42 protein-coding genes (1 of these 42 running past the window's edge) are annotated in these 50,489 nt (G+C 65.2%); 12 read left to right on the top strand and 30 right to left on the bottom strand.

The window, feature by feature from the left end:
• Window positions 1-202: 202 nt before the first annotated feature.
• A complete protein-coding gene (locus C1876_RS09045) occupies window positions 203-2,116 on the top strand; it encodes a flavocytochrome c (RefSeq protein ID WP_211309532.1) in 1,914 nt (637 codons plus the stop codon).
• A gap of 38 nt (window positions 2,117-2,154) precedes the next feature.
• Here C1876_RS09045 and C1876_RS09040 read toward each other — a convergent pair whose 3' ends face one another.
• The 3 genes from C1876_RS09040 to C1876_RS09030 form a co-directional block, all read right to left on the bottom strand.
• Window positions 2,155-3,666, bottom strand: coding sequence for a helix-turn-helix transcriptional regulator (locus tag C1876_RS09040; protein ID WP_244910096.1), 1,512 nt, complete (start codon window positions 3,664-3,666; stop codon window positions 2,155-2,157).
• 102 nt (window positions 3,667-3,768) lie between these two features.
• Window positions 3,769-5,589 carry an ABC-F family ATP-binding cassette domain-containing protein gene (locus C1876_RS09035; protein WP_114546398.1) on the bottom strand — a complete coding sequence of 607 codons (1,821 nt, stop codon included), beginning with the start codon at window positions 5,587-5,589 and terminating at the stop codon, window positions 3,769-3,771.
• A 94-nt stretch (window positions 5,590-5,683) separates the two neighbouring features.
• Window positions 5,684-6,499 (bottom strand): hypothetical protein, encoded by an 816-nt coding sequence (locus C1876_RS09030; RefSeq protein WP_114546397.1) that lies wholly within the window; start codon window positions 6,497-6,499, stop codon window positions 5,684-5,686.
• Between the two features lie 225 nt (window positions 6,500-6,724).
• Here C1876_RS09030 and C1876_RS09025 point away from each other — a divergent pair, with 225 nt between their 5' ends.
• Complete coding sequence (locus tag C1876_RS09025; RefSeq protein WP_114546396.1) at window positions 6,725-8,530, top strand: FAD-binding protein; 1,806 nt, start codon at window positions 6,725-6,727, stop codon at window positions 8,528-8,530.
• Here the strand turns inward: C1876_RS09025 and C1876_RS09020 are convergent.
• Window positions 8,527-9,465, bottom strand: coding sequence for a LysR family transcriptional regulator (locus C1876_RS09020; RefSeq protein WP_158544657.1), 939 nt, complete (start codon window positions 9,463-9,465; stop codon window positions 8,527-8,529). The genes C1876_RS09025 and C1876_RS09020 overlap by 4 nt on opposite strands.
• Before the next feature lie 144 nt (window positions 9,466-9,609).
• On the opposite strand from C1876_RS09020, the gene C1876_RS09015 reads away from it, so the two are divergent.
• Window positions 9,610-11,613, top strand: a complete 2,004-nt coding sequence (locus tag C1876_RS09015; protein ID WP_114546394.1) for a cation:proton antiporter — start codon at window positions 9,610-9,612, stop codon at window positions 11,611-11,613.
• A gap of 32 nt (window positions 11,614-11,645) precedes the next feature.
• Here the strand turns inward: C1876_RS09015 and C1876_RS09010 are convergent, their stop codons facing one another.
• Genes C1876_RS09010 through C1876_RS08990 form a run of 5 tightly spaced genes read right to left on the bottom strand, consistent with a single transcriptional unit; the run spans window position 11,646 to window position 16,003 of the window.
• Window positions 11,646-12,761: a DUF1648 domain-containing protein gene (locus C1876_RS09010; protein ID WP_114546393.1), complete on the bottom strand. Its 1,116-nt coding sequence runs from the start codon at window positions 12,759-12,761 to the stop codon at window positions 11,646-11,648.
• Window positions 12,761-13,258 (bottom strand): GntR family transcriptional regulator, encoded by a 498-nt coding sequence (locus C1876_RS09005; RefSeq protein ID WP_114546392.1) that lies wholly within the window; start codon window positions 13,256-13,258, stop codon window positions 12,761-12,763. The genes C1876_RS09010 and C1876_RS09005 overlap by 1 nt, the downstream gene beginning before the upstream one ends.
• A gap of 24 nt (window positions 13,259-13,282) precedes the next feature.
• Window positions 13,283-13,615: a hypothetical protein gene (locus tag C1876_RS09000; protein WP_114546391.1), complete on the bottom strand. Its 333-nt coding sequence runs from the start codon at window positions 13,613-13,615 to the stop codon at window positions 13,283-13,285.
• Window positions 13,616-13,648: 33 nt separating this feature from the next.
• Window positions 13,649-15,241, bottom strand: a complete 1,593-nt coding sequence (locus C1876_RS08995; protein WP_114546390.1) for a hypothetical protein — start codon at window positions 15,239-15,241, stop codon at window positions 13,649-13,651.
• A gap of 15 nt (window positions 15,242-15,256) precedes the next feature.
• The gene (locus tag C1876_RS08990; protein ID WP_114546389.1) at window positions 15,257-16,003 is read right to left on the bottom strand and encodes an ABC transporter ATP-binding protein; all 747 of its coding nucleotides are present in this window, start codon (window positions 16,001-16,003) and stop codon (window positions 15,257-15,259) included.
• A 165-nt stretch (window positions 16,004-16,168) separates the two neighbouring features.
• Here C1876_RS08990 and C1876_RS08985 point away from each other — a divergent pair, with 165 nt between their 5' ends.
• On the top strand, window positions 16,169-17,161 hold the full coding sequence (locus tag C1876_RS08985; RefSeq protein WP_114546388.1) for a CPBP family intramembrane glutamic endopeptidase: 993 nt from the start codon (window positions 16,169-16,171) through the stop codon (window positions 17,159-17,161).
• A gap of 21 nt (window positions 17,162-17,182) precedes the next feature.
• Here C1876_RS08985 and C1876_RS08980 read toward each other — a convergent pair whose 3' ends face one another.
• The 3 genes from C1876_RS08980 to C1876_RS08970 all read right to left on the bottom strand — a co-directional run bounded on the left by C1876_RS08980 (window position 17,183) and on the right by C1876_RS08970 (window position 21,472).
• Window positions 17,183-18,460, bottom strand: a complete 1,278-nt coding sequence (locus tag C1876_RS08980; RefSeq protein ID WP_114546387.1) for an MFS transporter — start codon at window positions 18,458-18,460, stop codon at window positions 17,183-17,185.
• A gap of 113 nt (window positions 18,461-18,573) precedes the next feature.
• The gene (locus tag C1876_RS08975) at window positions 18,574-20,823 is read right to left on the bottom strand and encodes a molybdopterin-containing oxidoreductase family protein (RefSeq protein ID WP_114546386.1); all 2,250 of its coding nucleotides are present in this window, start codon (window positions 20,821-20,823) and stop codon (window positions 18,574-18,576) included.
• 1 nt (window position 20,824) lies between these two features.
• On the bottom strand, window positions 20,825-21,472 hold the full coding sequence (locus tag C1876_RS08970; RefSeq protein ID WP_244910095.1) for a 4Fe-4S dicluster domain-containing protein: 648 nt from the start codon (window positions 21,470-21,472) through the stop codon (window positions 20,825-20,827).
• A 283-nt stretch (window positions 21,473-21,755) separates the two neighbouring features.
• Between C1876_RS08970 and C1876_RS08965 the strand changes: the two genes are divergently transcribed.
• Window positions 21,756-22,472, top strand: a complete 717-nt coding sequence (locus C1876_RS08965; protein ID WP_114546384.1) for a Crp/Fnr family transcriptional regulator — start codon at window positions 21,756-21,758, stop codon at window positions 22,470-22,472.
• 46 nt (window positions 22,473-22,518) lie between these two features.
• On the opposite strand, the gene C1876_RS08960 is transcribed toward C1876_RS08965, so the two are convergent.
• Window positions 22,519-23,925, bottom strand: coding sequence for a DHA2 family efflux MFS transporter permease subunit (locus C1876_RS08960; RefSeq protein WP_114546383.1), 1,407 nt, complete (start codon window positions 23,923-23,925; stop codon window positions 22,519-22,521).
• 86 nt (window positions 23,926-24,011) lie between these two features.
• Here C1876_RS08960 and C1876_RS08955 point away from each other — a divergent pair, with 86 nt between their 5' ends.
• Entirely contained in the window at window positions 24,012-24,650 is a 639-nt protein-coding gene (locus C1876_RS08955; RefSeq protein ID WP_114546382.1) for a DUF1648 domain-containing protein, read from the top strand.
• 188 nt (window positions 24,651-24,838) lie between these two features.
• On the opposite strand, the gene pth is transcribed toward C1876_RS08955, so the two are convergent.
• The 11 genes from pth to C1876_RS08900 form a co-directional block, all read right to left on the bottom strand.
• A complete protein-coding gene (gene pth, locus C1876_RS08950) occupies window positions 24,839-25,396 on the bottom strand; it encodes an aminoacyl-tRNA hydrolase (RefSeq protein ID WP_114546381.1) in 558 nt (185 codons plus the stop codon).
• 13 nt (window positions 25,397-25,409) lie between these two features.
• Window positions 25,410-26,375 (bottom strand): ribose-phosphate diphosphokinase, encoded by a 966-nt coding sequence (locus C1876_RS08945; protein ID WP_114546380.1) that lies wholly within the window; start codon window positions 26,373-26,375, stop codon window positions 25,410-25,412.
• 152 nt (window positions 26,376-26,527) lie between these two features.
• The gene (locus C1876_RS08940; RefSeq protein WP_244910094.1) at window positions 26,528-28,093 is read right to left on the bottom strand and encodes a helix-turn-helix domain-containing protein; all 1,566 of its coding nucleotides are present in this window, start codon (window positions 28,091-28,093) and stop codon (window positions 26,528-26,530) included.
• A 63-nt stretch (window positions 28,094-28,156) separates the two neighbouring features.
• Window positions 28,157-29,038, bottom strand: coding sequence for a 4Fe-4S binding protein (locus C1876_RS08935; RefSeq protein WP_114546379.1), 882 nt, complete (start codon window positions 29,036-29,038; stop codon window positions 28,157-28,159).
• The gene (locus tag C1876_RS08930) at window positions 29,035-29,673 is read right to left on the bottom strand and encodes a 4Fe-4S dicluster domain-containing protein (protein ID WP_114546378.1); all 639 of its coding nucleotides are present in this window, start codon (window positions 29,671-29,673) and stop codon (window positions 29,035-29,037) included. Before C1876_RS08930 ends, C1876_RS08935 begins: the two co-directional genes overlap by 4 nt.
• 20 nt (window positions 29,674-29,693) lie before the next feature.
• Window positions 29,694-30,362: a TorD/DmsD family molecular chaperone gene (locus C1876_RS08925; RefSeq protein ID WP_114546377.1), complete on the bottom strand. Its 669-nt coding sequence runs from the start codon at window positions 30,360-30,362 to the stop codon at window positions 29,694-29,696.
• A gap of 66 nt (window positions 30,363-30,428) precedes the next feature.
• Entirely contained in the window at window positions 30,429-31,238 is an 810-nt protein-coding gene (locus tag C1876_RS08920) for a dimethyl sulfoxide reductase anchor subunit family protein (RefSeq protein WP_114546376.1), read from the bottom strand.
• A 1-nt stretch (window position 31,239) separates the two neighbouring features.
• Window positions 31,240-31,824 (bottom strand): 4Fe-4S dicluster domain-containing protein, encoded by a 585-nt coding sequence (locus C1876_RS08915; RefSeq protein WP_114546375.1) that lies wholly within the window; start codon window positions 31,822-31,824, stop codon window positions 31,240-31,242.
• Window positions 31,814-34,510: a molybdopterin-containing oxidoreductase family protein gene (locus C1876_RS08910; protein ID WP_114546374.1), complete on the bottom strand. Its 2,697-nt coding sequence runs from the start codon at window positions 34,508-34,510 to the stop codon at window positions 31,814-31,816. The genes C1876_RS08915 and C1876_RS08910 overlap by 11 nt, the downstream gene beginning before the upstream one ends.
• An 83-nt stretch (window positions 34,511-34,593) precedes the next feature.
• Window positions 34,594-35,214, bottom strand: a complete 621-nt coding sequence (locus C1876_RS08905; protein WP_114546373.1) for a hypothetical protein — start codon at window positions 35,212-35,214, stop codon at window positions 34,594-34,596.
• A 205-nt stretch (window positions 35,215-35,419) separates the two neighbouring features.
• Window positions 35,420-36,520 (bottom strand): alpha/beta hydrolase family protein, encoded by a 1,101-nt coding sequence (locus C1876_RS08900; protein ID WP_158544656.1) that lies wholly within the window; start codon window positions 36,518-36,520, stop codon window positions 35,420-35,422.
• A 135-nt stretch (window positions 36,521-36,655) separates the two neighbouring features.
• On the opposite strand from C1876_RS08900, the gene C1876_RS08895 reads away from it, so the two are divergent.
• Window positions 36,656-37,030, top strand: coding sequence for a translation repressor RelB (locus C1876_RS08895; RefSeq protein WP_114546401.1), 375 nt, complete (start codon window positions 36,656-36,658; stop codon window positions 37,028-37,030).
• Window positions 36,969-37,517: a type II toxin-antitoxin system VapC family toxin gene (locus C1876_RS08890; protein WP_244910093.1), complete on the top strand. Its 549-nt coding sequence runs from the start codon at window positions 36,969-36,971 to the stop codon at window positions 37,515-37,517. The genes C1876_RS08895 and C1876_RS08890 overlap by 62 nt, the downstream gene beginning before the upstream one ends.
• Before the next feature lie 2 nt (window positions 37,518-37,519).
• Here the strand turns inward: C1876_RS08890 and glmU are convergent, their stop codons facing one another.
• Together glmU and nhaA are read right to left on the bottom strand one after the other, a co-directional pair.
• Window positions 37,520-38,890: a bifunctional UDP-N-acetylglucosamine diphosphorylase/glucosamine-1-phosphate N-acetyltransferase GlmU gene (gene glmU / locus C1876_RS08885; RefSeq protein ID WP_114546370.1), complete on the bottom strand. Its 1,371-nt coding sequence runs from the start codon at window positions 38,888-38,890 to the stop codon at window positions 37,520-37,522.
• A gap of 114 nt (window positions 38,891-39,004) precedes the next feature.
• A complete protein-coding gene (nhaA, locus tag C1876_RS08880; RefSeq protein ID WP_114546369.1) occupies window positions 39,005-40,813 on the bottom strand; it encodes a Na+/H+ antiporter NhaA in 1,809 nt (602 codons plus the stop codon).
• A 298-nt stretch (window positions 40,814-41,111) separates the two neighbouring features.
• On the opposite strand from nhaA, the gene hpf reads away from it, so the two are divergent.
• A complete protein-coding gene (gene hpf, locus C1876_RS08875; RefSeq protein ID WP_114546368.1) occupies window positions 41,112-41,687 on the top strand; it encodes a ribosome hibernation-promoting factor, HPF/YfiA family in 576 nt (191 codons plus the stop codon).
• Window positions 41,688-41,769: 82 nt separating this feature from the next.
• Here hpf and C1876_RS08870 read toward each other — a convergent pair whose 3' ends face one another.
• Window positions 41,770-43,215, bottom strand: coding sequence for a response regulator transcription factor (locus C1876_RS08870; RefSeq protein ID WP_114546367.1), 1,446 nt, complete (start codon window positions 43,213-43,215; stop codon window positions 41,770-41,772).
• A 233-nt stretch (window positions 43,216-43,448) separates the two neighbouring features.
• On the opposite strand from C1876_RS08870, the gene C1876_RS08865 reads away from it, so the two are divergent.
• Both C1876_RS08865 and C1876_RS08860 read left to right on the top strand, forming a co-directional pair.
• On the top strand, window positions 43,449-44,051 hold the full coding sequence (locus C1876_RS08865; protein ID WP_114546366.1) for a Tat pathway signal protein: 603 nt from the start codon (window positions 43,449-43,451) through the stop codon (window positions 44,049-44,051).
• Window positions 44,052-44,108: 57 nt separating this feature from the next.
• Complete coding sequence (locus C1876_RS08860) at window positions 44,109-44,327, top strand: acyl carrier protein (protein ID WP_114546365.1); 219 nt, start codon at window positions 44,109-44,111, stop codon at window positions 44,325-44,327.
• A 70-nt stretch (window positions 44,328-44,397) separates the two neighbouring features.
• Here C1876_RS08860 and C1876_RS08855 read toward each other — a convergent pair whose 3' ends face one another.
• Window positions 44,398-45,903: an FAD-dependent oxidoreductase gene (locus C1876_RS08855; RefSeq protein WP_114546364.1), complete on the bottom strand. Its 1,506-nt coding sequence runs from the start codon at window positions 45,901-45,903 to the stop codon at window positions 44,398-44,400.
• Between the two features lie 211 nt (window positions 45,904-46,114).
• Between C1876_RS08855 and C1876_RS08850 the strand changes: the two genes are divergently transcribed.
• Window positions 46,115-47,596 carry a helix-turn-helix transcriptional regulator gene (locus tag C1876_RS08850; protein WP_114546363.1) on the top strand — a complete coding sequence of 494 codons (1,482 nt, stop codon included), beginning with the start codon at window positions 46,115-46,117 and terminating at the stop codon, window positions 47,594-47,596.
• Between the two features lie 38 nt (window positions 47,597-47,634).
• On the opposite strand, the gene C1876_RS08845 is transcribed toward C1876_RS08850, so the two are convergent.
• Window positions 47,635-48,942 carry a bifunctional folylpolyglutamate synthase/dihydrofolate synthase gene (locus C1876_RS08845; RefSeq protein WP_114546362.1) on the bottom strand — a complete coding sequence of 436 codons (1,308 nt, stop codon included), beginning with the start codon at window positions 48,940-48,942 and terminating at the stop codon, window positions 47,635-47,637.
• Window positions 48,943-49,015: 73 nt separating this feature from the next.
• Window positions 49,016-50,489, bottom strand: the 3' portion of a protein-coding gene (gene gltA / locus C1876_RS08840) for an NADPH-dependent glutamate synthase (protein WP_114546361.1). It continues 17 nt past the right edge of the window; 1,474 of the gene's 1,491 nt are visible here — the last part of the coding sequence; its start codon lies off the right edge, out of view — the gene reads right to left on this strand; its stop codon occupies window positions 49,016-49,018.

The following is a 50,489-nucleotide window of genomic DNA, read 5'->3' as shown; positions in this document are numbered from 1 at the left end:
GCCTATCCCTCCCGCGCCCGACCGCACCTGGAAGTAACTCCTCTCCCACCAGGCACAACGATGCACGTGTTCCAGAAAAGTACCTTTTGGACACGACTGAGTACCCTTTGCGTCTAGCATCCCTCCTTCCCCGCTCTCTACCATGGCGAGCCGTAGGGAAACACGATAAGCCCCTCGGGAGGGGGCGAAGGAGGGATTGTTCATGAGCGATTCTCGCTACGACCACCTGATCGAAGCAACCGCGAAGCAGGGCGCCGCAAGCGGTGCAGCGCTGTTTCAGCGGGGCGGCATCAACCGCCGCACGTTCCTGCAAGGCGCGCTGTTCTTGGGCGCCTGCGGTGGCGCCATGGGCTTCGGCCTGACGGGGTGCGCCCCCGCAAACACGGGCGATGCGGCAGCGCAGGGGTGGAAGGCCGGCACGTACACCGCCAACGTGAAGGGTCACAACGCTCCGTTCACCATCGATGTGACGTTCTCGGAAAACGCCATCACGGCCATCGACACGAGCACGAACCAGGAATCGCTGGGCGTCGGCGCGTCGGCGCTCAAGGACCTCAGCGATGAAATCATGCAGTACCAGACGCTCAACGTAGACGCCGTTACGGGCGCCTCTCTTTCAAGCATGTGCCTGCAGCAAGGCGTGAAGGAGTGCGCCGATCAGGCGGGCGCAACGAAAGCGCTCGAGAAGGCGGCCGGCCCCGAGGACGCCATCGAGCCGTCCTACGATGCTGACGTGTGCGTCATCGGAGGCGGCGGCGCGGGCCTGACGGCTGCCATCTCCGCCGTGCAAGCGGGGGCCACGGTGGTCGTGGTGGAGAAGTGCGGCATCACGGGCGGTTCGACGAACGTGTCGGAAGGCGCGCTCAACGCCGTCGACCCGGAGCGTCAGCAGAAGCAGGGCGTGGAGGATTCCATCGAGAAATTCTACGAGACCACGTACGAGGGCGGTCATGAGCAGGGCACGCCCGAACTCATCCACTACCTTACCGACAACGCCCTCGAGTCGGTGCACTGGCTCGAGTCGCTCGGCGTGAAGTTCAAGGACGAAACGGGTTCGGCCACCGGCTCGCTGGGCGAGCGCAGCCACTACCCCGCCACGCCGTCGGGCAACACCTACATCCGCTCGTTCGAGGAGTTCATCGCAAGCCACGCCGACCAGCTTGTCGTGCTGCACGAGACGCAGGCTCAGGAGCTGGTGCTGAACAACGGCGCCGTTGCCGGCGTGAAGGCCGTGCATCGCGGCAGCCAGGACGTGACGGTGAATGCAAAGTCGGTGGTGGTTGCCACGGGCGGCTTCGGCGCCAACGTCGAATACCGCCAGCAGGTCAACGACGGCGTATGGGCCGACGTGAAGCTGGACGATTCCATCGGCTGCACGAACATCAAGCCGTGCGCGCAAGGCGAGGGCCTCAAGCTGGCCGAGGGCGCGGGTGCAGAGCTCGTGGGGCTGTCCGACATTCAGCTGCACCCGTGCGGCACGCCCGGCACCGGCCTCATGGAGGACATCCGCACCTCGGGACGTAACCGCATCTTCGTCAACAAGAACGGCGAGCGCTTCGTCAACGAGGGCGCCGAGCGCGACACGCTGTGCAAGGCCATCTTCGCCCAGCCCGAATCCACGTACTGGATCGTGGTCAACAAGCTGCGCTACCCTTCCGAAACCGAGCCGGACGCCAACGGCGCCACCATTGAGAACATGCTTGCGCTCGGGCACATCGTGAAGGGCGAAACCGTCGAAGACCTCGCGCAGCAGACGCAGATGGACGTCGCGAAGCTGCAGGCTTCCATCGACGGGTACAACCAGGTGGTTGCCGAAGAAGCGGAGGACCCCTTCGGCTTCCAAGCCAACAACACGGCCGACCAGCAGCTTGTCGAAGGACCGTGGTACGCATGCCGCAAGGTGCCCACCGTGCACCACACCATGGGCGGCATCCGCATCAACGTCGACACGCAGGCCCTCGACGCGACCGGCCAGGCCGTCCCCGGCCTCTACGCCTGCGGCGAGTGCACCGGCGGCATCCACGGCAGCAACCGCCTCGGCGGCAACGCCATTGCCGACTGCATCACCTTCGGGCGCAATGCGGGCACGCAGGCGGCTCAAAACGCACTGAGCTAGGCCACGCTACAAGCAAACGAGAAAGCGGACGGGCGCACTCACGCGTGCCCGTCCGCTTCGGCAACCCGATCGAGCAGTTCCTGCTTGGAATGCACGCCCACCTTGCGGTACACCGTGCGCGTGTAGTTCCTGATCGTGTTCTCCGAATAGTTGAGCGTGTCGGCAATGTAGGTGCGGCTGCGCCCCTGCGCAACGAGCGAGACGATGGCCTGCTCGGTGCTGCTCAAACCGTACTGACGAGCGAAGGCGTCGAGTGGATCGCTCAAGGAGGCGGTTACACCCGGCGCAGGCGCAACCGCAGGTGCGGGAACCGCCTTCGGCAGGGCACCCAGCTCGAACCCGATGGGACGGTCGCCCATGAAGCGCGGTCGCATGACCAGCGTCGCCTCCACCAACACCACGAGCGCCATGACGATGAGCAGCCACAGGCTGTGGTCGAGCGTCGGTCCCACGAGGTACACCACGATGCGCCCGACGGCCATGCACAGCAGCGACCCGCCGTACACCACCGCGTACACGAGCGTCGTGGGGTAGTGCACATGGCGCCCTATCAGGTAGATGTAGAAGACAAGCGGGATGTAGAAGCACGTCACCGCATTCGTCAGCAGAAACGTGCTGGCCTCTTCCGATCCGCCCCACCCGCTCATCAGGAAGCAGATGCTTGCCATCATGAGTGCGTTTTGGAACAGCCAGTAACCCGACAGCTTGAACGCGCGACCCCGCACGAGGACGAGCCACACCACCGCGGCGATGAGCACCACCACCAGCACCTGGTGTATCGAGCGCACCGTCTGCGACAGCTCGCGCAGCCGCCCGTCGGGATAGCCGAGCGCAATGCCCAGCAGCAGCGCGTACAGGAAAAAGGCGACGAGCACCTGCAACGTGCCGGCACGCAGAGCGCCCGTCTCGTACAGCGTGTCGGCCCCGGGCGCTTTCCCCATCGCGTCGTCCTGCGCATCGGCGCCCACCGTCTCGGCGCGCTCGTCGAGGCGCGTCATCGCCTGCCAGTACGCATACACCGAAAGCGCGGGCACGAACAGGTTGATCATGCCCGACACGACGGGGTCCAAGTACCCCATGACCAGCGACAACACGCACGACAGCGCCAGACCGCCCGCGGCGTAGAAGAACACCTCGCCAGGACGGAGCCGTTCGAGAAAGAATATCCAGATGATCTCGCCGCCCACGAGGCCGATGCCGCCCACCACCACGCGCAGCGCCTCGAAGTCGGTCGTGTTGAAGAAGAGATCAAGCAGGTAGAGCAGGCTCGATGCCGTCATCAGCACGAAGCCCGACCACACGAACACGCCCCGGGTCGCCCGCGAAACGCCGGCCTTGTACACCAGCAGCACGAGCAGCGCGATCACGGCCACGCGAGCGATGTTCGCGCCCACCGTCACCATGCCGACGTCGGCAGAAAAATGCAGGTTGTAGAAGTTGAACTGGTACCACAGACGGTAGAACCCGATGCCGAAGAACGCGAGGATCAGCCCCGACAGAAACGTCGATTTGAACGCCGCGAACGAACCGGTATGAAGATACCGATCCACCGCCGGCCCGCGCGCCCCGCTATCAGATTCCGCCCCTTGTCCCATAGCCGGAATTGTACCATAGCCCGCACGTAGCCCTCTCTGTTCGTGCGAGGCGGTTCTCTACTCCCCCAGCTTTTCGGCGGCTTCCATCCATTCGTCTTCAAGGGCGTCGATCTGCTGTTGCAGGTCGCCGATTTGGGCTTGGAAGTCGCCGAGGGCGGTGAAGTCGGTGGGGTCGGCGGCGGTCATCTGCGCGCGAACGTCCTCGATTTTGCTGTTGAGGGTTTCCACCTTGCGCTCGTTCGATTGCATGAGCTTGCGCAGGGTGCGCTGCTCGCCGCCGGAAAGACGAGAGCCCTCGGCCGAGGATTCGGTTCCTGAAACGCTTGGGTCGGCAGCGCGCGAGGGGCGTTGACCTGCGGACGGTGCTGCCGCCATGGAATCCCGGGCCAATTCCAAGTACTCTTCCACGCCGCCGGGGAGGTGGCGGAGCTTGCCGTTGATGAGGGCGAACTGGTGGTCGGTCACGCGCTCCATGAGGTAGCGATCGTGCGTGACCAGCAGCAGCGTGCCCGGCCAGGCGTCCAGCAGGTCTTCCACCACGGCCAGCATGTCGGTGTCCAGATCGTTGCCCGGCTCGTCGAGGATGAGCACGTTCGGCTCGTCGAGCAAGATCAGCATGAGGGCGAGGCGGCGCTTCTGCCCGCCCGAGAGATCCTTCACCGGCTCGTTGAGGTCGGCGCGCGCAAACCCCAGCTTCTCCAGCAGCTGCGCCGGCGTCATCTCCTTGCCGTCGAGCATGGTGCGGCGGTTGTAACGGCCGATGACCTGACGCACGCGGTCGTCGCCCAGCTCGGACAGGTCGTCGAGGTGCTGCGACAGCACGGCGAAGCGCACGGTCTGCCCGATCTTCACGCGACCCGCGTCCAACTGCTGCAGACCCTGAATCACGCGCAACAGCGTGGTTTTGCCCGTGCCGTTTTCGCCGACGATGCCGTAGCGGTCGCCGGGACCGATGATCCAGTCCACGTCGTCGAGCACGGTTTTCTCGCCGAAGCGCACGGTGACGTGTTCGAGGTCCACCACCTGCTTGCCCAGGCGCGCCATGGCCATGCGCTTGAGTTCCAGCTCGTCGCGCAGGGGCGGCACGTCGGCGATGAGCTCCTGGGCGGCCGCCACGTGGAACTTCGGCTTCGTCGCCCGCGCGCGAGCGCCGCGCGAGAGCCAGGCCAGCTCGCGGCGCAGCTCGTTCTGGCGCTTCTGCTCGGCCAGCGCCATGAGGCGGTCGCGCTCAACGCGCTGCATGATGTACGCCGAGAAGCCGCCTTCGAACGGCTCGACGCGCTTGTCGTGCACCTCCCACATGCGCAGGCACACCTCGTCGAGGAACCAACGATCGTGCGTGACCATGAGCAGCGCGCCCGAGCCCTTCTTCCAGCGAGTCTTCAGATGCTCCGCCAGCCAGGTGATGGCGCGCACGTCCAGGTGGTTCGTCGGCTCGTCGAGCGCGAGCACGTCCCAGTCGCCGATGAGCAGGCGCACGAGGTCGACGCGGCGACGCTGCCCGCCCGAAAGCGTGCCCACCACCGCATCCCAGGGGATGTCGCCGGCCAGCCCCGCGATGATGTCGCGGATGCGCGCGTCGCTCGCCCACACGTACTCGGGCAGATCGCCCACCACAGCCTGCCCCACGGTTGCCGCGGGGTCGAGCGTGTCGGCCTGCCCCAGCACGCCCACGCGCACGGTACCGTTGCGCAGCACGCGCCCCTCGTCGGGCTCAAGCGTGCCCGCCAGCAGATTCAACAGCGTCGACTTGCCGTCGCCGTTGCGGCCGACGATGCCCACGCGGTCGCCCTCGTCCACGCCGAGCGACACATCCGCGAATACCTCTTTCGTGGGGAACTCGACCCGCACCTTCTCGCACCCGAGCATAAACGCCATAGAGCCATCCTCTTCCACGTAGTCCAGAAGGCCGATTATAGCGCATGCCGCCAACCCGCACGTCCGCTCCACGAGAAGGCCGCGCAGCTACGCATCACAGAACGCGCGGCTCCTGCGGCACCTCCAACCCCTCTTCCATAAGGGCCATCCAGCAGTTAGGGAATGCGGTCTCGGGGATGTCATCGTAGTCCAAACGCTGCAAGACGAAGAGCGGCTCGCCCGTTTCCGCTCCATCAAGCCGTGCGCGCACCGCTTCTTCGAACCCATCCGCCATCGTGATGCGATACGAAGCCGAGGTCATACCGCCGCCGGCAAACGTTCCATCCACCGTAAGCGTTGCCTGCTCAAGCTGCTGCGCCGCGGCCGCCGCCTGCTGAACCGCATCGCCTTCAAGCGCCGCATCGGGAACACGTGCGAGCATATCGAGAGACACGCCTTCGGAACCCACGTCGTCGTAGTCAATGCGCCGATACACCTCCATGGTGCTCGCCGGGAAGTAAGGCTGCCCCCAAATCTCCTGCTCAGCCGACGTCGCACCGTCGAAAGGCTGCCCCACGTCGACGAACCCCACGTCGGGAACGTTCCCCAACGCGAAATACTGCTCCCAGATATCGCCGCCCTCGCACGTGAGATTCGCACGGAACCGCGCGATGCCGTCCTCCACCTCGACGAACGTGATGCCCGCGTCGTCGTTCGGTACCGCGAACGGAGCGCCGCCCTCGAACGCCGCCGCAACTTCCCTCTCCCACGTCGTATCGAGCACGAGATGGTAGTCGTAGTTCGACGGATCGGGAGACCAATTTGCCACCTGATCGGCGGGGGCGTCCGTCGAACACCCCGCAAGCGCGCAGCACGCAACGCACGCGAGCAATCCCTTGATCCAACCAGTCAACCGCCCGTTCAGTTTCATGCGCGGACCCCCTTGTTGCAGCCGCCGTTTCGTCCATGGTACCAAAGAACGCCCCGCCGCGCCCCTTTCCCGCTTTTGAAAGGAATTCCTCGGGGGCCGCTGAATTTCCTTCATGGCTTGCACGACTTCCGTTTGAGGGGCGAACTTCCTTGCCTTCGGCCTGGTGGGAGGGCTCTTAGAATGGGGGCATCCCGTGGAGGGGATCACCGATGAAGGAGGGGTTTCATGAGTACGAACGAACGGCACAACCTGAGCAGGCGCGGCTTCTTCAAGGCCGCCGCAACGGCAACGGTGGCAACCGCGGCAGGCGGCGCGCTGGCCGCCTGCGCGCCCGCGGGCGGATCGGGCTCGTCGGACGGCGGCACCGCAGCGAACAAGGCGCAGCTCGCGTTCGAGGCGGCCGCGGCGCCCATCGAGCCCGTCGAGCCGCCCGCGACCTGGGACGAGGAAGCCGACGTCATCGTGGTGGGCTCGGGTGGCGGCGGCATCACGGGATCGGTGCGCCTCGTCGACGCGGGCATGAAGGTGATCATGCTCGAGAAGAACGAGAAAACGGGCGGCACCACGTCGTACGGCGGCATGTTCGTCAACTTCGGCGGCCACCGGCTGGCGAACGAGGTGGAGTGGGCCTACCCGAGCTACCCCTACGACCCGAACGAGGTGGTGGCCTACGTGAACGACCTGCAGCAGATGACCGTCGATCCGGAGCTGCTGTACGCCATGGCCGTCGAGGGTCCGCAGTGCATCGACTGGATGGCCGACGCGCTCGAGGTGCCATGGGCACCCGCGAGCAAGGGCCCGGCCGGCATGAAGAGCCTGTACTGGGAAGGCCAGATCACCGCGAAGAACTCCATCGAGATCATGCACTTCCCCTTCGAGATGATGACCGAAACGGCGAAGCAGCACGGCGTGGACATCCGCACGGGCACCGAGGCGCTCGCGCTCGTGGTGGACAACGGCACCGTGGTGGGCATCAGAGCGAAGACGGCGGACGGCGAGAAGTTCTTCCGCGGCACGAAGGGCGTGCTGCTCACCGCCGGCGGCTTCGAGATGAACCGCGCCATGCTGAGCAAGTACGCGCCCACCTGCCTACGCGGCGTGGTGAACGTGGCCACCCCGCCCTACAACGACGGCGCCTGCATCCGCATGGGGCTCGGCGTGAACGCCGACCTGTCCGGCTACAACTCGGTGGCCTGCTTCGACGGCAGCGTGGAGTGGGAACCCTACGACGAGTTCGCCACCGCCATGAACGCGCACGTCAACAAGGACGGCAACCAGGCCGTTCGTCAGCCGTGGCTGCTCATCAACCGCATGGGGCAGCGCGTTCCGTACCTCAGCACGGCCGGCACGTCCTACCCCTTCATGAACACCGACCCCGACAGCATGGTGACGGCCCTCACCGATCAGGGCGCCGTCGAGATGAGCCAGCCCGGCGGACGCACCTACGTGTGCTTCGACTCGAAGTACGAGGACCTCGTGAACGAGAACTACTTCGGTCAGTCCGTGTGCCGCGTGGGCAAGGTGATTCCCGACGACGATCCGCTCATCGACCGCGTGCCCGAGTGGCAGCGCGATTGGCGCAACGCCTTCCAAATCATGGTGGACGCGGGCGCGGTGAAGAAGTGCGACACCCTCGAGGAACTGGAAGAAGCGCTCGGCCTGCGCACGGGCGTGCTCACGCAGGCGGTCAAAGACTGGAACGCCGCATGCGCCGCGGGCGAAGACTCCGTCCCCACGTACAAGTACGACCCCTCGTGGCTCATTCCCATCGACGAGCCGCCTTACTACGGCGCGAAGATCGGCGGCAACCTGTTCGCCACGAAATGCGGGCTGCGCGTGAACAAGCACATGCAGGTCATCGACGCGGAAGGCGCGGTCATCGACGGGCTGTACGCCGGGTGGCACACCGCCGGCGGGTCGAACGGCGAGAACAACATCGCAGGCAAGCCGTTCAACGGCATCTACGGCGATGTCGGGCTGTCGTTCGTGGGCGGCTACATGGCGGCCGGCGCCATCATCGAGGCGCGCTAGGCGTCGCTTTCCCGGGCGAGCGTCTGCAAGCGCTCGAGAAAGGCCTGGCCGCATGAATCGAGCCGCTCTTCGTTGCTCAGCACATGCAGATCGCAGGGAATAACGAAGTCTTCAACCGTGAATATCCTGATGTCGGGGCTCGTACGCAGCCCCGACCGGGAGCCTCCCAAGGCGATGCCGAACGTTTCGCCCAATCCCGACAGGTAGAGGTCCAGGTAGTTCGCGCACGGCTGATTGTCGGGCTCAACCTGCACGCCCGCCTGCGCGAACCACGACGCAACCGCCTCGCCCGCCTCCACCATGTTGTCGGAGTTTCCCAGCAACAGCGTGTAGCCGTCCAGGTCGCGCGCCGAAATGTGCGCGCGCTCGAACAGCGGGCACGAACGGTTCATCCAGAAGCGGCATTCGCCCCTCATGAAGAAAAAGCTGCTCACCTGGCGGGGCATCGTGACGGGCTGCGGAACACCGCCGTTCTCGCAGCGCTGCACGTGCACGAAGATCGAGAGATCCACCCGACCGTCCACCACCGATTCCACGTTGGCGTACGTTCCCGAGGCGAACAGGATTTCCACGTGCTGATCGGGGCAATCTTCCCTGAACGCCGCGAGCGCGCGCAGCAGCACGTCCTCGAACGGCGGGAAGTCGAGCGTGCCCACCACAAGCGACGACGAAGCGGCCGAAAACGCGCGGCATTCCGCAACGCTTTCCTCCGTCAGCTTCACGATGGCCCGCGCCTTCTTGAGGAACAGCTTGCCCGTCGGCGACAGCTCGAGGGCCCCGTTGCGCTTCACCGTGAGCGCGGCGCCCACCTCATCTTCGAGCGCATGGATGTGCGCGCGCAGCGTCGGCTGCGACACGAACAGCTCGGTTGCCGCCTGAGCGAAGTTGAGCGAACGCGAGAACGTGATGTATTCGTGCAGGTATGCGGTTTCCAATGGCTTCCCTCCCCTCCACCATCGACTCCCACTATACACGAATCGCTCCATCGGGGCACGTATCCCGCAAAGTACAACCCGTCAGCCGAATTCGTTACGGTACAATAACGAAAACCCCCTTTCCCTATCGAAAAGGAGGCCTTTTTGGAATTCCTCGAACTCACCTTGCTCATGTTGGCCGCCGTGCTGCTGTCGTCGGTGATCGACCAGCTTGTTCCCAAAGTGTCGTCGCCGCTCATACAGATTGCGCTCGGCCTGGGCATCGCGCTGCTCATGGGCACCCAGATCACCATCGACTTCGATCCGAACCTCTTTCTGGTGCTGCTCATCGCGCCCCTGCTGTACGACGAGTCGAAGAACCTCGACAAGAAGGCCCTGTGGCAGAACAGGCGCCCCGTGCTGTCGCTTGCCGTGGGGCTGGTCATCGCCTCGGCGCTCATCGTCGGATTCGCGGTGAACTGGCTCATTCCGTCCGTGTCGCTTGCGGCGGCCTTCGCCCTGGGAGCCGCGCTCGGCCCCACCGACGCCGTGTCGGTGGCCTCGCTGGCCAAGCAGGTGAAAATTCCGGCGCGCTCGCGCAACATCCTGGAGAGCGAATCCATCATCAACGACGCCTCGGGCATCGTGTCGTTTCAGTTCGCCATCGCCGCTGCGGTGACCGGCACGTTTTCGCTGGTCGGAGCAACGGCGAACTTCTTCTTCGCGTTCCTTGGCGGCATGTTCATCGGCATCGCGCTGGGGTATCTGGGCAACTTCATCGTGCGGCGCGTGCGCTCGTGGGGGTTGGAGAACACGACGTTCCACGTGCTGTTCGAGGTGTTCGTGCCGTTCATCGTGTACCTCGTGGCGAACGCCCTGGGCACGAGCGGCATCATCGCGGTGGTGACCGCCGGCATTTTGAACGTCGTGTCGCCGCGCACCCTCGATCCGGCCATCTCACGCATGAACATCGTCTCGACGAGCGTGTGGCGCGTGCTCACGTTCGCCCTCAACGGCACCGTGTTCGTGCTCCTCGGCACGCAGCTGCCGCGCGCCATGCAGCGCACCTGGGCGAACGTCACCTTCGATAACGGCGTGCTCATCGGCTACATCCTGATCATCACGCTGCTCATGCTGGCCGCGCGCTTCATCTGGGTGCTGTCCATGGACCGCCTGCACCGGCAACGCAAGGGCCGGATCACCCTGGACGAGCTGCGCTCATGCGCCGTCATGACCTTGGCCGGGCCGAAGGGCACCATCACCCTTGCCGTCGCGTTCACCATTCCGTTTTCCATTCCGCAGCGCGAACTGCTGCTGTTCCTGGCGTGCGGCGTCATCGTGGTCACCATGCTGCTGGCCACGTTCGTCGTGCCGCTCATCGCGCCGAAGAAGGACGACGTCGCCGAGAGCGAGTTCGACCTCCGCAAGGCGAACATCGACATTCTGCGCTCGGTGATCGAGGAGCTGGCCGCCCATCAAACCGTGGAGAATCGCGCGGCAACGCGCACGGTCATTCGCTCGTACAACGAGCGAATCGCGCGGCTGAAGAACAAGAACGAGTCGGCCGACGACGAATCGAGCACGGCGCTGCGCCTGCGCGCCACCGGATGGGAGAAGGACTACGTGCTCGACCTGCTCGAGCGTGAAGAAATCGACCCGCTGGTGGGATACCGCCACGTCAAGCGTCTGTCGCGCACCGAAAACCTGCTGCAGCACCACGCCGACCGCCTGTCGCTGCAAATCGCCTACCTGCGGCTGCGCACGCTCGTGCATGCGGGATGGCACCGCATCGCGAAGGTGCTGCCCGGCGACGACCTGGCAGAACGCACGCAGGCTGAACGCGAGCTGCGCTTGCGCAGCAACGAGCACGTCATTGAAAAGCTGCAGGCCGAGCTGGCCTCACCCACCTCCGACGAGCCGGCGGAAACCATCAGCGCGCTGATTTTGGAGTACCAGCGCCTCGTGCACACGACGCGCGCGGCGAGCCCCTCCATCACCGCGATGGCTAACGTCGCCGACAAGGCCGTGGACATCCAGCGACAGGGTCTCCGATTGGAGCTCGAGGCCCTGCAAGCACGGTACGAGGAGGGCCGCTTGCCGCGCGCCGCGTACAAGCGGCTGCGTGAAAACGTCGCCCTCATGCAAATCGACCTGGAAGACAACCTGTAGGGTTGCCTCCGCACGGGCGTCCGCACGCCCGCTTAGAACAGCAGCATCACGGCCACCACGAAGGCTGCCGTCACGAGAAAGCCGCCCACCACGATGGCCCACACGGCGGGACGGGCGAAGTTGAGCGTCCAGCCCACACCGAAGCGCTCGGGCAAAAACAGGCTGGCGTCGTCGGGGTTGTAGTAGAACACGCCGAACTTCCAGTACTGATCGTTGTCCACGAGCAGCTGATCGGACGTCTGCATGCGCTTGAACACGCGCGAGCCCGCCTGCCCGTACACCACGCTGATGGCCATGCCGCCCACGCACAGGACCATGGCGGCAATCGCCACGAACACCCCGGCCTGCCCGAGCGAGATAACGTCCATGAACGACAGCGGCATGGCAATCATCGCAAGGTCGATGACGACCCCGCCAGCCACGAGGAAGATGCTCTGCGCGCGGGCGAACAGGCCGTACGCAAGCGCAGACGTCGCCGGTGCGCCCGGTTCCGCCCACTTCTTCGAGTGGGCGATGGTCCAATGGGAGAACACGAAGCACACCCCCATGAACGCCTGGATGAGCACGGGCATCCACACGATGAGCGGCGTTTTCTCCGCCCAGTCGTTCACCGTGCCGTCGAAGCCCACGTGCATGGCGATCATGTCGGGCATGTGCGCGTAGCCCACGGAGCCGATGATCAGCGTGAGCGCCATGACCGGCAGGTACAGCAGGTTCCACTTGAGCGAGATGGCGTGCGGCACCGGCTGCTCGCCCACCACGGCCACGGATTCCTGCACGTCGGCCACCCAGCCGCGCTCTTTCTTGTACTCGTTCATCTTGCGGCGATAGAACAACATGAGCGCGTACCCGCCGCCCGTCAGCGCCAACACGCCCACGATCATCACGGCGAACGCCCCGCCGTACGAGCCGGCCGCCGCGCACGCGATGCCCGCCACGGTGAGCAGCACCGTCGGCACCAGAACCACCACGACGTAGCGCCGCTTGAGGCCCTTGACGTACGGATCCTTCTGCTCGGAAGTGGGCACGGTGACGGTGAACACCTCGCCACGACGCATGAGGTACGGGGTGACGGCCATGAACACGCCCACCACCGGCACCAACAGCATCGTGAGCATCACCATGATGGTGGGATCGAATCCCTCCACTACGACACACCTCCCTGATACGCCGGCTCGCTCGACAGCGCGCGATCGACGTTCGCGTTCTCAGCATGGCTCGCCGCGCCCGGCTCCTGCGCGCCCGGGCGCTCGCCCGCGCCGTACGCACGTGCAGCCTGCACCTGCGCGCACTCCAGGAACTCGCCCCACGAGCCGCCGCGCGCGCGATGCGCCAAGGCAAGCTCGAACAGCTCGTCCTCCATCTTCGCCAATTCGATCTGAGCGCGATCGGCCCGGTCGGCCTCGCACGGGTCGGCGATATAGGCGCCCGAACGGCCGCGCATGAGCACGTAGCCCTCGTCGCGCAGCACGGCATACGCTTTGTTCACCGTGTGCAGGTTGATGCCCAAGTCGCTCGCCAGGGCGCGCACCGACGGCAGCGACGCACCGGGCACCAGTTCGCCCGTGGCGATAGCCGCGATGATCTGACCGCGGATCTGCAGGTACAACGGCTCTTCCGACCTTTGATCGATGCGTATGATCATGGACGAACCTCCTTCGCAAGCTCTTTAGAACAGCACCAGGTTGATGGCGAGCGTGACCAAGGCCAGGCCCGACCCCACCGCCGACAGCAAAAGGCCCGTCTTGGCGCGCGAGACGCCGAGCCACGCCGCCCCGCCCACGCCGAGCGCCGCCGTGATAAGCACGACCACCGCCTTCGGCCCGTAGTGCTCGCCCGATATGCCGAACTGCACCACCACCTGGTCGGGCAGCAGGAACCACTCCAACGCCATGAACGCGAGCGCCGCCACTCCCAGCGCGAGGGCAACCGCCAGCCCCGCACGCCCTTCGAGCACCGTGCCCTCGCAGCGACCCCGGGCCTTCCCTTCGTAAGCTCCCATGATACATCCTTTCCTTCGTCGATCGACCAACGCTTATGCCGTCAAGCCGTGCTTCACCGTGATGCGGAACAGCATCCACGAGACCGCGGCCGCCACGAGGCCCAGCGCAAGCCCCATGATCGCGCCCAGCACGGTGGTGAGCACCATGCCCACCACGACGAACGCCATGCCGCCCATGATGACGCCGAACACGGGCAGGCCGCGCTTCACCGGCTCGTACACGGTGGTCCAGTCGTAACGCGGGCGCCATGCGTCAAGGGCGAGGCCGCCGAACGTGGCCAGCAGGCTCGACCCCAGCGGCACCACGAACAGCGCCACGATGGACAACGGGTCGAGCGGCAGCGCGATGGCCAGCAGCACGGCTGACACCGACACCGCCGGCACCGCAACCATCAGGTTGACGGCGGCTTTCGCGCCCAGCACGGTGCTCGCCGGCACCGGCGCGGTCAGCATGAGCCAGCGCGCCGACCCTTCGAGCGACATCGACGCCGCCGTCGTGGACGAGATGGCGCAGAAGAACGCGAGCGCCCAGGGAAGCAGCGTGCCGATGAAGGGCGTGAACTCGGGCGGCAGCGCGTCGAGCGACACGAGGCCCGTCATGGTTCCCACCGAGGCAGCCAAGGCCGCCACCAGCACCAACACGAACCCGATGCAGGAGTTCATGATATAGATGGGCGTAGCCACCATGAGACGCGCTTCCTTGGCCACGAGCGCGCGAAACGGCGTGCGCGTCTTGAGGCCCGCAGCGCGCCGCTTGCCGTCGAACGAGAACGTACCGCTCGGACGCGACGACATGAGCAGCGTGTTCACCGGCACGAACAGGCGCACGACCAGCGCAAGCACCACGCCGGCCGCCACGAGGTTCGCTGCGGCGAAGGCGAAGAATTGCAAGAGGTCGCCCCGCACGATGCCGGCCGTCGCCCACGCCGCCGGCGGGAACGCCGCCGCAATCTGCGCGGTGAGCTGCGTGCCGAGCGCCGTCATGGCGGCCAGGTCGTCGCCTTGCGACGAGAACGCGAGCGAGCCGAACACCGCGACGAGCGTCGCCGCCAGCGTCAACACGATCACGACGATGTTCGCATGGCGGAAGCGCGCCGACACCGCGGCGATGAGCACCGCCAGCACGATGGCCACCGCCAACGGCAGCAGCGGCGCCAACACCACGGACAACGCCATGCACAGCACGCCCGCCGCCGACACGCCCACGTATCCCGCGTACACCGCGAACGCCGGCACCATAGCCAGCAGGCCGAACACCAAGCTCATGGCGTACAGCGACACGATGCGCGACAGCACCACCGAGGTGGTGGAAACGGGCAGCGACATCACCAGGTCGTAGTCCTTGAAGCCGAACAGCACGCCGTTCGTCTTGAGAAACGCGGCCACGGCGCCCGCCACGGCACCCACGAGCACCGCGACGAGCGGGATGGCCTCGGGCAGCCCGATTTGAATGAGCGCCTGCGCCACCCCGACCGAGTACAGCGCCGCGAACAGCACGATGGCCGCCACCGCCAACGCCGCCAGCCCCAGCGTGCGCTTCGCCTTCGCCGGATCGGCGTGTAGCGTTTTGTTGATGCCGAACAGCCCCAGCATCTGGATCTTCAGCAAGAGGATAAAGGATTTCATGAAAAGCTCCGTTCCCTACGCCCGCGTACCGGGAGCCTGATGGTCGATCATGTCGAGGAACACGTCTTCCAGGCTCTCATCGCCCACCACGTCGGCGGTGGGACCGTACGCGCGCAGCGTGCCTTGCTTGATGATGGCCACCTTGTTGCACAGCTTTTCCACCACTTCCAGCACATGGCTCGAGAAGAACACGGCCGCGCCGCGCTCGGACAGCTCGCGCAGCATCTCCTTCACGTGGAACGACGCTTCGGGGTCGAGGCCCACGAAGGGCTCGTCAAGCACGAGCAGCGTGGGTTCGTGCACGAGCGCGCCGATGAGCACGAGCTTCTGACGCATGCCGTGCGAGTACGAGGACACGAGGTCGCCGAGCGCCGAGGTGAGACTCAGGCGATCGGCATACTGCTGAATGCGGGCCTCGCGAACGTCGGCCGGCACCTCGAAGATGTCCGAGATGTAGTCGAGGTACTGGATGCCCGTGAGGAATTCGTAGATGTCGGGGTTGTCGGGGACGTACGCCGTTACGCGCTTGCATGCGAGCGCATCCGTTTTCACCGACTGCCCCGCAATGCGGATGTCGCCCTCGTCGAAGCCGGTCACGCCCACGATGGAGCGGATGAGCGTCGTCTTGCCGGCGCCGTTATGACCGACGAAGCCGAAGATGTCGCCCGGCATCACGTCGAGCGACACGCCGTCGACGGCGCGCTTCGCGCCGAACGTCTTGACGACATCCTTCACTGCCAAAACCGGAACCGCTGCGTTCATACTTGATCCTTTCGCCGCTGTTTGTTATATTTATGCTATAACAGATGGAACAAAGATGCAAGCCCACGTTTCCATCCGCGCGGAGCCTGGCGCTGCCTTGCATCGAACCGCGAATGTTTCACGTGAAACATTCGTTCGCTGTTCTCACACAGAAAGGGACGCATCATGAAGAGAATCGTGTTGTTCTTGGCCATCACGTTCGGATTGACGTGGGCATACGAGTTCGGGGTGGTGTACCCGGTGTCATCGGGGGCGCTCACCGGCATTCCGCCTGTCGCCGCGCAGTTCGTCACGGGCGCGGCCATGTTCTTCCCCGCTATCGGGGTGCTTATCACGCGCCTCGTCACGGGCGAGGGCTTCAAGAACAGCGTCATCAAGCCGCGCGGATTCAAGAAAGCGCTGCCCTGGTTCGCCGTCGCCTGGTTCGGGCCGGTCGTCCTGTCCATCGTCGGCGCGGCTGTGTACTTCTTCATCTTCCCGCAGGACTTCGACCCCGCCATGACCACGTTCGTCGCCTCGACGCAGCAGCAAGCGGCGGCGACCGGCGCCGAGATGCCCGCCGACACCATCACCATGATGCTGCTCGCGCAGCTGCCGTTCGCCATTTTTCTGGCGCCCGTGCTCAACATCTTCACGACGTTCGGCGAGGAATGGGGCTGGCGCGGCTACCTCGTGCCGAAGGTGTCCACGCGCCTGCGCATCGTCCCCACGCTGCTCATCACGGGCGTCATCTGGGGTTTGTGGCACGCGCCGCTCACCATCATCGGGCACAACTACGGCGTGGGGTATCCTACCTGGCCCATCGGCGGCATCGCGGCCATGTGCCTGTTCTGCATCGTCATCGGCATCTTCCTCACGTACGTCACCGTGCGCACGGGCAGCTGCCTGGCGGCGGCCATCGGCCACGGCGCCATCAACGGGTTCGTGAGCGCGGCGCTGCTGTTCTCGGTGACGGGCGGCAACCCGTTCGTCGGCCCCATGCCCGTGGGAATCGTCGGCGGCTGCGCCTTCATCGTGGTGGCGGCGTTCATGCTGCGCGACCTGCACCGTCGCGAGAAGACGGGCACGCTCGACATGCCGAAGGCGGGCCTGCCCGACGGCGTGACGAAGGCCGACCTCGCCCGCGAGGCCGCCAGCGCGACAACTCCTACTGCTTGATCACCGGGCACGCGATGGCGCTCACGGCGGCCAGTCCCGCGCACAGGAACACGCGGGCAGCGCCGAGGCCGACGCGTCGATGAGCGCGCCCAGCGCGAAGCCCGTCAGCAGGCTGCCGATGTTGGCCACCGCCGTGATGAAGCCCGTCGATTGCGCGGCGATCGACGGGCGCACCAGCTCGCTCGGCAGCGTCCAGAACGTGCCGCAGCACAGCGACACCGACGCGTAGGCTATCACGAGCACGGCGGTGACCAGGCCATGCGGCACGAACGGCACCGTCACGAGCGCCACCACCGACACGATGTTGCCCAGCAGCAGCACGGGCCAGCGCCGTCCGCCGAACACCCGGTCGGACAGGATGCCGCCCAGCGGCGACGCGATGAGCGTGATGACGAAGGTGGCCGACGTGATGGACGCCACGGCATCGCCCGAGAATCCCAGGTTGCCCGTGAGCAGCGGAGGCAGCAGCGTGGCGAACCCGTAGGTGAGCCACCCGTTCACGAATCCCACGACGATGGCCGCCCAGAACCGCGGCTCGCGGCGCGCCTGCGCCATGGAGCTGGGACGATCAGCCGGCGCGGTGGCGGATGCCGCATCTGCAGCCCCGCCCGCGGACGCGCGCCCCGCTGCGCCCTCTCCCGCGTCGGACGGCGCGGGCAGCAAGTCGGCGATCGCGTCGGCACCGGGATACATCTTCCCCAGATCGCGCACCGTCAGCGCATACACCACGGCGATGATGGCGCCCGGTACCACCACGAGCACGGCGGCCGCGAACTGCCACGACATGCCCGTCGCCAAAAGAGGCGGCGCAAAGAACGACGCAAGCGCGAAGCCGAAGCCCAGCACGCCCATGAGCAGCCCTTCCGCCAACCCGCGTTGCCGCACGGGGAACCACAGCGTGGTGGACGACACCACCGAGCTGGCGATGCAGCCGCCCGCGACGCCTTGCAGGAAGCGCAGCGCCATCATGCCCTCGTAACTGGCGCCCACCACCGTGGGAAACAGCAGCGCCAGCAGCACGTTCACCACCACGCCCCACACCACGGTGCGGCGCGCGCCGAACATCGTCTGCAGCTTGCCGCCCGCCGCGCTCGCCAGCGCGTATCCCGCCAGCGTAACCGTGGTCAGCAGCGCAAGGTCGGCCGTGGCCAGGTGCCATTGATCCTGCACGGTGGACGAAAACGCATTCACCACCTGCACCGTGAGGAAGAACTGGCCGTACGCCAGCATGTTGGCGACAAGAATCCACCAGCGATACGCGGGCGGCTTGCTCAAGCGGGGTTGCGCGGATGCGATCATGGGAGCCCTCTCGGCTGAACGGCGAACAATTCCGTCATTCAGTGTAGAGCCGCCTTCGCCGCACCCGCTAACCCGTCACCGCCCAGAAGCCGAACCGCAATCTAGCACAGCCCCTAAACCACCATGCGCCCCTTCCCCGTGCGCTCCACCTCGCACAGCCCCGACCTGAACGGCGGGAACCCGGTGATGGGGTCGAAGTCGCGCGAGGTCAACAGGTTGATGTCCGCCTGATGCCACCCGTGGAAAACGTCGATGACGCCGGGCAGCACGAGGTTCGTGATCTCGGCCTTCATCGTCACCTCCCCGAACTGGTTGAACACGCGCACCTGATCACCGTCCGCGATGCCGCGGGCGCTCGCATCGTCGGGGTGCAAGCGCACCACCGGCTCCGGCATGAACTGGTTGAGCCAGGGCAGGTCGCGCAGCTTCGAGTGCGTGTAGTACGGCACGCGCGAACCGCTGTTCAGCACGAGAGAGTAGTCTTTCGCCAGGTCAGGTGTGCTCACAGGGCTGTATACCGGTTCCTCGTACACCGGCAGGCCCTCGAAGCCGTACTGCTTGAGCACTTCGGACACGAGTTCGATCTTGCCCGTCGGCGTGCTGAACCCGGGCTCCTTGTCCTTGCGCAGGCCGCCGGTTTCGTACTTCCGCTCGTCCTTCGAGCCGCCGGGCACCTCGTAGCCTTCGGGGTGCGCGCGCAGGTCGGCCATCGTGATGCCGAGGTCGGTCTTCGCCAGCATGTCCTCGAGCGCGGCTTCCACATCGCCGCCGTAGCACTCCTCCTCGAAGCCCAGCGCGCAGCCGATTTCCAACAGAATGCGCCAGTCTTCGCGGCACTGCCCCGCCGGCTCCACCACGGGCTCGCGCAGGAATATCTTGCGTCCGAAGATGGCGAACGGGGCCATGCGCTCGTAGCACATGGCGGCGGGCAGCAGCATATCCACCAGGTCGTGCGTCCAGGGACGCATATAGTAGTCGATGGCCACAGTGAACTCCATGTCCTGAATGGCCTTTTGGTACTCCGGCGTCTGCGGCCACATCATGGAGTTGACGCCCAGCAGCACGCCCGCCCTGATCTTGCCGTCGGCCACGAGCTCCGGCAGGTGCGCAGTCTGAATCATCTTGAAGTAGTGCGCCCACACGGGGAAATCGTCCTTATCGTAGCGAATGTCCTGCAGCCCGCGCTCGTCGTAAAGGCTCTCCAACCTGAACGGCGCCGTGGATGCCGAGTAGTCGAACGGCAGACCCGGTCCCATGGACAGGCCACCGGCAACGTCGAGACTGCCCGTCATGGAGATGATGGAGAACACGGCGCGCTGGAAGTTGCCCACATTCGTGGCGTGGCACGCTCCCGCCGAGCTCGACACGAGCGTCGCCGGCAGGTTTTCGCAGATGAGGTGCACCGCTTCCTCAAGTTTCGCCGCGGGAACCCAGGTGATTTCCTCCACGCGTTCGGGCGTGAACTCCTGCACGTAGGCCGACAGCTCGTCGAAGCCGTGCGTCCATTGCTCCACGAATTCCTTGTCGTACAGGCCGTCGCGCACCATCACGTGGATGAAGCCCAGCGCGAGCGCGCCGTCGGTGCCGGGGCGCAGTTGCAGATGGACGTCGGCCATACCGGTGACCGTCGGCGTGATGCGCGGGTCCACCACCACGAACTTGCAGCCGCGTTCCTTCTGCTTCATCATGTCGCCGAAACGGTACGGCTGCGACCATGCCGGGTTGAGCGACCACACAAGGCAGCTCGCCGTCGCATCGGAGGGGTCGGTGCCCATGGACAACTGGCCGGTCACCAGCTGCGAGCACATCCACGTTGCCGCCGCGCACGTGGAGCTTTCGCTGCCGTACGTGGGCGAGCCGAACAGGGTGGCCAAACGCTGCATGGCGCCGCGCGGCTCCTTCGGGTCGCCGCAGTAGAACAGCACCTTCTCGGGTCCGTACGCATCCTTGATGCGGTTGAACTCGCTAGCGATGCGCGCGTACGCATCGTCCCACGAGATGGGCTCCCACTCCGGAGCTCCCGTGCCCTTCGGATTCGTGCGCACCATCGGGTACGTGATGCGATGCGGATCGTACAGCTCCTGCAAGCTCGAGATGCCCTTTGCGCAGATAGGCGACGCGGGATACTTGTCGCGCGCCTCCACGCGCACCACCTTGCCGTCCTTCACCGTGGCGGCGATGCCGCACTTCGGCACGTGGTTGCACATGTCGCAGTACGTGTACTTCACCTCAAGCGGCGCGTCCTCCGCGATGGCGCCTTCGGGATGAGCGATCTCGTACGATCCCGCCACCAGCGCGGCGCCCGCCACCGCCGCCGAACCCTTGAGAAACGTGCGACGCGATACCGTGTTCGTTGCGTTCATGCTATGCCCCTGCCTTTCCCTGCTTCGAATCCGCCAGCGCGTCGGACGGCAGCACGTCGAGCGGCATGCCGTCAACCGGACGATAGTAGAACGACCCCTCGTCGACGCGCAGAACCGCTTCGTCGCCGGCGATGAACTTCGATACCACGCTCTCAGGATCGTCGAGGTCGCCGAAATAGCGCGCACGTCCGGGGCAGTTCACCACGCAGGCAGGCTGCTTGCCCTCCGCAAGACGCCCTTCGCAGAAGATGCACTTCTCCGCCACGAGGCTGCGCTGCACGCCGTACGACTCGTAAGGTGCCGGCACGTCTGCATCGAACATGTTTCGATCCTTGCGATTGAGCTTACGCGCGCCGTACGGGCACGCCGCCAGGCAGAGTCCGCACGCGATGCACGCGTCGTAATCGATGACGGTAATGCCGTCGTCGCGCCGAACGCTTGCACCCGTCGGGCATGCCTCCACGCATTTCGGCTTCTCGCACTGCACGCATGCGTTCGGCACGTACGCGCGGCCGCTCTCCCCCACCTTCGTGCCCCATTCGCAGACGTCCAGGCTGTTCCACGATACGCCGGGTCGCTGGTTGTTCTCCATTTGGCACGCGACCACACACGCGCCGCACCCCGCGCAACGGCGCAGGTCAATTGCCATTCCGTACCTTGTCATCCCCTCGTCCTTTCTCCTTGTTCCTCCCGTTTTCCCACACCACGCACTCTACTCAGGACGGGGTGCCCCTTCCAGAAGCGCCCGCAACAACCCGTTCGCGTATTTCGCTTCCCTGGGTTGCTGGCAGACGCGGCAGCCGTTTCTGGCACAGGCCAGGTTTCGCACCGCGAGGTGCCGCGTTCGTGACAGCGTAGGGCGACAAGTGCTAGTATTGTTCTGGGTTTTTCCACGCTACGCGCGCGAAACCGAGCCACAGGGAGAGGGGACCATGGCAACCGAGCAGGAGTACCGATCCATCCTGATACCGAACCAACCGTTCCGCCGACTGAAGATTGCCGACTACATTGCGCAGGGGAAGAAGAAAAAGCTTTTCAAGGGCGAGTACATCCGCACGAGCGCCAAAACTATCGACGACCTGTATTACTACTACATCGACGAGGGGCAGATCGTGGCCACGTTCGAGCAGGAATCGGGCGAGGTCGCGCCGCTGTACTGGCGCAACGCCGGCAACGCCTTCTCCGCGGAGTACAACGACTACGCGTCCATCGGCCGCTACAAGGCACGCTTCATCGCCACGCAGAACACCGTGCTGTTCGCCTTCACGCAGCGCCAGCTCTACGAGCTGTCACAGGACGATCCCGAGCTGTTCTACGAGTTCATCAACGTGTGTCACATGTCGTTTGCCCAGATGGGACACCGAATCAGCAACACGGGGCATCAGTCGTCCACCAAGCGCATGATCATGTGGCTGCAGAAGCTGTGCGCCACGCAGGAATGCGACGATCACGGCGTGTACGACATCGAGTGCAAGCTGACGCTGCAGCAGCTGTCCGAACTACTGTCGGTGCACATCACCACCTGCACAAAGCTCATCGCCGCGTTGGAAAACGAGGGGGTCATCGAACGCACCCGCACGCACATCCGCGTGTTCGACGTCGAGCGCCTGTCCCAATACGGCCTCGAAGACAACCCCATCAACTACTGAGGGTTGCGCACCGCATGGCATGGCGCGGCGCGCAACCCCGCGCCCCCTACCGCACCTTTGCCACGATGAAGCCGAGGGTGGCTACGGCCATGAGGCCGGAGAAGCCGAACGCCAGCTGGTAGGCCAGCGCCGGGTTCGCGAGGCCCATCGAGGACGCTCCCACCACGGTGATGAGAAACACCATCACCGACGTCCCCAGCGACGCGCACGCTTGACGTGCGGAAATGCAGAACGATGACCCGTCCGCCACGATGGGTCGCGGCAGCTGCGCGAGGCTCCACGACGTGAGCGGCCCCACGAGACCCGACACTCCCACCGCGCGCACCGCCTGGCACAGCATGACCACGTACAGCGGCGTGTCCGCGTTGAGAAACGACATGAGCACGGCGCCGGCCGCCAGAAACGCGCCTGCGACCAGCGCGACCGGACGCACGCCCAGCTTGTCGGTCAGCACGCCCGCCAGCGGGTTGAGGAACAGCGCACTCACCGTTCCGGGCAGCAGCACCATGCCCGCCTCGAGCGCGGTTCCGCCGCACAGCCCCTCAACGTACAGCGGCACGATCAGCGTCACGCCCATGAACGAGGCGTTCAGCAGATTCTGCGCGATGAATCCCACCCGGTACTGGTGCGATGCGAAGATGTCCATGCTGATGAGCGGGTCGTTCACGCGCTTCTGCCGACGCACGAACAGCACGAGGAACAACGCCCCCAGTGCAAGCGGCGCCCAGATGAAGGGGCTCTCGATGGAGAAGCTGCTCGCATTCGAGAACGCCAGCAAGAGGCCGCCGAACCCCAGCGTCGATTGCAGCAGCGACACCACGTCGAGCCGCGCATGCTTGTCGGGAGCGTCCGACGATTTGATGGCGAAGGCCGCTGCCACGCCCAGCACCACCATGATGGCTACGAGCAGGATGAAGAAGCTGCGCCATCCCAGCGCGAAACTCATCGCGCCGCCAATGGTGGGCCCGATGTTCGGCGCGAACCCCATGGCGATGCCCGCGATGCCCATGGCCGTGGCCTGCCGTCCGCGCGGGAAGCGTGTCATGGCGATGGTCTGCATGAGCGGCATGAGCATGCCGGTGGAAATAGCCTGGCACACGCGACCCAGCAGCAGCACGGCGAAGTTCGGTGCCACGAGGTCGGTCACCGCGCCTACGAGGAAGAATCCCAGCGCGATGAATACGTGCTGCTTCACCGAGAAGCGCCGCGAGAGGAACGTTGCCACCGGCACGGTGACGCCCAGCACCAACATATAGATAGTGGTCAGCCATTGACCCAGGTCAACCGTAAGGTTGAACTGGGCCATGATGTCGCTGAGCATGGCGTTGACCGCGGTTTGCGACAGGTTGCCCGACGCCGACGCCAGCACCACGATAGCGAACAGCGCATACACGCGCATCCGCCCATCCTTCAACGACCCCGCCCCGCGCTCGCGCGCCGTCGATTCGTCCATCCCTCGTCATCCTCCCGTCCCGTACACTACCAGTATAATCCTCGAATGCACCACCATGCTACACTCCAAGGCAGATAGGAGCCCCCATGGAAAACGAACTGCCACCAACCTGCACCATCCCGCGAGCCCGCATCGCCGTGCTGCTCGTGCTCGCCGCGCTGCCGGTGCTGCTCACCGCAGCTGCGTTTCCGTTTCTCGGCGATACGGTGCCCGTCCATTACGGATCGAGCGGCCCCGACGAATGGGGGTCGAAGGCCCGCCTGTTCGTGGCCGCGGGCATACTGACCGCATTCGGACTCCTCTTCGCCGGCCTCTATGCCGTGATCGAGCACCAGCGTCAAACGGGCCGCGAGGACTGGATCGTTCTGGAAGGTCCGCCGAAAAACGTGTTCCCCCTGAGCGTCGTCACCATCATCCTCATGACCGTCGGCCAAAGCCTCTACATAGGAGGCGCCTTCGCGTTGGCTTCGCCGCCCGAACTTCCCGTCGATCTGCTCGAGCTGCTTCTCAACGGGTTGTTCGGATTGATCGTTGCGTCTCTGGTGGGATGCGCCCTGTACATGCTCATCACCGGCAAAGGGCTCGCCGGAGTCAACTTCCAGCCCAAACCGAGCGAGCTCGAGCGCAGCCTCGGCGCCCCCAAGAGCCAAGCCCGCGCCATCGGAGCGCTCCTCCTCTTCCTCGCCGCCGTCGTGCTTGCCGAATGGGCCGTACTGTTCTGGTAGCTCGAGGGCGCACGCCCGCTGCGGTAAAGCGGCCCCTCTCCTTGCGCGGCGGTAAGATCTCCGACCAGGCGAAACGTAATCCGCCGCGCAAGGAGAGGGCGCGCAGGAAGAGGGCGCACGGGGAGAAGACGCGCAGGGAGAGGGCGCGCAGGGATGCAAAAAACGCCCCCGCGAGGAGGGCGTTTTTGCTAGTTGAACGTCTGCTGGGTCTTCTCCAACCCCGAAACGACCAGGGACAGCGCGGCTTGGGCGCCGCGGTCGGTGGCTTGGACGAAATCCTCGGCCGCGTCCTTTTTCGGCTGAGACAGCACCCAGTCCACCACGGGCATGCGTCCCGGCGGGCGGCCGATGCCCACGCGGATGCGGTACCAGTCGCGCGTGCCCAGCTTGTCGCAGATGGAGCGCAGGCCGTTGTGGCCCGCATGCCCGCCGCCGAACTTCGCGCGCACGGTGCCGGGGTCGATGTCGAGCTCGTCATGGATGACGATAAGGTGCTCGGCATCCACGCCGTACGCGTTCATCAGCTGCTTCACCGGCCCGCCCGACGTGTTCATGAAGCTCTGCGGCTTGGCCAGCACCACGTCGTGGTCGCGATACGCGCCCTTCGTCGTGAGCGCCCCGCACTCCGTCTTCCAGTAGCGCGCGCCCACCTCGTCGGCGATGAGGTCCACCGCGTCGAACCCGGCGTTGTGTCGGGTGTGCTCGTATTCCGCGCCCGGATTCCCCAGGCCAACAATCAAAAACATCGCGGCGAAACCCCTACTCGAACAGGGACGCGACGGAGCCGTTGTTGTAGACGTTGCTGATGGTCTTGGCGAACAGCGGGCCCACGGACAGCACCTTCACCTTGCCGGTCTGGCGCTCGAGCGGCACGGGCACGGCGTTCGTCACCACCACTTCCTCGATGATGGAGTTCGCGATGCGGTCGTACGCCGGGCCGCTGAACAGGCCGTGCGTCGCACATGCGTACACCTTCTCGGCACCCTTCGCCTTGAGCGTGGTGGCGGCGGCCACCAGCGAGCCGGCGGTGTCAATCATGTCGTCGTTGAGGATGCACACCTTGCCCTGCACGTCGCCGATCAGCGCGGTGATCTCGGCCTGGTTGTGCTTCGGACGATCCTTGTGCATGATGGCGATGTCGCAGTCCATCATGGTGGAGAACTTCTTGGCGGCCTTCGCACGGCCCACGTCGGGCGACACGACGCACAGCTTCTCCTTGTCCAGGCCCATGCTGGAGAAGTAGTCGACGAAGATGGGCATGGCCGTCATGTGGTTCACCGGCAGGTCGAAGAAGCCCTGGATGGCGTCCTGATGCAGGTCGATGGTGATGACGTTGTCCACGCCCGCGGCGGCCAGCAAGTCGGCCACGAGGCGCGCGGTGATGGGCTCGCGCGGAGCCGCCTTGCGGTCCTGGCGCGCGTAGCCGTAGTGGGCCACAACCGCCGACACGGAGCGGGCCGACGCGCGCTTCGCGGCGTCCACCATGATGAGCAGCTCCATGAGCGCGTCGTTCACGTCGTACTCGGCAGACCCGCACACCGACTGGATGAGGAACACGTCCGCGCCGCGCACGCTCTCCTGGTAGCGCGCGTAAATCTCGCCGTTCGCAAACTTCTCAAGCTTGACGTTGCCCAGCGAGACGTTCAGATCCTTCGCAATCTCGTCGGCAAGCTCGGGGTTGACCGACCCCGAGAACAAGGCCATACTCTTCTGCACTTCCGTCATGTGCGCGCTCCTTCGCTTCACCCTGGGGCCGCCGCACCGCGCAGCCGTCGCCCCCTGTCTCATGCGATCTATTGTATCCGCAGGTGACCCGCGCGCACAGGGGCAACTTCCCCATCTTCGCAGATTGACCGCAGAAGCGGCGGGGACGCGCCCTACGACGCGTCGCGGCGCTCGTCGATCAGGCTTTGCAGTTCCTGCTTGGAGTGGACGCCCACCTTCGTGTAGACGTTGCGGATGTGACTCTTGGCCGTGTTGAACGAAATGCCCAGATCATTGGCTATGAACTCGATGGTGCGTCCCTTCCCCAGCAGGAACAGCACATCGCGCTCGCGCGTCGACAGCCCCGCCTGCTCGGCAAGCGCGTTGCAGCTCTTCGTCCACGTGCCCTCGCGCGGCGCGCCGTTGCCGGGGGCGTCCCCGCCACCGGGCGCACCGTCCCGGGTCATGTCGTTCGGGAAGAAATCGCCGGTTGCCTGGTTCGTCCGCGCGTTGCGCGTCTTCTTGAGCGCCGAGCCGATGGTGCGCTCGTTGAGAATCACCATCGACACCATGAGCAGCACGAACACCATGCCCATGGCCAGCGCCACCATGTTGTTGGGGTTCTCCGCCAGCATGGGCGCCAGCGACGACCCCGTGAACCACCCGACGGTGGTGCCTGCGGCCGACGCGCCGCGGCCCCATCCGAACACGCGCGTGTACGACAGATCGGTGCGGTTGGCCACGTTGGCCAACAAGCACCATACCATGAGGATGAACAGGTTGTACGCGATGCTCACCAGCTCGTTCTGGATGACCCCCAAGCCGCCGAACAGCGGCACCACCAAGTTGCCCAGGCAGGTGAGGATGATGATGGGATAGTACAGCTGGCTGATGTCGAACTCGCGCACGAGCAGGCCCACGAACACGAACAACAGCACCGCGACGCATCCTGTGGCGAACACGATGATCACGCCCTGCTCCACCACCGCCGACGGGGGCTGTTGCAGCACCATGAACCCCTTGATCACGCCCGCGATCACCGAGAACACCGACACCGCCACCACGAGCCGCATGAAGTACCCGCGCGGCAGCTCGCTCATCGGTACCACGTCTTCCACCGGCTCGGCGTGCCCGCGCGCGGCCGCCATGGTGAACGCCACCGCGACCAGCGGCAAGCTGGCCGTGAGCAGCAGGCCTGCCGGCTGTGGAATGCCGATACACACGAAGTACAGCATGCCCGCGAAGATGAACGACCCGGCCGTGTACATGAACGCCTGGCGCGCATCCACCGTGCGGTACACCGACCCCAGGCGCAAAGCCACGAACGCGGTGCCCACGCCGGTGAGCGCGCAGCCCGCGATATAGGGAAGACTCTGCGGGCCGAGCGGGACCGACCATGAAACGAGCAGCGTGGAAAGCGTCGCGACGCCCGCCATCGAAACCACGAGCAGGCGCGATTCCACGATGCGCCCGGCCGTCCGATGGAACACGCCCGCCACGATGAGCACGATGCCCAACGCCGTGGTGGAAGCGAGGTACATGGCCAGCAGCGGATCGCTTCCCATGGTGGTGTTTGCGCGATCGAACAGCACATCGCTGTTGTAGCACAGGAAAATCCACGCGTAGTACGCGCCGAACCCCAGGAACTTCATGCTGGGCCACTGCTTGTCCAGATCGTCCAGCAACTGCGAGAACGAGAGCCGGGCACGCGCGTCCCCCTTCGCGCCAACCTTTCCCATATGCGTCAGTCTCCTCCCCCGCATGGCGGGTTCCCCTTGCGCCCCTGCGATCAAGACCTCATTCTAACGGTTCGCCCGCTCGTCCTCTACCACCTCAACCGGGATGACGTCCCTTTTCGGAAGGAACGGAAGCGTGATGGCGTGCATCGGGCAGGCGTCGGCGCAGGCACGGCACTTCGTGCACTCGTTGAGCGGCGCGGACGTTTCCGGATGATGCAGGTCAATGCTCTCGGGACAGGCGTCGGCGCAGCGATGGCACGGCTCGCCCTTCGTGGAGCGCAGACACGCCTCCTCGTCGCTCCTGGGTCGAAACGTCCTGTTCAGCCGCGCCACGAGCGACAGCAGCGCCCCCAGCGGACAAAAGCGGCTGCACCACTTCCGCAGCACCACCACCTCAATCACGAGCATGGCGGGAAACACGAGCAGCGACAGCGCCACCTCGTTGAACTGGAATAGACGCCACAGCGCCACGATGGTGGCGAACGTGAGCCCCACCGGGCAGATGAGGCAGAACACCGGGAAGCCGAAGACGGCGGCCGAAAGCACGGTGCCGCCCAGAATCCAGTTGCGCGAATCGGCCACGCCGCCGCGCTCGCTATCGGGAATGTCGAGCACCCCGCCTTCGCGCTTCGCCCGCTTCTCCTCCGGCGACTTGAGTCCGAACAGACGCCGCAGCAGCGGCACCGGGCACCCCCACGCGCAGAACGCGCGGCCGAACACGATGACCAGCACCACGCTCACCACGAGCGCGATGAGCATCGGCGGCACCACGGTTTTGCCTGCAAGGGCCGCCTCCACCGCGCCGAGCGGGCACAGCGCCGCAATATCGTAGATACCCCAGGCCGAAGGCGTGCCCGTGCCGGTATGGAGGGCCAGACCCAGGCACACGAGCCCGATCACCGCCACGGCGGACAGCGTGCGCAGCAGCTTCGCGTTGCGTTTCATCGTGCGCTCATCTCGCTCTCATCCTCGACGACCGTCGTGCCCATCACCGCGTAGCGGCTCGGGCTGACCACCACGATGCCACGGCGCGTGCCGCCGGAGAAGCTGCGGTACACGAGCGCCGGACACACGTCCTCGCACACGCCGCAGCCGTTGCACCGGCCCGCGTCCACCACGGGATGGCTGCTCGCGTCGAGCGTGATCGCCTCGAACGGGCAGGCTTTTTGGCACTCGACGCATCCTTGAAAGTACGCCACGCAGCGATCCTTCTGCACCACCGCCACGCCCACCTTGTCCGTCTCGGGATCGAAGGGGCCGATGGCGCCCGTCGGGCATACACGGGCGCAGTCTCCGCAGAAGTCGCAGCTACCGCGATGGAAGTTCAGCACGGGCGTGCGCGCTTGCAGGAACCCGTCGGCCACGTCGGCAATCCCGATGACGTCGGTATGACAGACGCTCCGGCAGCGGTCGCACTTCAGACACGTCGCCTGCAGGCGCAGCTCGTCCTGCGCTCCCGGCGGGCGCAGGAGATCGGTTTCGGCCGCGCCGTCGAGGGCACGCACCGTGCCGCCGAACGTCGCGAACGCCGCCGCCGATCCGCAGAACCCCACGAATGCGCGACGCGAATACTCGCTCATGGTCGTTGCGCCCCGCTCTCTTAGGCCGCCCGCGCGCACAGCGCGAGGATCTCGCCTTCCAGCTTGAGGAAACCCTCGGTCACGTCGGCGATGCCCCGGTAGAAGCCCGTGCGTGCATACGCGCGCACGTCGGCGCACAGATGCGGTACCCACGGCGCGAGGTGCTCGTCGTAGAAGGCGCGCTGCTTCGCGCACAGCTCTTCGTAGCGCGTCTCGTCGCCCGCTTCGAGCGCCGCCTGCGCCCGTTCCACGAGCTTGGCCATGAACTGGAATTCAAACGACAGGTGATCTTCGGGCGTGGTGTTGTCCGCCGGCAGATCGAGCTCCTCGCCGCGGTAGAAGGCGAGCACGGCGTCGCGCGCATCCTGCATGAGCAGGTGCTCTTCACTCGTGTACACCGATTCGTACGGCGGCGCCGTCATCTGCTCGTACATGCCCGCGCACAAGAACACGCGCGCGTAATCGACGGCCAGCTCTTGGCGCGTGCCGGAATCACGATGCCGCAGGTACTCCTTCACCTGGGCGTATCCGCCGCCCACGTACTCGTCGTCAAGCGGCAACGCCTGCGTTGCCACCGTTGCTATCTGCTCGTCGGTCAGTTCCAACTTATAGACGCTCGCGAGGAATTCGTAGAAACCCTTGCGCGCCGCGTTCACCGCAGTCACCTCTTCGCGCTCATGCTGCTCCATCACAGCCCCCTTGCTCTCACGCTCGACGCCCGGCGGCGCCGCTTTGGCAGCGCCGCCGGAGCGAACCTACAGTACGATGCCGAAGTAGTTGGCGATGGCCGTGCCCACCATCCACATAACGGCGCGGAAGGCGATCGAACCGATGATGCCGCCCGCGAAGGCGATGCCCGCCATCGTGACCGCCGATGCGGGCTTGCTGCGGCCCAACCATCCGCACACGAGCGGGGCCACGCCGCCGCACACAACGGCCACCCAGAACACAGCCGCCGCCGAACCCGTCGCCGCGCCCGAGATGAAGCCGAACGCCAGGCCGAACACGAGCGCCAGCAGGCCGCCGATCACGGTTTCCACGCCCGCCAGCCTGATGGCCTCGATGCTTTCCTTCTTGACGGCCGCAAGCAGCAGGTACAGCGCCAAACCGCTCGCCGCGCCGAAGCCCATATAGCCCAGCGGCAGCGTGATGGTATTCCACGTGGTGCGGGCGTCCATCATGTAGGAGTAGCCGCTCGCGAAGCTGAACACGATGCCGATGACGGCGGCAAGCACGGCAACCGCCTTGCGCGGGCCCGCGCCGGCCTGGCGCTTCAGCAGGATCAGATACACGGCCACGCACACGATGAACAGGCCGATGAGCAGCGCCTCGAGGAAGATGCCCGGGGTGGGATGCCCCAGCACGGCCATGATGCGGTCGGGATGCGACAGGTGCGTCACCGACGCGATGCCGCCTGCGACGGCCAGCACCAGGGCAACGACGGAGGCCAGGAAGTTCGTGTTCTTCGTACATCCTCGCACCTCGTCTACGGCCACGCCCGCCGACACCCACGTGCCGCAGCTGGCGATGGCGGTGAAAAGAACGAGGGACCATTGGATATCCATGCTACTCAGCCCCTTCCATCCACTCGCCATGCATGCTGGTCATGATGTACTTCGTGCACGGGTTGTTGCCCACGTTCGGAAGCTCGTGGATGTCCGCCGCATCGTACTTCGCAAGCTCCTGGGACACGTCCGAATTCGGGTCGTCGAGGTCGCCGTAGAAGCGGGCGCCGGCGCTGCAGCTCTTCACGCAGGCGGGAAGCTCGCCGTTCGCGGTCAGGTGGCCGCACAGCGTGCACTTCTCCACGGTTTGAGACGCCTTGTTCCAATCGCGCACGCCGTAGGGGCAGGCCATCATGCAGTACTTGCAGCCGATGCACTTCTCGCGGTCGATGAGCACCACGTTGTTACCGTCGCGGTAGCTTGCGCCCGTCGGGCACACGTGCACGCACGGCGCGTCGGCGCACTGCTGGCACATGGTGGGCAGCGGGTAGCGGACCATGTTCGGGTACTCGCCGAACGGGCCGCGCTGCAGCATCTTGTTCCAATGCTCGCCCAGGGCGATGTCGTTTTCCATCTTGCACGTGATCTCGCAGGAATAGCAGCCCGTGCAACGGTCGAGGTTCACCACAATGCAGTTATGCGCCATAATCGAACACCTCCTCGGTGGGATCGCTCGGCTGCGGCATCCAGGGCTCGAACTGCTCGGGCTCGGTCCACACGCCTTCCGGAGCAGCGGCGTCAGGCGTTACCTTCACCTGGAAGCCGCGCAGGGTATAGGTGCCGTACTCGGGGTTGTACGGCTCGTCGTTCTTGGTCAGCACGTTGATGTTCATCACCTTGTACGCGCGCTCGGGGTCCGAATCAAGCAGCTCGGGAGCCCAGAAACGCTCCTGGTACACCACGCCCTTCGCAATGGCGGTGGTCACGCGCGCCTTGCCGTGCGTCTCGCCGCGACGGCTGGCAATCGTGCACCACTGGCCGTCTTCCACGCCGTACTTCGCCGCGTCCTCGGGATGAATCCACAGCTCGGGCACGGGGTAGATTTCGCGCAGGTAGGGAATGTTGCGCAGCGTGCCGTGGTGGTACATAGGCAGACGGCCCTCGGTCAGCACGAGCGGGTACTCGGTGTCGGTCAGAGGGCTTTCCGCCGGCTCCTTGTAGTAGCACAGCGGCTCGTAGTCCTTGGATGCCGGCTCGAGCACAAGGTTCTTCTCCTCGAAGCACTGCGACCAGGGGAACCCGGTGCGGCCGAGGATGGTGTTGGATTCGCAGTACACCTCGCACTTCTTGGACGGCGTGCCGAAGCCCTTCGCCTTGCCCGTAGCCTCGTCCACGGCCTTGTACGTGTAGTAGGTGCGGTACTCGTCCTCGGTGCACCACTCGAACACGCCCTTCGCCGCAGCCTCTTCCCATGTCATCTCAAGCTTGTTCAGGTGCAGCTTCTGCTTTTCGTACTCGTTCTTGTACAGGGGGATGCCGTTCGTGCCCTCGGCCGTGAACGCCTCCTGCGCGTGCACGTTGCCCATCTCGGCCATCTTCTGCACGATCTGCGTCCAGATGAGCCCCTCTTCCACGGTCTCGAACAGGTGCGTCACGGCCTGGCGGATGACGATGGCGTTGAGCTGCGGAATGACGAGGTTCGTTTCCAGCCACTCAGCCGACGGCAACAGCATGTCGGCGCACAGCGCCGAGAACGCCGTGGGATACAGGAAGATGTGGCAGACGAAGTCCAGGTTGGGCACGATCTCGTCCAGGCAGCTCGCATTGCCCAGCACCACGTGCTTGTTGCCGGAGCGCTCGAACCACGCGTGAATCTGGTACGGGTCGCCATCCTTCATGGCCTTGAACACGGCGGGGATGAACGCCATGTCCCAGTCGAGCAGGCCCTTGTGCTCCTGCACGCCCAGACGCTTGAGCATCTTCTCCTTCTTGAGGAACCGCGGCGTGTTGGGAATCTGGTCGCGCGCCGGGCAGGCCTTGAAGCTTTGCAGCATGGCGCCGGGCTTCTGCACGTTGCCCATGAGGTATTCGAGGTTGAGCGCGCCCAGGGCGCACTGCTGAGACTGCTCGTACTGGTCGATCGGCACGCCCTGCATGAGGCCGGACTGTCCCGTGGTGTAGATCTCCAGGGCTTTCTCGATCTGATCCTCGTCGAGCCAGCAAATCTCGGCCGCCTTGGCCAGGGTGAATTCCTCGACGCTCTCCTTGAGAAGCTGACCGCCCGTGGGATACTGCACGCCGTCGATCTCGTACGTGCCGAACAGCGGCGGCTCCACGCCCTCGTTCAGGGGGTACTCGAGCACGACGGGCTTGTTTTGCGCGGGGTCCCAGATGACGTAGTCGGCATCGGTGCCCTCGAGGCCGCATTCCGTGGGCTTGAGCGTGAGGCGCGTCTCGGGGTTCACGAGGTAGGGCATGTTCGTCCACGTGGTGCAGAATTCCTTATCGTACTTCTCGTGGTCGATGATCCACTTCGTCCAGGCCATGAGCAGCGCCGCATCGGTGCCGGGGCGGATGGGCAGCCACACGTCGGCCTTCGCGGCGTCCATGGTCATGCGCGGGTCGATGACGACGGTCTTCAAGCCCTTCTCGCGCACGCGCAACTCGGCCAGTGCGCGACCGCCGGTAGCCACCGAGCTGTTCGCCGGGTCGGTTCCCCACAGCACCACCGAGTCCACCGGGGAGTCGGTGAAGTAGTAGTCCCAACCGTTGGAGTCGCTGAAGGACAGGTTGTTGGGCTTGCCCATGCCGTTGGACAGCTGCGAGGCGCCCATGCGGGGCAGGTAGCACTGCGCGCAGCCGGGCTCCCACACGTTCGGGGTGTTGATGGCTTCGCCGAAGCGCTTCACGTTGCTGAAGTGGGGGTTGCCGCCACCGCCGGTGGACACGGCCACGCATTCCGAGCCGTACTTCTCGTCGATCTCGATGAGCTTCGTGGCAATCTCGGTGAGCGCCTCGTCCCACGTGATGCGCTCCCATTGGTTCTGCCCGCGCTCGCCCACGCGCCGCATGGGGTACTTGTTGCGGTTCGGATGGTACAGGGCCTGAATGCCGGCCATACCCTTCGCGCACAGACCGCCGCGGCTCATGGGGCTTTCGGGGTTGCCCTCGATCTTGATGACGCGACCGTTCTTCACATGGGCCAGCACGGCGCAGCTCGCAATGCAGGCGCGACAGGCCGTCTTCACGATTTTCACGTCGCCGCCCGTATCGGCATGCGCCGGGTCGACGTGCACGAGGTCGTCGCTCACCGCAACGCCCAGGCCGCACGCAGCGCCCAACGCAGCCGCCGATTTCACGAAGCTGCGCCTGGTGATGGTAGTCTGTGTCATGGTCCCTCCTTCTTTCTCGTCTGTATTCCTGAACGACTATCTCAAATGGAACGTGCGCCCCGCGCACGGCGGTCGGACAGCGCTTATCCGACCATGGCCAGCATGTGGCGCCCGGCCTCCGTGGTGGTCCACGACCCGTTCCATGCAAGACCACCTACGGTCTCCAATTTGGAAATGAAGTAGCTGGGATACACCTGCTTCGGCGTGACAAGCGCCTCGTTGCCCTCGAGCGCCCGCTCGATGTCGGCCTTCGAGGCGCCCGCACGGCAGCGGTCGAGCACGAGGGCGTATGCCTGCGCATAGCATGCGGGTTCGGCGCGCAGCACCTCGTCGAAGCGCTTTGCAGGATCGAACCGAGCGAGCGCGGCGCGGCCGGCAGCGGTGGTTTCCACGAGGAAGTCGACGGGCATGTCCTCGGGCTGCGCGTCGGGCGCGCATGCGGGCTCGGGAACCTCCTCGGCCGCGACGCCGCCGCATTCGACCATGATCCACAGCAGGGTGTGCGCGGTTTGCGTGCTGAGTTTGAGCTCGGGACGCTCGGCGATGAGCGCCTCCGCGTCGCGGTAGGGCATGCGCGTTTTGCAGACGGCGAGGCAAGCGCACAGGGCGAGCGTGTTCGCGCGGTTCGCCTCAAGACGCTTGACGATGGCCTCCACCGCGTCGTCGGCGTGCGGCGCCGCGGCGTTCGACGTTTCCTGATCCATGGTTCCCCCGTTTCCGTTCGTTCGTCATCGGTATCGAGCGGCTTCACCTTACGGCGCGCCGAGCGGCGGAGAAACGTCCGTTGTTCGTGAAATATCTCATCGGACCCGGATATTTATGGGTGAGCGCAGCGCGGCACCGCCCACCAATAATGGATGAGTGAAGGGGTTGAGCTGGGAAGAGAGGAAGCGGTGCCCCGATTGCGCCCTAGCGGGCGGCGCTTTCGTCGTAGAAGGCGACGATGCTGCTCATGAGATCCTCGTCGAGGATGAAGCAGGCTTGCTTGTCCATGTGCTCGGCGCGCCAGGCGTTCATGAGGTCGGCGTTGCTGGCGCCGTCGTTGGCGTCCCAGTACGCGTAGTAGGCTTCGTTGAAGGCGTCGATGTTGGCGCGCGCCTCGTCGGAATAGTAGAGGAAGCTGTGCCCGCGGTCCTCGAATTCCACGAAGGTGAAGCGCGAGTCGTCGCCGAACGCCGCACGGTAGCGCTCGACGCCCGTCGCGGGCGGCACGGTGCCGTCGTTGGCGCTGTGCAGCACGAGCACGTGCGCCGGCGACGAGGCGAACCCTCGAACCGCGGACGAGTCTGCGTACGCGCCGAACTTGAGATGCTCGTACAGCGAAAGGTACGGCAGCAGCAGGTTGATGGCGTCGCCCGTCATCTGGCGCCCTTCGCTCTCCAGCATGGCCGCCGACGTGTCGAAGCCCGCCACCGACACCACGGCGCTCACCTCGGGATGATCGACCAGCACGCTGCCCACGGCATAGCCGCCCCAGCTGTGGCCGAACAGCATGATGGGAAGATCGCCCAGATCATCGCTCTGCTCCACGGTGTCGAGCGCATGGCCGAGGTCGATGACGGCCTGCGGCAAGCCGCCCACCGCATCACCCTCGCTGCGGTCGTTGCCGGTGCCGTCGTAGGCGAACACCGCGTAGCCGCTGCGCGCGAAGCGGTCGGCCACGTCCATGTACGAGTTGCAGCCGCCGCCCAGCCCGTGCGCGATCACCACGACGCCCTTCGCGCCCGCACCCGATTCGTCCATGCCGGCATCCGCGTGCGTGAACAGGTAGCTGGCAAGCGTCTGCCCTTGGTCAGACGTGAAGGAGGCCTCGCGCACGCTCAAGCCGGGGAACTCGTCCGCCGTGCGCTCCATGAACGCGGCCGATTGCAGCCGCGAGCCGAAGTTGCTCTCGTACACGTACGCCGAGATGCCGAACGGCACCACGCCAACTAGGAGCACCGCCGCCACCGCCACAACCACAAGCGCGATGCGCCTTATACGAAACTTCCGTGCCGACCCGTTCTCCATGCCCCCGCCTTCACCGCCCCATCTCGTCACCTTCAGTATACACGTAACACACGGCACGCGATCTTCCCCTGAATGCATTGCTTTATAGGTAAAAGATGCTATGCTGTACGTACAGCAACCATGATGGGAGAACGTATGACATCGGATACCGTGCAGATCAATGCGCGTATCAGCCGTCCGCTCAAAGAGCGCGGCGATGCAGCATTGGAGCGCGCCGGCTACTCGCCGTCGCAGGCGATACGCAAGCTCTGGGACTTCGCGGCGAACAATGCACACAACCCGCGCGCCATCCAAAGCATGTTCGGAGCGGAAGAGGAATCGGCGCTGCGCGATGCCGAAGAGGAACGGGCTCGAAGGCGGGAGGCGATACGGAAAGACATGAACATCGTCGCCGATGCATACGAGCGTTGTGGAATCACGCCTTCGGATTGGACGACGAACGCATCGTATGAAGAGATGCGCGACTACGCCTTGCTCGAACGCCTACGGGAGCGAGGTCTCGATGGCTAGCCAGCAATCTTCCCTTCTCGTCGACACGAACGTCTGGCTCGACTGCTTTCTGCCCAACCGTCCAGGGCATGATGAAGCGATCGCCCTCGTGCTGTTCGCTTACGAGCACGAATACCCGCTCTTATATCCTGCCGCTATCCTGAAAGACGTGTTCTATCTCACCGCAAACGCATTCAAGCGCGATACGCGCAACGAAACTGGGAAGCTCACCCAACGTGAAGCGGCGGCGGCAACCGAAATCGCCTGGGGATGCGTCAACAGCATGCGCGAGCGAGCTACCGGGGTGGGAGCTGACGAATCAGATCTATGGATGGCGTGCAAGCTTCGCAGCATTCACAACGACCTCGAGGACAACTTGATCGTCGCCGCCGCGCAGCGCGCGAACGCAACGTATCTCATCACCAACGACGAGACGCTCATCAAGCACGCGCCCGTGGCCACGCTCACGCCCGGCGACGCTCTCGCGTTGCTGCAAACGATGGAATAGCGTTATCCCTGCTGTTCGCGCTTTTTGGCGGCCCAGCCGGGGATTTCGCGCTGCTCGGGACGGGTGAGCGCGAGCGCGTCGGCCGCGACGTCCTTCGTGATGGTGGAGCCGGCGCCGATGATGGCGCCCGCGCCGATGTTCACCGGGGCCACCATCATGGTGTCGCTGCCCACGAACGCGCCGTCGCCGATGGTGGTGGCGTGCTTCTTCTTGCCGTCGTAGTTGCAAGTGATGGAGCCGGCGCCGATGTTCACGTCCTCGCCGATGGTGGTGTCGCCGATGTAGGACAGGTGCGGCACCTTCGACCCCTTGCCCACCGTGGACTTCTTGATTTCCACGTGCGTGCCGGCCTTCGCGCCCTCGCAGAGGTGCGCGGCGGGACGCAGATAGGCGCGCGGGCCGCAGGTGGCGCCGTCGTCAACCTGCGCTTCCACGGCCACCGTCTCGTCGATCACGCAGCCGCGACCCACCACGGTGTCGGTGAGGCGCGAATCGGGGCCGATCACGCTATCCTCGCCGATGCTCGTCGCGCCCATGAGCGTGACGTTCGGCAGCAGCTCCACGTCCTGCTCGATGGTGACGTCGGGGCCGATCCACACGAGCTCGGGGTCCACCATGGTCACGCCGGCGGCCATGTGCGCGCGGTTGATGCGGCGCTGCAGGAGCTTCGTGGCCTCGGCCAGCTGGATGCGCGAGTTCACGCCGAGGCACTCGGCAACGTCGTCGCAGGCCAGCGCCAGCACCGGACGGCCCGCGTTGCGGCAGATTTCCAGCACGTCGGTGAGGTAGAACTCGCCCTGCGCGTTGTCGTTGCTCACCTGCTCGAGCGCGTCGAACAGCGCCCGCGCATCGAAGCAGTAGAACCCGGAATTGCACTCGCAGATGGCGGCCTCCTCGGGCGCGGCGTCCTTCTGCTCCACGATGCGCGCCACGGCGCCGTCGGCGTCGCGCACGATGCGCCCGTAGCCGAACGGGTCGTCGAGCTCCATCGTGAGCACCACCACGGCCGCGTCGTTCTCCTCGCGCACGGCCACGAGTCGCGCGATGGTGTCGGACGTGATGAGCGGGCAGTCGCCCGACAGCACCACGAGCGAACCGTCGAAGTCGGCCAGCGCGTCCTTGCACACGGCCACGGCACCCGCCGTGCCGTTCTGCTCGGTCTGCACCACGGTCTGCGTGTCGGCGACGAGCGGTTCCACCTGCTCGCGCGCGTGCCCCACCACGGACACCACGCGCTGCACGTCGGCGGCGCGCGCCGCGTCCACCACCCAGCGGACGAGCGGTTTGCCCAGAATCTCGTGAGCCACCTTCGGCTTCTTGGACTTCATGCGGGTACCGGCGCCCGCGGCCAACACGATAGCGGCAGCTTCCATGGTGCTCCTTCGCAACGTAGCTCTCTTCGTCAACCTTGTTGTCAGCTCTTCAGCTCTTCGGCTCTTCACGTCCGCACGCGGCGTCTGCGCGAAAAGTATAGCGCAACGGGAGGTCTAGCGTTTGTCTTCGCCGGAACCGCCCGCCATGCCGATGGCATCCTGGCCCTCGCGGCGCAGGGCATCGCGCAGCCGCTCCTTCTCACCGGAACGACGCAGCGCCTCTTCGACGCTGATGAGCGGCGGCTCGCCCTCGTGGTCCTCGAACTCGCGCTGCACCTTCTCCAGCAGCTCGTCCTCGCCCTCGTCGCGCAGCACGCGCACCACCTCGTCGCGGATGGCCTCGCGCACGTCCCCGATTGAGCCGCCGCCCAGCAGGCCCGTCGGGCCCAGGTCAACGGCGATCTCGAACACGCCGGAGTGCTTCTTCACCAGCTTGAAGTCCTCGATCTCGGCATCGTCGATGTCGCGCAGCATCTGCTCGCTGTCGTGCACGGCGTCGCGGTCGGCCGTCTGCAGGTTCTCGTCGTCGGTCTGCATCGACAGGTAGGCCACGCCGCGCTTCTGCGCCGCCTTCGCCTGCAGCATGAGGAACACGAAGCCCAGCACGCCGGCCAGAAGCGACGCCGCCAGAATGGCCAGCTTCGCCGTGGCGATGTGCATCTCGTCGGTGAACGCGAGGTTCGCCACGAAGATGGCCATGGTGAAGCCGACGCCGCCCAGGATGCTCGCGCCCAGCATATGGAACCAGTTCACGTTCTCGGGCAGCGAGGCCAGCTTGCTCTTCACAATGGCGAAGCTCATGAGCATGATGCCCAACGGCTTGCCCAGCAGCAGGCCCAGCATGACGCCGTACAGCACGGGATCGGTGAGCATAGCGCCGATGTCCATGCCGGTGAAGCTGACATCCGCGTTCGTGAGCGCGAACAGCGGCAGGATGCCGAAGTACACCCACGGGTACAGGCGGTGCTCGAGGCGCGTCGCGGGCGGCACCACCTGACGCGCCACGCGGCTGAGGTCCTGCACGGTTTCGATGTACGCGCCCTGCGCGATGACGGGCGTTTCAGGCTCGAACGCGTCGCGCGCCTGGCGCACCTTATTGCCCGACCAAGTGATGAAGCCCTTGAGGTTCACGCGCGAGCCCGACGGAATGACGAACGCCAGCAGCACGCCGGCGATGGTGGAATGCACGCCCGACATGAACACGCAGTACCACAGCACCGCACCCACCAGCAGATACGGGATGAGCGAGTAGATGTGGTTGCGGTTCATGAGCACGAGCACCACCAGCACGACGGCCGCCGCGCCCAGCCAGAAGATCGACGGGCTGTGGCCGTAGAAGATGGCGATGACCAAAATGGCGATGATGTCGTCGGCCACGGCCAACGTGCTGAGGAACACGCGCACGCCGCTCGGCACGCGGTTGCCCAGCAGGGCCAGAATGCCCAGCGCGAACGCGATGTCGGTGGCGGTGGGAACGCCCCACCCCTGCGCCGTCTCGGGGTTCGCGGCGTTGAACACCAGGTAGATGCCGATGGGCGCGATGACGCCGCCGATGGCCGCCATGATGGGCAGCAGCGCTTGGCGGATGTTCGTCAGCTCGCCCACCGTCAGCTCGTACTTCACTTCCAAACCCACGAGCAGGAAGAACACGGCCATGAAAATGTCGTTGATCACATGCGCAAGCGACATGCCCGCAAACGAGTCGCCGAAGAAGAAGCCCGCCTCGGTGTGCCAAAAGTCGATAAACGCCTCGTACGCGCCCGTGTTCGCGACGATGAGCGCCACCACGGCCGCCAGCAGCATGGCGCCGGCCGCCTTCGTGGACGAGTGCGTGAACTGGATGAGCTTTTTGTATCGTGCCTGATGACCCTGCACTTCTTTGATGAAGATGCGCTGGGTGCCGTCTTGATTCGTATCGGTCATGATGCCCTTTCGGCCTTGTCGTTTGTTGTATTATCACCCAACTACCTGGTGCGTCCGCTCGATTGTTACCCGTTTTTAGAGCGATTTCACAAGCTCGGTTCCTCGGGCCGAGTTCACAAGTCGGAAAATGCCCGGCCAAACTGTCAGGAATTGCGCTATCCTGTACTCATCAGCTTAGGCGTAAGGAGTCGGCTTGGAGTTCGCGTGGAGGGCATATCACCCGATCACTCGCATGACCAGGCGCGACGTCTGCGACCGAGCTGTTTTTTTATTCGCCACGAGGTAAGAGGTGATCGCTATGAGCATTACCGTCACCGGACGCAAAATGCCTGTAACCGACGCACTGCGCGAGTACGCCGAGGAGAAGATCGGCAATTCCATGAAGGTCATGGATATCGACCCGCTCGTAGCCGAGATCGTGTTGTTCGTTGAGAAGAACCCTGCCAACCCTCGCCCTGCCGTCTGCGAAGTCACGCTGCGCACGAAGGGCCACATCATTCGCGTTGAAGAGCACGAAGAGGATATGTACGCCGCCATCGACGTCGCCGCCGCCAAGGTGGTCCGTCAGCTGCGCAAGTACAAGACGAAGGTGGTCGACCGCAAGCTGCGCGCCGCCGACGAGACCATCCGCATCGAGCCTTCCGCCGCCGGCGAGCTGGACGTTGACGGGCTCATGGAAGAACTTTCCGATGACGAAGTGGTGCGCGTGAAGACGATCGAGTTCGAGCCGCTCACCGAAGAGGAAGCGCTCGTGAAGATCGACCTGCTCGGTCACGACTTCTTCGCCTACACCGACCGCGACAGCGGCCTGGTGAACGTGCTGTACCGCCGCGACGACGGTGGATACGGCCTGCTCAAGCAGACGGAGGAATAAACGGTTTCGCCTCCCCCAACCTCGCACAAACGAACGCCGGCGGATTCCACATCGCCGGCGTTTCCATTGCCGGGCGCCGCCCTCAGTCGGCGAACAGGTCGATGAGCTCCTGCTTCGAATGCACGCCGAGCTTCGCGTAGATGTTCTTCATATGCGTGCGCACCGTCGCAGGTGAGCACACCAGCTCGTCGGCGATGAACGCGGCCGAGCGGCCCCGCGCAAGCTGCAGCATGATCTCCGACTCGCGCGCCGTGATGCGGTATTCGGCCACCAGCTCTTCGGCGCGTGTCGCGAAACGATCCTCCTCGGTGACCACGATCACGCGCTTCTCGTCGGTCGACGGCCGCCGTCGCGTCAGGTACAGCAGCACCATGGAAAGCCCGTACACCGCCGCGATGATGACGATCCAGTACAAACCCTCGGCCTCATTGCCCGACGCTCCTCCCAGCCAATAGCCCGCCATGCCGAACAGCAGCTGCGACAGGCGGATGCAAGCCGTGGCGAACGCGAACAGCACGTATGTCTTAAGCTTCTTCCACTGTATCTGGCACAGGATGAAGTACAGCGCACTGAACGAGATAAACTCGTACACGAGCACCAGCAAGCCCTGGAGCGCTTGCGAAGCCCAGCTTCCCAACGTGAGCGGCAGCAGCAGCACAAGCGCCAGCAATATCGGGAACAGATAGCGGTACAGCCGTTCCACGTCCACCGCGCGGGCGACGACGACCACGACGAAACAGAACACGAGCGCCGCCGAAATAGCCCCAACAGCGGAGATGATGCCCGACCCGTCGGTGGCGACGCCGAGGAAGAACCCGTTGAGGATGCTCACCATCGCCTCGAGGACGATCGAAACCACCAACGCGTCGGCGATTCCCATCACGCCCTGTCGATACGCCTTGAACGTCACGGGCGCCGCATCGTCTTCGGAGGAATCGAGCCACGCGCGGCCCCTCGCGCGCAGCAGCAACGCGACCGCGCCGATGAGCAGCACGCCCACCGCGACGACGAACGGCACGCCCATCAGGCTGCCGCACGCCAACGTGATCAAGCTTTTCACCAGCATGCCCAGCGCCAGAATGCCCGCGATCCGCGCCGGCGTCTGATGGGCCACAACCTCGAGCCACGAGAGGTTCAGGCACGTCGATGCAACGCCGTACGTCAGCGCCAAGAACACGAACACCCCCGATGAGCCGGGAGCGATCCAAGGAGCCACGGCGGGAGCGGCAACCAGGAGCAGCAGCAATGCCGGCAGCATCACGGGTAGGCGGAAACCGGGGATGAAGCCCTTCCACGCAAGCGCCATCACCACGAGCGCGCACAGCAGCGACGACAGCGCGGTTGTCATGGAGAAGGACATGTCGGCGATGAACAGCGTTGACGTGGGCACCGAGGCGAGCGCCGAGGAGTACAGCAGAGAATTGGCACCCCGAAACAGCCCGTATCCCAGCGCAAGCGCCAGCGTCCGACCGTTGACGAAGAACCGACGATAGTCTGCTGCCTGCGTTGCGTAGCGGCTGTCTTGCATGATCCCCTCTCGCGTCAAGTACCTCCGTATTCTAACCGTTGGGCGGCCCCGATGCCCCGCACACCTCGCGCCTCAAACGGCCAAAACAAAAAATACCGCAAAACAGGGCAGAGGCGAAGCGGAGCAAAATACCGCAAAAGGCGGCAAGGCGAACCGCCGTCTTCGAGGCAGAATCCTAAAAACAAGGGAACGGGGCGAGCGAATGCGCGCCCCTCTGTCAGAAGGGATGAATCATGGAAGAACAATCTCAGAGCAAGCAACTCAACCGACGTTCGTTTATTCAGGGGATCACGGCGACGGGCGTTCTCGGCATCATGGCGGGCGCCGGCCTGACGGGATGCGCGCCGCAGCAGCAAAGCGTCGCTGCCGAAGCGCCAGTGCAAGAGGTGGATGCGAGCGCAGACGAAGTGCACGAGTGGGTCGACGCGGTATCCTCCGCAAGCCTGGCCACAAACAAGTACACCACCTTCGCCGAAACGCAGCTGCAAGACGCCGTCATGGCGTACCAGACCGAATGCGTCGTCTCCACCTCGAACGAGGACGGCACGCCGAACATCGCCATCTTCGTGCCTGCGGCCATGATCGACGGAACGTACGTCGCGTTCACCTGGGCCGAAAACCAGACGAAGGCGAACTTCGAGCGAGCGAAGATCGGCATGATCGCCTTCGACGTGCCGAATCCGACGGCGGAGACGAAAGAGCTGCGCCACCAGGGTTCGGTAGTGAAAGCGACCCTCGTGGAAGACGAATCCGTCATCGGGAAGCTGAAGGACGCCGACGAACAGCTTGCCGTATGCACCTTTGTGGAGATTACCGAACTCCTGCCCGTTGGTTAACTCTTCGTGCGTTGTCCGATACAATGGGTGCTACCGAAACCAGACGATAGGAGCGGCATGGCAACCATCGACACCATTACGAAGATCCTCGAGGAAAACCTTGACATCGACCCCGCCACCGTTGAGCCCGCCTCGACGTTCGATTCGCTCGGCATCGATTCGCTCGACATGGTTGAGCTGATCTGCGACCTCGAAGAGGCCTGCGAAGTGGACTTCGGCGAGCCCGAAGGGCTCGACACCGTCGGCGATCTCGTAACCTACATCGACTCTTTGTAGGTTCGTTACAGCGAGAAGCCCCGGGGCGACATGTCCCGGGGCTTCTCGCTGTTTTGGGCCGCTGGTCTGCCTAGGCGATGGCCGCCTTCGCCGCGTTGGCACCGGAGAAGCGACCGGAGGTGTACGACCAGTTGAGGCCGCAGCCGCCCGCCGGGTAGTCATCGTAGATGAACGTGCCGCAGCATACTTCGCCCGCCGCGTAGAGGTTCTGAATGGGCTGGCCGTCGGTGTCGAGCACCTGGAAGTCGGTGTTCACGCGGTAGCCGCCGAAGCTGCCATGCGTGCACACGCCCATGGTGAGCACGTAGTACGGGGCCGCGGTGAGCGGAATGAGGTTCTCGGCCTTCTTCTTGAACTGGGTGTCCTCGCCCGCGGCAGCAAGCTCGTTGTACGCGTCGAGCGTCGCCTGCGCTGCGGCGCCGTCGATGCCGAGCGCGCTCGCCGCTTCGGCCACCGTGTCGGCTTTCGCGAACATGCCCTGCTCGAGGCCGAATTCCAGCTTGGAGCGCAGGTCGTCGTCAAGCGACTCCACCATGGCCTGGTCGTACACCGCGAAGAACTTCTGATCGTCGAAATGCGCCACGTCGTAGTAGATGTCGTGGGTCTGGCCCGCTTCGTTCGCGAAGCGCTCGCCCAAGCTGTTCACCCACAGCGCCTTGTTGCTGATGAGCTTCGACTGGCCCGGCTCCACCGGACACGCGAGGATGCCGTTCGTGCCGCCATGGCCCACGTAATCGGCGCCGATGTCGAGGCCCATGCGCAGGCCCTCGCCCGTGCAGCCGACGCCCACCTCCGTATACACGCCCGTGTAGTCGGGGCAGTACTCGTCGATCATCTCCACGTTGCGGCAGAAGCCGCCGGTGGACACGATAACGCTCCTCGCGTTGTAGCACACCACCGAGCCGTTGCCGCGCTTCGCAAGCACGCCGGTCACCGCACCGCTCGAGTCCACCACGAGCGATTCCACCGTCGTGCCGAAATGGAACTCGGCACCATGCTCCTGGGCGTACGCCGTCACGGCGCGCAGGGCGTCCATGGCGTTGTTGGCACAGTTGTGGCCGCGCGGCACCGGGTCTTTGCCCTTCTTCGACACCGTCTCCTTGAAGGGCACGCCCAGCTCGCCCGTCAGCCAGTCGATGGTTTCGCCGAAGTGCTCGGCGCAGAACTTCTGCACGTCATAATCGAGCTTGTCGCCGCCACGCGACAGGAAGTACTCGAGCAGCCCCGCCGGGTCGTCCTCGATGCCCGCGTCCTTCTGCAGCTGCGTGCCCGCGCCGTAGAAAGTGCCGATGGCGAGCGAGCTGGAGCCCGCGAGCCACGCCATCTTCTCAAGCAGCACCGTCTTCGCGCCCGCGGCTGCCGCCTGGCCGGCTGCCGTCACGCCGGCGCCGCCGCCTCCCAATACCACCACGTCGTAGTCAACCGTCTCGTGCGCTTCGGCCGCAGCTGCCTCCTGCGGCGCGCAGCCGAAAAGGCTGCCGAGAGCCATGGTGGCCAAGCCGCCGGTCAGCGCCTGGGCGAACTGGCGACGCGTGAGCGGCATGGCTGCCGCGTTCTTCTTGCTTGTTCCCGTCATGATGGTTCCTTTCCTCCCTGGATGGTGCTTCATGCCCTGCACTCTACGCGCCGTACGCGCAGACCAGAAGCCACCTTCCGGGTGAAAACCGCACGAGGGCGCCCAGATTCACCCGGAAGGTGTGAGGGGGAGCATCGCGCCCAGGCGCACGTTCGGCCGCGCTCGTATATACTTATTGCCCTACCGTATTCCCTGCATGAATCGAGGATGGATGGCACCTGCGAGCGAAGCCGCTCGAACGAACTCGCTACTCGCCCTGACCGGCGCGTTTCTGCCGTCGTTTTTAGGCCTTGCCGCCACGCGCGTGTGGTTGCAGGTCAACCTGTTCGCTTCGTACACGCAGAGCGACGACGGGCTGTTCACCATCGTCAACAACCTCGCATACGGATTGGTCATGGTCATCGGCGCGGCTATTGCGCTGCACAAGCCGTTTTCCAAGAGCGGGCGCACCGCGGTGGCGTGGCTCGGGTTTGCCGTCATGACGTTTTCCACCGTGCTCATCTTGGCGGGCAAGGAAACCGGCGCCGTCGAAATCCTGGCGGTGGCAAGCGTGTGCGCCGGCATCGGCGGGGCGCTTGGCGGCGGCATGTGGACGGCAGCCTACGTGCGGCTGGGATTGCGCCAAGCCGTGCTGTACGGGTTCCTGTCGCTGGCGCTCGGATCGCTCGGCGGGCTCGCGCTCAGCTTCGCGCCCGAGGCGCTCAGCTACACGGTGAGCATGTTCATGCCGGCCATCGCGCTTTTGTGCTATCAGCGTGCCATGAAGGTGGATGTGGGAGCGCAGGCGACGCCCGAGCCCGTGTACGACAAAGAGCCGCGTACCACCATGCTGTTCATCTTCGGCGGTCTTGCGGTGTTCGGGCTGGCGCTGGGCATCTCGCGGGGCTTCCCCGCAGGCGAGCCCGTGCCCATGGACGCGTTTCAGCGCACCGTGCATCAGATGGGCGTGGTGATTATCAGCCTGTTCATCATCTGGTGGTTCATCGTGAAGAACAAGCGGCTGAGCTTCTCGTTTTTGTGGCGTATCGAAATCATGCTCGTGGCCGTGGGCATGCTCATCCTGTCGGTGTTTCCCGGACACTTCACGGGGCTCGCCATTGCCACGGTGAACATCGCCGACACGCTCATGCTGGGCGTGCTGTGGGTGACGCTGCAGGACGTGGCGCGCCACACCACCACCGACGTGTACGCCGTGTACGGGTTCGCCTGGGCCGCGCGCGTGCTGTCGCGCGATGCGGGCCGCGTGCTCATCGTGGTGCTGGGAGCGGTGGGCGCATCGTCGTACGCGGTGACGGCCGTCATCGGCATCGTGGTGTTTGCACTGGCGGCAAGCATGGCGCTGCTGCTGTCGGACGGCATTCTGCGCGTGCGCCCGCTGTTCACCGAAGACGAGGCGCGCGTGCGACGGACGCCCGCGACAACCGCGAGTCCCGGCAACGCTCCGGCGGCACTGCCCGAGACGCAGGATGATCAGAACGCGCACGCGTGGTTTCGCGACGCGTTCGACCTGTCCGAGCGCGAGACCGAGGTGGCGCTGCTCATCGCGCAAGGGCGCAGCAAGGCCTACATCGCCGACGCGCTGTGCCTCTCCGAGAACACCGTGCGCACCCACGCGAAGAACGTATACGCGAAACTCGACGTCCACTCCAAGCAAGAACTCATCGACCTGCTACAGGAACACGCACAAAAGTAGCAGCGAAAGCGGCAGGCTCGAAGGACGTGCGATTCGCGCTAGAGCAGCTCTTTCAGGGCGCCTACTGAGTAGAGGCTGCCGAAGGCGCAGATGAGGCCTTGCGGGCCGGCGAGTTCACGGGCCTTCGCGAGCGCGTCGGCCATGTCGCGCGCAACAGAGGGGCTCACGCAGGCCGAGCATCCCAGCATGTCCTGCCCCGTCCAGCGGACGGCGCGCGCCAGATTGGCCGCGGGCAGTGCGCGCGGGTTGTCAGGCGTCACCGTCACGAACGCCGACCCCAGCGGCAGCACCGTTTCCAACATGGCGGGATAGTCCTTGTCCTCAAGCACGCCGATGATGAACACGGGCTTGCGACCGGGGAAGACGTCGCGCAGCGAGTCCGCCAGCGCCTGCGCCCCCTGCGGGTTGTGCCCGCCGTCCACCACGATGGCGGGCGCGCTCTCCCCCGCCTGCACGATCTCGAAGCGGCCGGGCCATGCGGCCGCGGCGATGCCCGACGCGATGGCCTCGTCCGAGATGCTCCACCCGCACGCGCACAGCGCTTCCGCCGCCTCGATGGCCAGCGACGCGTTCGCCGGCTGGTACGTTCCCAGCAGCTTCGTGCGCAGACGAATATGGCGGCCGTACGAGAAGGGGCGCGTCGGCCCGCCGGGGGCGTCCCATTCCACGTCGCTTACCTGCAAGCGGGCGAAGTCGGGCATGGTCAGCGGGTCGCCGCACGATGCGGCCGCCGCTTCGACGGCTGCGAGCGCCTCGGGCTCCTGCGGCCACGTCACCACGCGCGAGCCGGGCTTGATGATGCCGGCCTTCTCGCCCGCGATGGCGCCGAGCGTGGTACCCAGCAGCTTGGTATGGTCGAGGCCGATGCGCGCGATGACGGCCACATCGGGCGCGGCGATGACGTTCGTGGAGTCGAGGCGTCCTCCGAGGCCCACTTCGAGCACGACGATATCGCAGGCGCACCGCGCGAAGTGCGTAAGGGCCACGGCCGTCATGAGCTCGAACTCAGTGGGATGGTCGGGCATGGTTTCGGCCTGCTCTTTGACGAGCAGGGTCGTCTCGGTCAGCTCGTCAAGCGTGATATTGGCGCCGTCGACGCGAATGCGCTCCTCGAACGTGATGAGGTACGGACTGGTGAACAGCCCTGTGCGCAGACCCGCCGCCTGCAGGATGGACGCGAGGTAGGCGCACGTCGACCCCTTGCCGTTCGTGCCGGCAACGTGCACGAACCTGAGCTTGTCCTGCGGCCGACCCAAGCGGTCGAGCAGGTCGCGAACGCGGTCGAGCCCCAAGCGAGACTCCATCCAGCGCGGTTCGTTGATGTACGCAATCGGATCGAACGACATACCCAGCCTCCCAAAAAAACACGAACGAGTGTTTCACGTGAAACACTCGTTCCCGTAAACGACGATGTTCGGTCTAGCCCTGCGTCAAATACTCCCCGATGCCGGCGGCGGCTCGTTTGCCGGCGCCCATGGCGAGGATGACGGTGGCGGCGCCGATGACCGTGTCGCCGCCGGCGAACACGCCCGGCTTCGACGTGGCGCACGTGCGCTCATCGGCCACGATCAGGTTGCGCGACGTTACCTCGAGCCCCGGCGTGGTCTTCGCGATGAGGGGGTTCGTCTTGGAACCCACGGCCATCACCAGCATGTCGATGTCGATGACGAACTCGCTGCCCGGCACCTCCTGCGGACGGCGGCGTCCGCTCGCGTCGGGCTCGCCCAGTTCCATGCGCACGCACTCGAGACCGGAAATCCACCCCTTGTCGTCGCCGAGGGCGCGCACCGGGTTCGTGAGCAGCTGGAACTCGATGCCCTCCTGCTCGGCATGGTGGATCTCCTCCGCGCGGGCCGGCATCTCCTCGCGCCCGCGGCGGTACACCACGGTCACCTCCGCCCCGAGGCGTCGCGCCGTGCGCGCGGCGTCCATGGCCACGTTGCCGCCGCCCACCACCACGCACTTTTTGCCAGCGTACACCGGCGTCTCGTACTCGGGGAAGCGGTACGCCTTCATGAGGTTCACGCGGGTCAGCAGCTCGCTGGCCACCATGGTGCCGTTGAGGCCTTCGCCCTCGATGCCCAGATACGCCGGCAACCCCGCGCCCGTGCCCACGAACACGGCGTCGAACCCGCGTTCTTCCATGAGCTCGTCGATGTCGTACAGCTTGCCCACCAGCGCGTTCGTCTCGAACGACACGCCGCTGTCGCCCAGCTTCGACACCTCGCGCTGCACGAGGTCCTTCGGCAGGCGGAACTCGGGGATGCCGTAGGTGAGCACGCCGCCCACCTTGTGCAGCGCCTCGAACACGGTGATATCGCATCCGCGCTTCGCCAGCTCGCCCGCGCAGGTCAGCGATGCCGGACCCGAGCCAATAACCGCCACGCGCTTGCCGGCGAGGTCTTTCGACACCGCGCCTTCCGCGCTGCGCCAAATGCTGCAGGCAACCTCGTCGCCCGCGGCGCACTCCTCGCGCAGCTCGTCCATCGCGCGCTTCGCCTCGTCCGGGTGGGTAAACGCCCAGTCGGACGTGAAGCGCTCCAAGCGGCCGATGGCCACGGGTTCGCCGTTCTTGCCGCGGGTGCACACGCCCTCGCACTGCGACTCCTGCGGGCACACGCGGCCGCAGATGGCGGGCAGCGCGTTGGCGCTCTTCACAATGGCGTAGGCGCGGGCGAAATTACCCTGCGCCACCTGCTCGATGAAGCGCGGGATGGGCACGCCCACGGGACAGCCGCTCACGCACGGCGTGTTCGGGCACTGAATGCAGCGACGCGCCTCGAGCACCGCCTCTTCTTCGCTGTATCCCAACGCCACCTCGTCGAACGTCTTCGCGCGCTCGACAGGATCGAGCTCGGGCATGGGGACGCGCGTCTTCTGCTTGTTCGCTTCG

Origin of the sequence: Eggerthella sinensis, from assembly GCF_003339815.1 — a bacterium.
In the GTDB taxonomy this organism is placed as follows: domain Bacteria; phylum Actinomycetota; class Coriobacteriia; order Coriobacteriales; family Eggerthellaceae; genus Eggerthella; species Eggerthella sinensis.
The sequence above is the reverse complement of the archived record's forward strand: the minus strand, read 5'-3'. Positions and strand labels throughout refer to the sequence as shown.

What these genes read in the sequence shown, in the direction of transcription:
- C1876_RS09025 (WP_114546396.1), top strand. Translation starts at nt 6,725, where the DNA reads ATGAGTACGAACGAACGGCACAACCTGAGCAGGCGCGGCTTCTTCAAG.
- C1876_RS08910 (WP_114546374.1), bottom strand. Translation starts at nt 34,510, where the DNA reads ATGACACAGACTACCATCACCAGGCGCAGCTTCGTGAAATCGGCGGCT.
- C1876_RS08990 (WP_114546389.1), bottom strand. Translation starts at nt 16,003, where the DNA reads ATGAACGCAGCGGTTCCGGTTTTGGCAGTGAAGGATGTCGTCAAGACG.
- C1876_RS09035 (WP_114546398.1), bottom strand. Translation starts at nt 5,589, where the DNA reads ATGGCGTTTATGCTCGGGTGCGAGAAGGTGCGGGTCGAGTTCCCCACG.
- C1876_RS09030 (WP_114546397.1), bottom strand. Translation starts at nt 6,499, where the DNA reads ATGAAACTGAACGGGCGGTTGACTGGTTGGATCAAGGGATTGCTCGCG.
- C1876_RS08995 (WP_114546390.1), bottom strand. Translation starts at nt 15,241, where the DNA reads ATGAAATCCTTTATCCTCTTGCTGAAGATCCAGATGCTGGGGCTGTTC.
- C1876_RS08915 (WP_114546375.1), bottom strand. Translation starts at nt 31,824, where the DNA reads ATGGCGCATAACTGCATTGTGGTGAACCTCGACCGTTGCACGGGCTGC.
- C1876_RS08940 (WP_244910094.1), bottom strand. Translation starts at nt 28,093, where the DNA reads ATGGGAAAGGTTGGCGCGAAGGGGGACGCGCGTGCCCGGCTCTCGTTC.
- C1876_RS08870 (WP_114546367.1), bottom strand. Translation starts at nt 43,215, where the DNA reads ATGCAAGACAGCCGCTACGCAACGCAGGCAGCAGACTATCGTCGGTTC.
- hpf (WP_114546368.1), top strand. Translation starts at nt 41,112, where the DNA reads ATGAGCATTACCGTCACCGGACGCAAAATGCCTGTAACCGACGCACTG.
- C1876_RS08960 (WP_114546383.1), bottom strand. Translation starts at nt 23,925, where the DNA reads ATGGACGAATCGACGGCGCGCGAGCGCGGGGCGGGGTCGTTGAAGGAT.
- C1876_RS08895 (WP_114546401.1), top strand. Translation starts at nt 36,656, where the DNA reads ATGACATCGGATACCGTGCAGATCAATGCGCGTATCAGCCGTCCGCTC.
- C1876_RS08965 (WP_114546384.1), top strand. Translation starts at nt 21,756, where the DNA reads ATGGCAACCGAGCAGGAGTACCGATCCATCCTGATACCGAACCAACCG.
- C1876_RS08920 (WP_114546376.1), bottom strand. Translation starts at nt 31,238, where the DNA reads ATGGATATCCAATGGTCCCTCGTTCTTTTCACCGCCATCGCCAGCTGC.
- nhaA (WP_114546369.1), bottom strand. Translation starts at nt 40,813, where the DNA reads ATGACCGATACGAATCAAGACGGCACCCAGCGCATCTTCATCAAAGAA.
- C1876_RS08900 (WP_158544656.1), bottom strand. Translation starts at nt 36,520, where the DNA reads ATGGAGAACGGGTCGGCACGGAAGTTTCGTATAAGGCGCATCGCGCTT.
- C1876_RS09005 (WP_114546392.1), bottom strand. Translation starts at nt 13,258, where the DNA reads ATGATCATACGCATCGATCAAAGGTCGGAAGAGCCGTTGTACCTGCAG.
- C1876_RS08945 (WP_114546380.1), bottom strand. Translation starts at nt 26,375, where the DNA reads ATGACGGAAGTGCAGAAGAGTATGGCCTTGTTCTCGGGGTCGGTCAAC.
- C1876_RS08865 (WP_114546366.1), top strand. Translation starts at nt 43,449, where the DNA reads ATGGAAGAACAATCTCAGAGCAAGCAACTCAACCGACGTTCGTTTATT.
- C1876_RS08850 (WP_114546363.1), top strand. Translation starts at nt 46,115, where the DNA reads ATGGCACCTGCGAGCGAAGCCGCTCGAACGAACTCGCTACTCGCCCTG.
- C1876_RS08930 (WP_114546378.1), bottom strand. Translation starts at nt 29,673, where the DNA reads ATGAGCGAGTATTCGCGTCGCGCATTCGTGGGGTTCTGCGGATCGGCG.
- pth (WP_114546381.1), bottom strand. Translation starts at nt 25,396, where the DNA reads ATGTTTTTGATTGTTGGCCTGGGGAATCCGGGCGCGGAATACGAGCAC.
- C1876_RS09045 (WP_211309532.1), top strand. Translation starts at nt 203, where the DNA reads ATGAGCGATTCTCGCTACGACCACCTGATCGAAGCAACCGCGAAGCAG.
- C1876_RS08970 (WP_244910095.1), bottom strand. Translation starts at nt 21,472, where the DNA reads ATGGCAATTGACCTGCGCCGTTGCGCGGGGTGCGGCGCGTGTGTGGTC.
- C1876_RS09000 (WP_114546391.1), bottom strand. Translation starts at nt 13,615, where the DNA reads ATGGGAGCTTACGAAGGGAAGGCCCGGGGTCGCTGCGAGGGCACGGTG.
- C1876_RS08905 (WP_114546373.1), bottom strand. Translation starts at nt 35,214, where the DNA reads ATGGATCAGGAAACGTCGAACGCCGCGGCGCCGCACGCCGACGACGCG.
- C1876_RS08935 (WP_114546379.1), bottom strand. Translation starts at nt 29,038, where the DNA reads ATGAAACGCAACGCGAAGCTGCTGCGCACGCTGTCCGCCGTGGCGGTG.
- C1876_RS08955 (WP_114546382.1), top strand. Translation starts at nt 24,012, where the DNA reads ATGGAAAACGAACTGCCACCAACCTGCACCATCCCGCGAGCCCGCATC.
- C1876_RS08845 (WP_114546362.1), bottom strand. Translation starts at nt 48,942, where the DNA reads ATGTCGTTCGATCCGATTGCGTACATCAACGAACCGCGCTGGATGGAG.
- glmU (WP_114546370.1), bottom strand. Translation starts at nt 38,890, where the DNA reads ATGGAAGCTGCCGCTATCGTGTTGGCCGCGGGCGCCGGTACCCGCATG.
- C1876_RS08985 (WP_114546388.1), top strand. Translation starts at nt 16,169, where the DNA reads ATGAAGAGAATCGTGTTGTTCTTGGCCATCACGTTCGGATTGACGTGG.
- C1876_RS08860 (WP_114546365.1), top strand. Translation starts at nt 44,109, where the DNA reads ATGGCAACCATCGACACCATTACGAAGATCCTCGAGGAAAACCTTGAC.
- C1876_RS08890 (WP_244910093.1), top strand. Translation starts at nt 36,969, where the DNA reads ATGAAGAGATGCGCGACTACGCCTTGCTCGAACGCCTACGGGAGCGAG.
- C1876_RS08925 (WP_114546377.1), bottom strand. Translation starts at nt 30,362, where the DNA reads ATGGAGCAGCATGAGCGCGAAGAGGTGACTGCGGTGAACGCGGCGCGC.
- C1876_RS08855 (WP_114546364.1), bottom strand. Translation starts at nt 45,903, where the DNA reads ATGACGGGAACAAGCAAGAAGAACGCGGCAGCCATGCCGCTCACGCGT.
- C1876_RS08975 (WP_114546386.1), bottom strand. Translation starts at nt 20,823, where the DNA reads ATGAACGCAACGAACACGGTATCGCGTCGCACGTTTCTCAAGGGTTCG.
- C1876_RS08980 (WP_114546387.1), bottom strand. Translation starts at nt 18,460, where the DNA reads ATGATCGCATCCGCGCAACCCCGCTTGAGCAAGCCGCCCGCGTATCGC.